The following is a 57,671-nucleotide window of genomic DNA, read 5'->3' as shown; positions in this document are numbered from 1 at the left end:
GGGCAGCGTCAGACACTGCCGGAGCTTGGCGCGCGCCCGCAGGGCGGCACCGCGTTCGCTTCTCAAGCGTGGCGCGTGACGACGCGCGTCTCCACGAGGGCGGTGCTCGGCGCGGGTGCCGGAGAACGAAGCCAGCCCGGTCGCGGCGCGCGCGGCGCGAAAAACGGACATGCTTCCGAAGGGCTCCCGACGATCGTTGCCGATACACGGAATGTGTTGGCGTACGCGTCGCGCGCACCCGAGCGGCCGGCCGTCATCGACGGTTTGCCGAGCGCGGTGGAGATGGCCGCGGCGCTGGTCCGGCCCGAAACGAGCGGGCGCGTGTCCAAGGGGGCGCGAGCGTCGTCGCGGATCGCGCGCGGCACGGCGCATGCCGATGCGGCGCGGGACACCGGCTGGCGCACCGCGGCCATGAAGACCGAGGGTGACCAGCGGTACGGGCGTTTTCGCCGAGGCGATCCGCTCTACGACAACGTCATGGCGTCGGTGGCCACCGCGCGGCATCGCAGCGTCGCGATCGACATGCCGCCGCAGCGCCCATACCGCGACGTCACGACGAGCGTGATCCTGGCGTCGAGCGGGCCGTCCGTCGATGCCGAACAACAGCGCGCGGTGACGATCGGCCACGTGTATTGACGCGGGCCGCGCCATCGGGGCCGCGCTATCGGATGCGAGTGTGTCGGTCGAACCCGGACGATCGACCGGCGGCACGGCGGCAATGGCACAGGAATCCGCAGCGTCGCTTCCCGCTGCGGATCGAGCACGCCCCGTTGGCCGCACGACCGGATTTGCGTTTCGGCGGCGCCCTGATGCATGCGCCGCCGATAGCGATCGCGCTCGGCCATCGAGAGGCGGTCATCGATTTCCTGACAAATTACACAATTCACTCGGTCTTTTACGAGAGTCCGGCCCGGATTCCTTTGAGGTTTGAACTCGTCCTATATCCCCGATATTCGGGGATTGATAAGATTTTTCGCGGGTTCGATTGCGCGAGATAACCGTGGTGCAGATGGGCGGCATGACGCCTCGTGAACCCGGTCGACCTGTTTGGCGTATTTCTATTTAAGTAGGAGTGTTAAATGAAGAAGAAGGTATTGGGTGCTTCCGCTGCGATGCTGCTGGGTGTGCTGGCTGCATCGCCGGCGTTCGCGCAGGCCGTGACGCAAGGCAAGGTGACGTTCGACGGCGAACTGACCGCGAGCACGTGCTCGATCAAGGCCGGGGACGAAGACAGGAAGGTGCTGCTGCCGAAGATTTCGACGGTGACGCTGGCGAAGAAGGGCGACACGGCTGGCTCGACTTCGTTCGATATCACCGCGGAGAAGTGCGCTGCTGACGTGAGCAAGGTCGCCGCTCACTTCGAGATGACCAACATGGATCCGGCTACCGGCTTCCTGAAGAACCTGCTGACGGATCCACAGACCGCGGCGACGAATGTCGTCGTCCAGTTGGTGAACGCAGACGGTACGGGGATTCGGGCCGGCACGACGGGCGCGTACTTCGACGTGACGGGCACGGGCGACACGCGCGGCGCGACGATGCTCTACGGCGGTCAGTACTACGCGACCGGCGCCACCACGGCGGGTAAGGTGAACACCTTCGCTCGCTTCACGCTCGCCTATCAGTGATCTCGAGTCGCAAGTAGCGCGCAAGCGGGCTCCGGAGATTTTGTCGTTCGGCCTCCGGAACTCGCTGCGGCGATGGATCAAGGAGGTATGCGTGCGGTTATGGAAATGGAAGGGCGTCGCGGCGGCTTTTGCGTTGGGCGCGATGGCGCTGTCGGCCCAGGCGGCGATCGTGATTACGGGTACGCGGGTCATTTACCCGGAGCAAAGTCGCGAAGTCAACGTCCGATTGAGCAACGTCGAGACGGCGCCCGTGCTGGTGCAGGCATGGATCGACGACGGGAATGCGGATGCCAATCCCGATCAGATCAAGGTGCCGTTCGTGTTGACGCCGCCGGTGTTCCGCGTCGAGCCGAAAAAGGGGCAGACGTTGCGCATCATGTATACGGGTGCGAATCTGCCGGCGGATCGCGAGTCGGTGTTCTGGCTCAACGTGCAGGAGATTCCGCCGCAGCCCGCCAACGCGGAAGAAACGAATCTGCTGCAACTGGCATTTCGCACTCGCATCAAGCTGTTTTTTCGGCCGGCCGCGCTTCAGGACGGCCCTTCGGGTCAATTGCTGACGTGGAAGGTCGCGCATGACGACAAGGGGCGGAGCATCCTGCGCGTCGACAATCCGTCGCCCTATTACGTGTCGTTCGGCCGTGTGGCGCTGAAGGCCGGCGACAAGGAAATCCAGTTTGACCCGGCTATGGTTCCACCGTTCGACCATGTGTCGCTCACCCAATCGCAGGGGGCGCATCGTACGTTCGAGCGAGGCACGGTGTCGTACAAACTGCTCAACGATTACGGCGCGGAGGTGGCGGGTTCGGCCACCGTCGAATAACCAGCCGACTGTTCCGGAAACGATGAGGATCGAAGAGTGGTTCAAGCAGCACGAAATATCGCGCTTGGCGGTAGCCATGATGTCGATCTGAGCGTCTTCCGCCGCCGGCGGGTCGCTTTGGCAGTCGGTTTGGCGTTCGGCATCGGTTTTCCCGGTGATGACGCTGGCGCGGCGGAACCCGGTGGGTCTGACATCGGGCCGCAAGCGGGGGGCGAGCCGGTAATGATCGTGGCGTCCCGCGCGACGACCGAGCCTGGGATGCAGATGGCGTCCCGCGCGACGACCGAGCCTGGGATGCAGATGGCGTCCCGCGGGACGACCGAGCCGGTGATGCAGATGGCGTCCCGCGCGCCGACTGAGCCGGTGATGCAGGTGGCGTCTCGCGCGCCGACGGAGCTGGCGGCGGTTGCATTCAACCCGCGACTGTTCGCCGGCGGTGGCGTCGATCTGTCTCGTTTCGCGAAGGGCAATCCGGTCGAGCCGGGCAATTATGCTGTCGACGTGACGGTCAACGGCAAAGGGCGTGGACGTCACGACGTACCGTTCCTCGCGGTGCCCGGCAGCGACGTTGCCGCGCCGTGCTTCACGCCTGCGATGCTGGAGCAATTCGGTGTCGACGGCGACAAGCTCGCGAACCGGCTTCGGCGATTGAAGCAGGACGACGATGGCGCTCCCGCCACGCCCGAATCGGCGCCCGACGCCTGCCTGGCACTTCGCGACACGATACCCGATGCGACCTATACCTTCGACAGCGCGGATCTGAAGCTCGATCTGACGATCCCGCAAACCGCGATGAGCAGGACGGCCCAAGGCTACGTCGATCCTTCGCGCTGGGACGAAGGGATCAACGTCGGGCTGCTGCAGTACAACGTCAACGGATATACGAGCGAGAGCAACTTTTTCGGGCACAACTTCAGCAGCTTGTATACCGGCCTGCAATCGGGCGTGAATATCGGGCCGTGGCGCCTTCGTCATCGCTCGACGCTGAACTGGGCTAGCCGCAGTGCCGGCGTATCGTGGCGCAGCCTCGAAACCTTCGTTCAGCGTGACATCACGCCATTGCGCAGCCAGATCGTGCTCGGCGACAGTTTCACGAGCGGCGAGGTTTTCGATTCGTTCGGCGTGCGCGGCGTCCAGTTGTCGAGCGACGACCGAATGCTGCCGAATTCGCTGCAGGCTTATGCGCCGACCGTCCGCGGTGTGGCGGACACCAACGCGCGCGTGGTCGTGCGGCAGGGCGGCAACACGGTGTATGAAGAGACCGTGTCGCCGGGGCCATTCGAGTTCAACGATCTGCCGGCCACCGGCTACGGCGGGGATCTCGACGTGACGGTCACCGAAGCCGACGGGCGCGTGCGGCGCTTCTCGGTGCCGTTTGCCGCCGTTCCGCAACTGTTGCGGCCAGGTCGGCACCGTTTCAACGTGACGGTCGGCCAGTATCGGGACAACGCGGTCGATACGAAGCCGTGGGTTGCCCAACTGGTTTATCAGCGAGGCATCACGAATCTCGTGACCGGCTATGCCGGCGTACTGTCGTCGGCCGGCTATGGTTCGGGCCTGCTCGGCATGGCGCTCAATACGTCGGTCGGTGCGTTCGCGTTCGACGTCACGTCCGCACACGCGAGCGTGCCGGGCCGGCGCACGTACCACGGCCTCAGCTCGCGCGTCACGTACAGCAAGATGCTGGTGCCGACCGGAACCAATTTCTCGGTGGCCGCGTACCGCTATTCGACGTCGAACTTCTTCAGTCTGCAGGACGCGGTGAACGCACGAAAAGATTGGAACGGATCGATTGGTCAGTACAACTACCGGGCCAGGACGCGGCTGCAACTGAACGTCAACCAGCGCCTGGGGGATCGCAGTGCAATCTACGTCACCGGCAGTTCGCAAGACTATTGGGGCGGCGAGAGGGGGCGCGATCTGCAGTATCAGGTTGGCTTCAACAGCACGTTCCGGCAAGTGTCATATGCGGTGTATGCGCAGCGTGCCCGCAACGGCGACAACCGGACGGTCACCCAGGTCGGGATCAACCTGACTATCCCACTCGGCAAGCAGTCGTACACGAAGAGCAGTCTCTTCAATTCGTTGACCACCTCGGCCTCGCGAGATTCGAGCGGCAACAGCGCCATTCAGATGGATATGTCCGGCAGCAAGGGAACCGTTGCACCGTTCAGCTACGGGGTTACCGCATCGCGCGTTGCCGGCGGCGATACCAATGCGCTGTCGTCGTTCGGCGGATACGGTACCTATCGGTCGCCTGTCGGCACCTACAGCGCGAACGCATCGCTCAGCAATCGGATGCGTCAGGCGTCTATCGGCGCAAACGGCGCGATGATCGTCCATCGAGGCGGCGTCACGCTCAGTCCGCCGCTCGGTCAGGCAGCTGCGCTGATCGAGGCGAAGGGTGCAACCGGCGGGCAGATCGTCAACGGGCAAGGCGCGTCGATCGATCGTTTCGGCTACGCGGTGATTCCATCGCTGACGCCGTATCGCGTCAACACGGTCGAGATCGACCCGTCCAGATTGCCCGACGACGTCGAACTCGGGAACACGAGCGAGGAGGTGGTGCCGCGCTACAACTCGGTCGTCTTCGTGAAGATGAGTACGGTGCGGGGCCGCCCGGTGTTCGCGACGATGGAGCGGCAGGATGGTTCGCCGCTGCCGATGGGCACTCAATTGTTCGATGCGTCCGGCAAATCGATCGGCGGCGTCGGTCAGGGCGGCATGGCATTCCTGCGCGGGCTGGAAGGCTCTGGCGAGCTGACCGCGAAGTGGGGAATCAGCGCTGCCGATCGGTGCAGCTTGCCTTATGCGGTACCGGCCGCAACGGCGAATGCGGGGAAGGTCAGGATGGCGACGCGTGTGCGCTTGCGTTGCGAGCCGGCGGCGATGCAATGACGCGCCCGTATCACGGTGAGGCACAGGAGTCATGGACAAAATGATACGCATGCATGCTTCGAAATGGATCCGTCGCGTTGCATCGGGCGCCACGGTCGCGATGGTCGCGGGGGCCGCGAGCACGGCCTGGGGGGCCGGTAATCCGACCGTCACGGTCAAGTTTCAGGGTTCGTACAACTCGGTGACGTGCACGATCGTAGGCGGTCAGGAAAATCAGACGATCAAGTTGCCACGGATCTCGACGTCGTCGCTGACGTCGTCGGGACAGACAGCGGGCTCCACGGCCTTCACCATTCCGTTGCGCTGCGACGGCAGCATCGATTCGGTCCGCATTTATTTTCAACGGGGCGCCACGACGAACGCGAACGGAAATCTCGACGTCGAGACGCCGAACGATCCTGCAAGCGCGAGAAATGTCCAGGTCCAGTTGATGAACGGCGACGGTTCGCCGATCCAGATCGGCAATGCGGCGACGATGCAGACGGTGAACGTCGATGAGTCGACTACGACGCTGGTGCCGTTCGGGGCGCAGTATTACGCGACCGGCGCGGCACGCGCCGGCACGGTTCGTACGTACGCGACTTTCGTGATTCAGATGCCGTGATGGTGTTCCATCGGCAGTTTTTCTTGATATTCGCATGACATTCGACAGTTCAGGCGCCGCGTTGCGCGCGTCGCTTCAAGAGACCCTACTGCACGTCGCGCTGCTTGCGCAGGGTGCGTCGATACCGGAGGTCCATGCGTGGCGAGCACGGTGCATCGGGCTCGTCGAGCGGCTCGAGCAGGCGATGCGCGACGACGGGCGAGCAGCCGACGTCATACGGGACGTCGGCATCGCGCAATGCATGCTGCTGGACGAGGCGACGCTGCGTCATCTGCCCGCTGGTACGCGCGACGAATGGCTGCGCGAGACGCTGCTGTTCCGATTTCATCGTGCGCACGGCGTTGCGTCGCGGTCTTCGGCGCAAGCCGGCGCATTGCCGGACGCACCCCGTTCGGAAGCGTCGCTGCTGAGTATGTATACGACGTTGCTTGGGCCTGGACCATCGCGTCAGGGAGACGCTGCTCGGGCGCGCCCGGATGCGGGGTGTCCCGTGACATTGCAGGCAGGCCCGCGGGCGGCCGACGTGGGGGATGAGCCGGCGCAGCGGTTGCCGTGGCCGGCGCGCGCCGTTGCGACTGTCGCGACACGCGCAGGTAAGCCGCTTCGGCCGATCTTGTTCGCAACGGTGGTACTGGCGGCCGTGTGGATCTTCTGCGACGTCTCGTTGCGTCGTGCGGTGGAGCGCTTGCCCGACTCGGGGCCGCGCGTGACGCAGAACAGCGACGGAGGGCGCCAATGAGCATGCGGTCAATCAGGGAGATCGGACTCGTCTGGATCGCAATGCCGATCGTGGTGTTCGGCGGTGCATGGGCACTCGCGGGGCTGCCGGATTGGCTGAGCGCGCTATGCATCGGATCGGCTGTCGCGCTCGCGGCGTGGTTTGTTACATGGTACGAGCGCCGGCGTCCGGCAGCGGCTCCCGCCGAATCCGCCGTGGAGGATATCGGCGGCACCGCGCGCGAACTCGACGTGATCGTCGTCGTCGGGCCCTACGCCGCCGCGCTGTTCCCGCGCGAGGGCGGCCGAGCCACGATCAGGCGCGACGATCGGGCAGTGTGGCTGCTGGCCGATACGCCAGCGCGGCTCAACGATGTGATGACGCAAGTCAAGGCGGCGCGAGGGCGTTTCCCGGACGCCGCGTTGCTGCCCGTGGTACCGGAGGGCGACGACGAAAGCGTGTTGCGCAGGGAGTTTGCGCAATGGCGGATTGCGCTGCAGGCAGCGTACTGCCATCCCGAATGCGTGCTGCCTTGTCATGTCGCGGTATACGCATGTCTGGGGCCGGGCGAGGGCGGCACGCCGCAAACGCGATGGTTTGGCGATTCGCTCGAGTTCGACGCGCCGCGCCTCAAGAACGCGATCGGCGTTTCAGACCGGTTGCCGGCGATCCGTAGCCAACTTGCCGAGTCGCGGCATGCCGATGCGGCGGGCCGGAGCGCTCTGGGGCTCGCGGTATTCGAATGGCTCGACGAGGCGGCGTTGCTGTCGTCGATTTCCGCGCTGTCGAATACCGTGCCGTTTGCGTTGCAGGGTGCGTCGCTGGCGGACATCGACCACACGCCCGTTCGGCCGGGCGCGTGGACGCGCTGGCTGATCGCGAAAACGGGCCTGCAGCCACGCGTGACGAAGCCGGTCGCGGGCCCGCTTCCGTTGCCGCGCATTCAGGCGTCGGCGTCCGTATCGGCGGGTACGGCCGGGCGACTGCCCGCGCCATCGCCGGTCGACCGGCGAGCATGGCCGCTTGCATCCCACGTGGCGCTGTCAAGCGCGACGGCCGTGACGCTGGCCGTGGTGATATCGGGTGCAGTGAATTATCGGCTCGTCGAGCGGATCGCGGGCGACCTGTCTACCTATTGGAGCACGCCGTCCGTTCGCATCACCGCATCGATCGACTCGTTCGAGCGGCTGCGCGCGGCGCGCGACGAGGTGGCGCGCAATTTGCGCGACGGCGCGCCGTTCGGCGCGGGATGGGGGCTATATCCGGGGCGTGCGCTGCTGCCTCGCGTCGACGTGGCGCTGGCGGCCTATCGGCCGCCGCTCACGACCGTGGAGATCGATAGCCTTTCGCTGTTTCCAAGCGGCAAGGCGACGTTTTCCCCCGCGCACGCGCATCGTGAACTCGCACATGTGCTTCGGTTGATCCGGGAGAATCCGGACCAGCGCGTGCTGATCGAAGGGCATGCGGACAGCGAGGGCTCATCCGACGCGAATCTTCGGCTATCCGAGGCGCGGGCGCGCGCGATTCGCGATTGGCTGGTCGTCGAAGGCGGATTGCCGGTCACGCGTTTCGCGATTCAGGGAATGGGCGACATCCGCCCGATCGCGGACAACGGGAGTGAAGCGGGCCGGGCACTGAACCGGCGCGTCGACATTTCGCTGATTCCGGACGGCCTGCGCCGCTGAGCGCGCGATGATGCGCTCGACACGGTAGCGCATCGCATCATTGCTGTGACGATCCATGCGGCCGGGGCGGTGCTCGCTCCGCCGCGTGGCAACGACTCGTCCAGGCGCGCCCCATCGCCATTCCAGATAGGGATTCATCTCAGCCGAATGCGGCGTTTTCAATTCGTCGCTTTATTGAGATTAGAGATTTTTTCGATATTTCGTATATCTCCAATTATCGGCAATTAAGTTAGTACTGGTCCTATATAACGGCGCCGACGAGTGTCTTAAGATGCCCGGAGTTTACGCTGAAAGGGCGAAACGGACGAGCATTCGCTCATTGATTTTTTCCCAATCTGAATTCATCTGGAAAGTTTATGGCCATATCCAGCAGTGCACAGAAATTCATTGCGCGAAATCGTGCTCCGCGCGTCCAGATCGAGTACGACGTCGAGATCTACGGCTCCGAAAAGAAGGTCGAGCTGCCGTTCGTGATGGGCGTGCTCGCCGATCTGTCCGGCAAGCCCCTGGAGTCGTTGCCGGCCGTCGGCGATCGGAAGTTCTACAACATCGACATCGACAACTTCGACGAGCGGATGAAGGCGATGAAGCCCCGCGTCGCGTTCTCGGTCCCGAATACGCTGTCCGGCGACGGCCAGCTGATGGTCGACATCACGTTCGAAAGCATGGACGACTTTTCTCCGGCGGCGATTGCGAGAAATGTCGACGCGCTGTCGCAGTTGCTCGACGCGCGCACGCAGCTCGCCAATCTGCAGACCTACATGGACGGCAAGTCGGGCGCGGAAAATCTTGTCAGCAAGGTGCTGAAGGATCCGGCGCTGCTGAGCGCGCTCGCCAAGGCACCCAAGCCTGAAGCACGGAAGCCGGACGCTCGGGAACCGCAAGAGCAGTGACGCGGCCCTGGATGCTCAACCACGATCTAACACAGGTAAAGGTAAAAAATGGCTGTACGTGAATCGCAGGCGCGCGCTGCCGAGGCGCAGCTCGGCGCCCAATCGGATTTCAACGCACTGTTGTCGCGCGAGTTCAAGCCCAAGACGGAGCAGGCGCGCGAGGCGGTGGAATCCGCCGTCAAGACGCTCGCCGAGCAGGCGCTGGCCAATTCGGTGACGATGTCCGACGATGCCTACAAGAGCATCGAGGCGATCATCGGCGAGATCGATCGCAAGTTGTCGGAACAGATCAACCTGATCCTGCACCACGACGATTTCCAGAAGCTGGAAAGCGCGTGGCGCGGGCTGCATCATCTCGTGACGAACACGGAAACCGACGAGAAGCTGAAAATCCGCTTCATGGACGTGTCGAAGGAAGATCTGCGTCGCACGATGAAACGCTACAAGGGCGTGGCCTGGGATCAAAGCCCGTTCTTCAAGCAAATCTACGAAGAGGAGTACGGTCAGCTGGGCGGCGAGCCGTATGGCTGTCTCGTCGCCGACTATTACTTCGACCACACGCCTCCGGACGTCGATCTGCTGGCGTCGATCGGCAAGGTCGCCGCGGCCGCGCACGCGCCGTTCATCACCGGCGCGTCGCCATCCGTGCTGCAGATGGATTCGTGGCAGGAACTCGCGAACCCGCGCGATCTGACCAAGATCTTCACGCAGAACCTCGAGTACGCACCGTGGAACTCGCTGCGCAACTCCGAAGACTCGCGCTACATCGGTCTGGCCATGCCGCGCTTCCTCGCGCGCCTGCCGTACGGTATCCGCACCAATCCCGTCGACGAGTTCGATTTCGAGGAATCGACCGACGGATCGGACCACCGCAAATACGCGTGGGCCAACGCCGCGTATGCGATGGCCGTGAACATCAATCGCTCGTTCAAGCACTACGGCTGGTGCACGCTGATTCGCGGCGTCGAGAGCGGTGGCGTGGTCGAGAATCTGCCGTGCCATACGTTCCCGACCGACGATGGCGGCATCGACATGAAGTGCCCGACCGAGATCGCGATTTCCGATCGCCGTGAGGCGGAGCTTTCGAAGAACGGCTTCATTCCGCTGATTCATCGCAAGAATACCGATTACGCGGCGTTCATCGGCGCGCAGTCGCTGCAGAAGCCTGCCGAGTACTACGATCCGGACGCGACGGCCAACGCGAACCTGTCCGCGCGTCTGCCGTATCTGTTTGCCTGCTCGCGTTTCGCGCACTACCTGAAGTGCATCGTGCGCGACAAGATCGGCTCGTTCAAGGAGCGCGACGAAATGCAGCAATGGCTCAACGAATGGATCATGTACTACGTCGACGCCGATCCCGCGAACTCGTCGCAGGAAACCAAGGCGCGTCGTCCCTTGGCTGCTGCCGAGGTGGTCGTGGAAGAAGTCGAGGGCAACCCCGGCTACTACCAGGCGAAGTTCTTCCTGCGCCCGCACTTCCAGCTGGAAGGTCTGACGGTGTCGCTGCGGCTCGTCGCAAAGCTTCCGTCGGTCAAGGCGGCCGCCTGATCCCAGCGAGCGATTGCCGCGGGGACGGTTGCTGATCGGCAAGCCCCAGCACGCGCGCTGACCGTCGCGTCGGCGACGTTCCTCGTCCCGCGTATTCCGATGTGATGTTCGACCCCGGGGGAGTGGTGATCAGGCGCTCCGTAAATAAACCTGATCGCAAAGTTAGTTGTACAAAAAATTCAACCAAGACGTAAGGAGTGATGCCATGGCACACGACATTTTCCTCAAGATCAACGGAATCGACGGCGAATCCAAGGATGCTACTCACCATGACGAAATCGAGGTCTTGAGCTGGTCGTGGAACGTATCGCAGCAATCGAACATGCACCTGGGCTCCGGCGGCGGGGCGGGCCGCGCGACCGTCGACGATCTGCAGTTCGAACACTACATCGACCGTGCGAGCCCGAACCTGATTCAGTACTGTCTGCTGGGAAAGCACATCGATCAGGCGAAGCTCACGGTGCGCAAGGCCGGCGGCAATCCGCTCGAATACATCATGTTGACGATGAATGACGTGCTGGTGACGCAGGTGAGCCCGGCTGGCGTCGCGGCTGACGAATCGCGTCCGCGCGAGATCGTTCGCCTGTCGTTCTCGCGCCTGAAGCAGGAATACGTCGTGCAGAACGCGCAAGGCGGCAGCGGCGGTGCGATCACGGCGACGTTCGACATCAAGCGGAACGCGGCGTAAGCGTCGACGCCCGTAGTTCAGGGCGATGCCGCCTGTGCTCGCGCGGGCGGCATCGCAAGCCGTTGACCAAGGCGTCTTCGCGATGCGTGGGGGCCTCGGTCAACGGCTGCCCCGGGTACGACAGGATCTTCCCTATGTTTTCTCGATTTCCGCCAGGTATGGCGACGCGCCGCAATGCACTGAAACGTATCGCGGCCGGACTGACATTTCTGTCGCTTGCTGCGTGCGGAGGGGTGCCGTCGCGGAAGGATCTGGCCGCGTCGCTGAATCTGAAGATCAAGGTGAGCGATGGCGTCAATCCCGACGAGCTCGGGCGGCCGGCGCCGATCATGGTGCGGATCTATGAATTGAAGTCGGCCTATACGTTCGACAACGCCGACTTCTTCTCGCTGCAGAACGACAGCAAGAAGGTGCTGGGCGAAGACGCGATCGTGATCGACGAGTTCGTGCTGCGCCCCGGCGACGTCCGGGATATTCGGCGGCGTATCAATAGCGCGACGACCGCGATCGGCGTGCTGGCCGGATACCGCGAGCTGGGCAAATCGGTGTGGCGCGGCACGTATCGCTTGCCGCCGCCGCCGGAGGAAGCATGGCTTCGGGTGCTGACGGCGCGTACAAAAATCAAATTGAACGTGGATATCGGCCAGCGGGCCGTTCTGGTAACTGAATTGGATTGACATGAGTTGGCATAACAAGGTCGTGTGGAGCGAGGGTCTTTTCCTGCTGCCCCAGCTGTTCCAGCAACAAGAGCGCTATTTCGAACATTTCGCGCACAAGCGTTCCGCGCCGCTCAGCCCGTTCTTCTGGGGCTTCAGTCAGTTCGAGACCGATCAGGAATCGCTTGCGTTCGGCAAGCTGGTGTTGAAGAGCGGTGCAGGCGTGTTTCCCGACGGGACGCCGTTCGACGTGCCGGCGCATGCGCCGCCGCCGCCGCCGTTGACGATCGTGCCCGAGCATCAGAACCAGGTCATCTATCTGGCTGTCCCGTTGCGGCAGCCCAATACCGAAGAGACGGTGTTCCGCGACGAGACGGCGTCGCTGGCCCGCTATCTGGCGTTCGAAAACGAACTGCGGGACAGCAACACGATCGGGCAGGGGCCGAAGCCCGTGCAACTGGCGAACCTGCGCCTGCGGCTGCTGCCCGAAAAAGAACTGACGCAGTCGTGGATCGGCATCGCGCTGACGCGCATCAAGACCTTGCATGCGGACGGATCGGTGTCGCTGCACGTGACCGATCACATTCCGCCGGTCAGCCGGTACGGCGCCGATCCGCTGCTGCGCGAATGGGCGACGCAACTGCATGGCCTCACGAAGCTGCGAGCCGATGCACTGGCCACCCGTCTGTCCGGTAGCGACGGGCGGGCGGGCGCGGCGGCGGAAGTCGCCGATTACCTGCTCCTGCAGGTACTGAATCGCTATGAACCGCTGCTCGAACATATCTGCCGGATTCGCGAGACGCCGCCGATGGTGTTCTATCGTGAACTCGCGATCATGGCGGGCGAGCTGTCGACGTTCGTGCGCCCGCAGACGCGCCGTCCGCTCCCGACTCCCGGCTACGATCACGCACAACTGTACGCAAGCATCCGGCCGCTCGTGGAGGAGGTCCACTATCTGCTCAACCAGGTGCTGATCCGCGGTGCGCAGCCGATTCCGCTTACCGAACAGCCGCACGGCATCCGCGTTGCGGCCGTGATGCCCGCGGAACTCTCCGGCTATTCGAGCCTCGTGCTGGCCGTCGGCGCGCAGATGTCGCCGGACGTGCTTCAGCAGCAATTCGCCGCGCAGACGAAGATCAGCCAGCCGCAGCGTTTGCCCGAGTTGATTCGTTCGCACCTTCCCGGGCTCACGATGGTGCCGCTGCCGGTGCCGCCGCGACAGATTCCGTTCAATTCGAGCTACATCTACTACGAGTTGTCGCGCAGCGGGCCGTTCTGGGAGCAGATCGCGCAGCAAGGCGGGCTCGCGATGCATATCGCCGGCCACTTCCCCGAACTGAAACTCGAACTGTGGGGAGTGCGCCATAAATGAACTCCGGTACGTTCGATAAGGACGCGTTCGACTTTCTCGCGGGGGATTCCGGGACGGTGCTCGATCCGCAGAAGGAACGCGCCGGAGACGAAAGGCGTGCCGCGAGCGCACCCGTCGATCCTGGCGAGTTCGATGCGGTCGTGGATATTCAGCAGCGTCTCGACGAGGTGCGCGCAGCCGCGAATCCGCTGCTCGAGGCGGCGCGCCCGTTGCTCAGAATGCTCGCCGACATGCCGGCGACGCTCGATACGTCCGAAGCGGTGGAGGGGCTGCGGACGCTGCTCGTGCGCGAGGTCAACCTGTTTCAAAAGGTGTGCGACAAGGTCGATCTGCCGTGGAAGCACATGGCGGTCGTGCGCTACTGTCTGTGCACCGCGCTCGACGAGGCGGCGAACCGCACCAGCTGGGGCGGGAGCGGCGTATGGGCAGCACGGAGCCTGCTGATCACGTTCGAGGGCGAAGTCGACGGCGGCGAGAAGTTCTTCCTGTTGATCGGCCGGATGGCGACCGATCCGCAGGAGTACGTCGATATCCTCGAAATCCTGTATCGCGTGCTCGGTCTCGGCTTCGAGGGCCGCTACAGCGTGATGGCCGATGGGCGCCGCTATCTGGAGCAGATTCGCCAGCGTCTGTGGACGCTCATCACCGGCGCGCGAGACGCGCTGCAGCCGGAGCTGTCGCCGCACTGGCGGGGGGCGCCGCCCGGCAAACTGCCGTTGCTGCGCAGCGTGCCGGCATGGGCGTCCGTCGCGCTCGCGGCGCTCCTTCTGTTCGCACTGTTCGTGTTCTACCAGTATCACCTGCTGACGGAGCGCCATCTGCTGGAGGCGCGCATTCTCGAAATCGGCAAGGAGCGGCTGGCGTCCGTGCCGCAGCGTCTGCGCCTGTCACAGCTGCTGACGAACGAGATCGCGCGCGGCTTGCTGACCGTTGACGAAGACGACCGGCGCAGCGTCGTCGTGTTCAGGGGCGATTCGATGTTCGCGTCGGGCCAGAGCGTGGTGTTGCCTGAGATCGAGCCGATCCTGAACAAGGTCGCGAGCGAAGTGGCGCGCGTCGGCGGCAACGTGCTCGTGAGCGGGCATACCGACAACCAACCCATTCGTAGCGCGGCTTTCGCGAACAACCAGGTTCTGTCGGAAAAGCGCGCGGCGTTTGTCGCGCAAATCCTGCAACGGGACGGTACGCCCGCGGAGCGGATTCGCGCGGTCGGCAAGGGTGACACGCAGCCGATCGGCGATAACGCGACGGCGGCCGGCAGAGCACTCAACCGTCGCGTCGAAATCATGGTCACCCCGTAGTACCGGAATTCAGCATGTCTTATTTGAAACGTCTTTTCAGATGGTTGGTCTCGTGGCGGATGCTGGCGTGCGTGGCGATTCTGCTGGCATGCGTGGCGGTCTGGTTTCTGGGGCCGCTGTTCGTGTTCGGAGAGCTGCATCCGTTCGCCGGCGCCGTGATCCGCTCGATCGTGATCGCGCTGTTGGCGGGCCTGCTCGTCCTGTGGCTGAGAAGGTGGCCGCTGAGTCCGGTCTGGGTGATCGCGCTTTGCGTCGCGCTCTGGCACGTCGGCCCGCTGTTCGGGTTCGCGGAGCATCATCCGCTCCAGCCGATCTGGGTGCGCGTGTTGATCGTCGCGGCGATCATGTTCTGCTATGCGCTCTACGGTCTGTACAAGTTGTGGCAGGCGTTGCGGTCGAACGATGCGCTGCTGAAGCGCTTTCTCGAGCCGAAAGGGGACGAGCCGGCCGAAATCGGCCGCGACGAAGTGCGTGCGGTTGCGATGGTGGTGTCCAAGGCCATCGCGCAGTTGAAGCGCTTGCGCGGCGGCACGCTCGGATGGCGTCGCCTGCTCGAGGTGGACCGTCATCTGTACGGGCTGCCGTGGTACATGATGCTCGGTACGCCAGGGGCCGGGAAGACGACCGCAATCCTCGGGTCGGGCCTGCAGTTTCCGTTGACCGACCAGATGGCGGCGGTGTCCGCGCACGGGATCGAGCACACTGCGAACTGCGAATGGTGGTTCGCGAACGAGGCGGTGCTGATCGACACCGCAGGTCGCTATGTCGAGCAGGACGACGCGCGGGAAGAAACGGCTACGACGGTCAACGCCGCGGAATGGAAGGCGTTGCTCGGCCAGTTGCGCAAGCATCGGCCGCGCGCGCCGCTCAATGGCGCGATCCTGACCGTGAGCGTGGCGGACCTGGTCAACCGGTCGGAAGTCGAGCGCACCGCGCTCGCGGCGAGCTTGCGGGCCCGGCTCGGCGAACTGCGCCAGCAACTCGGGATTCGGTTCCCCGTCTACGTATTCGTCACGAAGCTGGATCTGTTGCCCGGCTTTACCGAGTATTTCCAGTCGTTGACGGCCGACGGACGCACGCAGATCTGGGGTTTCACGCTGCCGTGCGACGAGTCGGGCGCGGCGAGCGTCGACGGGCTGCGACGTCACTGCATGCGTGAACTGACGCTGCTGGAAGCGCGGGTCGACGCCGGCTTGAACAACCGCTTGCTCGAAGAATACGAGGGAGAGCGTCGCAAGCGGCTGTACCCGCTGGCACAGGAGTTCCGCAGCCTGTCGGCGTTGCTCGCGGATCTGGTGGAACTGGTGTTCCTCGATTCCCGCTACGACGACGCGCAGTTGCAGAACATGCTGCGCGGCGTCTATTTCACGAGCGCCGAGCAGACGGATCAGGTGATGACCGTCGACCGCGACACGGTGCTGCAGCGCCTGAGGCGCAAGCTGGCACGCCTGCGTACGACCAGCGACACGGCAGCGCACGTGCGTGGCGACGATGCGATCGCCGGGCATCGCAGCTATTTCCTGCGCAACGTGTTCCAGCACGTGATCGTGCCGGAGGCGCATCTGGTCCGCGCAGATCTGAAGTGGGAGATTCGCTTCAGAACGATGCGCTGGGCTGGCCATCTGCTGACCGTGGCCCTGTTCGTCTGGCTCGCGTTTTCGCTCACGGTGAGCTACGAAAACAACCGGAACTATCTGTCCGCGATTTCCGGCAAGACGTCGGCGCTGGCCGCGCGGGCTGCGGCATACAACAAGGCACCGAAAGCGGCGGCGATCGGCGGCCTGCTGGACAGGTCGAGGGATCTCCCGCGCCACGGCGATTTCGATCTCGATGCACCGGGCCTTGCGTACCGCTACGGCCTTTATGTGGTCCCGGCCATCGTCTCGGCGTCGGATACGACCTATCTGAGCCTGTTGCAGCAGACGTTGATGCCGCAGATCGTGGCGCGCGTCGAAGGCGATCTGAACACGCAGATCGCCGCGCAAAACCCGGACGATGTATATCGCACGCTGACCATCTACCTGATGTTGTACGAAGCCGGGCGTTACGACGCGAAGGCAGTCCGGGCCTGGGTGCTGCGGGACTGGGAGCGCGCCGACAGCGCGGCGGCGATGGGCGGCCGCAATGCGATGACGCGGCACCTGGAGGCGCTGTTCGTCGACGGCCGTCCGGTCAAACCTTCCATGAAGCAGGATGCCGCGCTCGTGCAGCGCGCACGCCTCTTCCTGAGCCAGAACCCCGCGCCGAGGCGGCTGTACGAGCGGGCGATCGGCGCGATGCAGAAGGAGGCGCCCGAAAACTTCACGCTCGCGCAGGCGCTTGGGCTGCAGGGCGCGTCGCTTTTCAAGCTGGTGGACGGGTCGCGCTTCGAGCAAGGCGTGCCGGGGCTTTACACGTATGACGGTTATCACGCGTTGTTCAGTCAGCGTCTGCCCGAATTTCTCACGCGCGCGCAAGACGACGACGATTGGGTCATGGGACGCGCGTCGAAGCGCAACGATCTCGTGGCATCGATACAGGGCACCCGGATCGTGGCGGCCAGATCGTCGCTCGCCGACGAGATTCGCCGCCAGTATTTGATCGATTACGGAAACTACTGGCAGCAGTTTCTCGCCGACATTCGGCCGGCCACGAGCGGCGAGAACGGCCGGGACGGCACGCTGGCGCTCGACCAGGCGACGCTGCGCGCACTCGCCGCCCCTGATTCGCCGCTGGTGAGGCTGGCGCGCGCGGTGGTCCGGGAAACGTCGCTGTCGGTCATCGATGCACCGGAGCCGTCGTCGCTGAACGACCTCGCGCTGGCAGCGGTCGGCCGGCGATCCTCGGCGGCGCGAACGGCGGCGGTCGAAGCCGGGAAGATCGCCGCGCAGCGGCCGGAAACGCGACTCGAGAAGGAGTTCGTCGACAACCGCTTTGCGGCGTTGCGCGAAGTCACCACCGGGCAGGCCGACACCGGCAGCGGTCCGGCGATGACGGACAAGCCGATTTCGGTGGGCGGCAAGGCCTTGCAGCTCGACGCGATCCTGACGTTGATCAACGAGCAATACACGCGTCTCGTCGTCGCGAGCAACGCACTGTCGGCCAACAGCATGCCGCCGGCGCTGGATATCGGCACGACGCTGCAGACCGAAGCCGAAAAGCTGCCGGCGCCATTGCGGCTCGTCCTGGGCGGTATCGCGACGCAGGTGGCGGACAAGGTCGGGCAGGAGGTCGGCGGGCTGCTCGCGATGCAGGTCGATACGAGCGTCGGGCAAACCTGCCGGCGCACCATCGACGGCAAATACCCGTTCGTGCGCAGCAGCCAGGAAGTCGACGTGGAGGACTTCAACCGGATGTTCGCAAGCGGCGGCGTATTCGACGAGTTCTTTCAGAAATCGCTGGCGAGCTATGTCGATACGAACGCGAAGCCGTGGCGCTACAAGTCACTGAGCCCCGGCATGCCGCCGATCAAGGGGCCGAGCCTCGCACCGTTCGAACGTGCGGCGGCGATCCGCGAAGTGTTCTTCCGCGATCAGGGTGCAAAACGGATGGCGTGGAAGATGGATGCGAAGGTGGCCGCGATCGACCCGGAGATCACCGAATTGCTGATTGACGTCGACGGTCAGACGCAGCGCTACGTGCACGGCCCGGTCACGCCGTTCGCGCTGAGCTGGCCCGGACCGCGCGGCGGCGCGGTAGCGGAGATCGCGGCAAGACCGGCGATCCGGCCGGATACGTCGACGATCGTCGCGACGGGGCCCTGGGCGCTGTTCCGGTTGATCGAGCGCGGCCAGTTGACCGGCACGGCATCGGCCAGCCGCCTGACGCTGGCGTTCGATTTCGATGGTCGGCATGCGGCGCTCGAGCTGATGACGAGCGGGCAGTCGAATCCGCTGACGAGCAATCTGCTGACGAGCTTTCATTGCCCTGGGGGGCTCGCGTGACGGTCGGCATGCCGGCGCTGTGGGGGCGTCTCCCCGCGTCGGTCGAGCAGATCCGGCACCGCACGACCGTCATGCAGGCTCTTCAATGGCAACACTGGCTGACGCGTCATCCCGAATGGGCGGCGCATCTGTCCGGCGAAGGCGGCACACATGCGTTGCCGTGGAGTTTCGTGCTGACGCCCGCCTGTTCGCCGTTCGCCGATGGGCGATATGTCGTCGGCGTGATGGCCGCTTCGTGCGATCGGGCCGGACGGCGGCATCCATGCATCGTCTGCTGCACCGTGTCGCGCCGCTGGCTGGAACGCCGGCTGCGCGAGCCGCGCGGCGTGTTGTTCCAGATGGCGCGCCTGCTGGCGAGGTACGTGCCGCCGCGTGCGCAACCGGCCGATCCGGATCGCTTCGTGTCGTCGTTGTACACGCAACTTGATGCGCTGTGGGACGCGGCGCACGCATTCGTATGGCCGCGCATGGGCAGGCGCGGCCGAAAGGCGGTCGTGCCGTCGGCGGATTCGGAAATTCAAGGGGCGGGCTGCGGCGACGATCCCGCGCGCGTGCTGACCGGCGTACCCGAGGTGCCGTGGGCGGCGTGGCCGCGGTGTACGACGCAGGGCGAAGGCGGGTGGTTCTGGCAACAGGACGATCGCGGCGGTTTCGTCGATCAGAGGTGGATCGCCGGTTTGCCGGCGGGCGCGGCGGCGATCGCGCGCGACGCCGACGAACCGGATTCGGATTGCACCGTCGATGTCGAGCAAGAGCGGACTCATGAACATACGGAACGCTGATACATACACGTTCGATCAACTGCCGTGCGAGCACGAGCAGGGCACGCGTGCGCTGGAGCGGGCGATTGCTTCGAATTGCACGACCTTGCGCAGCCGACACCGCGAATATCGCGAGATTGTCGCGTTTCGTCGCACGCCGCACATCAAGAAGCTCGAGCGCACGTTGTGGTTGGCTGCGTGGCAACTGCACGACGTGGACGACGCGAAGGTGGCCGCGCTATGCGCGAACGGCAACCTGGCGACGATCGCCAGCATGCTGGCCGAATGGTTAGGCGTACATGCCGCGCCGGTCGAGTGGGTGGCGGGAATCGATCCCGGCGGTGGCGCGCCGTTGGTTCCGGGCGTGCGCGCGGTCTACTGCATGCGCCGCGTCGTTGCATTCGGACGGAAGGTGATCGATGCGCGCGACGCTAGCGATCTCGACCTGGCCGCAAGCTATCTGGTCGATGCCGCGACGAGTATCGGCGCCGATTTGCTGATCGACGTGCTGCTGAAGCTCGCGGCGGTGCGTGTCCGGTATCCGGCGCGCGCATCCGGCACATGACGCAGGCAACCGCAGGGCGGCGCCATACGGCTGCTGCATGCGGATATAGGGCAATGCGCGTGGGCGCATCTTTGTTTTGGGTGAGTGGGAGCGAATAGATCGCATGTCAATCAATTCTTCGGAAGGACTGATCAATCAGGAGCGCACGGTGGTGATTCGCAGCGATGCGATGCCACGGCTGCTTGGCAAGCCCGCGCTCCGATTCCTGTCGCTTCGCGGTGGAGAGCATCTCGGGAAACTTTACACGTACGAGTTGCTGCTGCGCACGCCGGACGATTTTCACGTGCCGTTGTCGACCAGTGCGAATCTCGATCTGAAGGCGATGATCGGCACCGAGATGACCGTCAGTGTGCAATTGGAGGGCATCGGGACGGGCGTGGAAGGCGGTGTCGGCGCCGGCGGGCGGGAAATCAGCGGCCTCGTCGTGAAAGCGGGTTTCCTGCGCACGGAAGGGCGCTACAACGTTTACCGCATCGTGTTGCGGCCGTGGCTCTGGCTCGCCACGCTGACGAGCGACTACAAGATCTTTCAGGACAAGACGGTGGTCGAGATCATCGACACCGTGCTGAGCGATTATCCGTATCCGGTCGACAAGCGGCTCGACGTCGACAAGTACACGGTGCAGGGCGAGAGTACGCGCAATGAGCCGCGGGCATTCCAGGTGCAATACGGCGAGACGGATTTCGATTTTATCCAGCGCCTGATGGAGGAGTGGGGGATCTACTGGTTCTTCGAGCACTCGGACGGCAAGCACCGGCTCGTGCTGTGCGATCACATCGGCGCGCACCGCCGCTCGCCGAGTGCCGCCTATCACGAAATCAGGCACCACCCGGAAGGCGGCAAGATCGACATCGAGTATCTGAATTATTTCTCGACGGACGAATCGCTGCGGCCGGGGCGCGTGGTGGTCGACGATTTCGATTTCACGCGGCCGAGGGCGCAGCTCGTGACGTCGAACCATCAGCCGCGCGAAACGAACTGGGGCGAAGGCGAACTGTTCGAGTGGCCCGGCGACTATACCGACAGCAAGCATGGCGATCTCATCAGCCGCGTCCGGATGGAAGAGCGCCGTGCGCCCGGCACGCGCGCGTTCGGCAAGGGCAACGTGCGCGGCCTCGCGTGCGGCCAAACCTTCACGCTGACGAAACACAAGCACGAGGAAGCCAACCGCGAGTATCTGATCATCGAAGCGGCGTTGATGCTGACCGAAATCGCCGACGAATCCGGCAGCGGTTACCGGTACGAATGCAATAACGAGCTGATCGTACAACCGACGAGCGAAGTGTTCCGGATGCCGCGCGAGACGCCGAAGCCGACCACGAGTGGCCCGCAGTCGGCGATCGTCGTGGGTCCGCCGGGACACGAAGTGTGGACGGACGAATTCGGCCGCGTGAAGGTGCGCTTCCTGTGGGACCGGTATGCGCGCAACGACGCGACGGATTCGTGCTGGGTCCGTGTCAGCCAGGCATGGGCAGGCGTGAATTTCGGTGGCATCTATATCCCGCGCATCGGGCAGGAAGTGATCGTCGGCTTCATGAACGGCGATCCGGATCGTCCGTTGATTCTCGGCAGCCTGTACAACACCATGACGCCGCCTCCGTGGGATCTGCCCGGAGAAGCGACGAAAAGCGGCTTCAAGAGCAAGACGATCACCGGCGGCCGCGAAAACTACAGCGGGATCCGCTTCGAGGACAAGCTGGGCGCCGAGGAATTCCATATGCAGGCGGAGCGGGACATGAACCGCCTGACGAAGAACAACGAGTCGCATACCGTCGGCGTGAATATGTCGATGGGCGTGGGGCTGACGTACACCCGTGCGGTGGGCGGCATGCTCAGCAGCATCGTGGGCGGCGTCGCCAGCTACGCGGTGGGCGGCGCCGAGTCGACGATGATCGGTGGCGCTTGCGCGCTGAACGTCGGCGGTGCGTATGCGATCGCGGTGGGCGGTGCGATGTCGACGTCGGTTGGCGGCGCTTATGCGCTGAATGTCGGTGGCGCGCTTTCCATCGTGTGCGGCGCATCGGCCATCAACATGACGGCCGACGGCACGATCAAGCTGGTCGGCACGAAGATCCGGATCGTCGGCAGCAACGAGGTCGTGGTCCAGGGTTCGCCGCTGCAGTTGAATCCTGGATGTGGCGACGGCTGTGCGGGTGGAGGTGGCGGGGGTGGGGCGATTCCGCCGATTCCGTTCCCGTTGTTCTTCCGGGACCTCGAAAAGCCGCCTTTGCCGCCGCTGCCGCCGCCGCCGACGGTTGTTCCGCCGCCGCCGAGCGTTGCTCCACCGCCGCCGACCGAGCCGCCGCCGCCGAGTATCGAACCGCCGCCGCCGAGTATCGAACCGCCGCCGCCGAGTATCGAACCGCCGCCGCCGAGTATCGAACCGCCGCCGCCGAGTGTCGAGCCGCCGCCGCCGAGTGTCGAGCCGCCGCCGCCGAGTGTCGAGCCGCCGCCGCCGAGTGTCGAACCGCCGCCGCCGAGTGTCGAGCCGCCGCCGCCGAGTATCGAACCGCCGCCGCCGAGTGTCGAGCCGCCGCCGCCGAGTGTCGAGCCGCCGCCGCCGAGTGTCGAGCCGCCGCCGCCGAGTATCGAACCGCCGCCGCCGAGTGTCGAACCGCCGCCGCCAAGCGAGCTGCCGCCGCCAAGCGAGTTGCCGCCGCCAAGCGAGCTGCCGCCGCCAAGCGAGCTGCCGCCGCCGAGCGAAACGCCGCCGCCGAGCGAAACGCCGCCGCCGAGTGAGACGCCGCCGCCAAGCGAGACGCCGCCGCCAAGCGAGACGCCGCCGCCAAGCGAGACGCCGCCGCCGAGCGAAACGCCGCCGCCGAGCGAAACGCCGCCGCCGAGCGAAACGCCGCCGCCGAGCGAAACGCCGCCGCCGAGCGAAACGCCGCCGCCGAGCGAAACGCCGCCGCCGAGCGAGACGCCGCCGCCGAGCGAGACGCCGCCGCCAAGCGAGACGCCTCCGCCAAGCGAAACGCCGCCGCCAAGCGAAACGCCGCCGCCGAGCGAAACGCCGCCGCCGAGCGAGACGCCGCCGCCGAGCGAGACGCCGCCGCCGAGCGAGACGCCGCCGCCGAGCGAGACGCCGCCGCCGAGCGAAACGCCGCCGCCGAGCGAAACGCCGCCGCCAAGCGAGACGCCTCCGCCAAGCGAAACGCCGCCGCCAAGCGAGACGCCTCCGCCAAGCGAAACGCCGCCGCCAAGCGAAACGCCTCCGCCAAGCGAGACGCCGCCGCCGAGCGAGACGCCGCCGCCGAGCGAGACGCCGCCGCCGAGCGAGACGCCGCCGCCAAGCGAGACGCCTCCGCCGAGCGAAGAGCCACCGCCGAGCGAAGAGCCACCGGAATCGGAATTTTGATTGCGTGGCTAAACCGTGTGTCGCCGCACCCTGCACGGGTGCGGCGACACCAAAGTGATGGGTTTTACGGGGAGAGAAATCACCATGAGCAATCCAGCAGCCAGAGTCGGTGACGCGATCGGCCATGGCGGAGCGATCGTGACCGGTTCGGGTGACGTGTTCACCAACGGAATATCGGCCGCCTATGTCGGCAGCGCCGCGGTTTGCGGCCTTCATTGTTCGGCCCAGGCGGTTGTAACCGGTTCGGGGTCTGTCTTCATCAACGGCTCGCCGGCGGCTTTCGTTGCATGCTCGACGTCCTGCGGCGCCCCGGTCGCGTCGGGGTCGGGCGACGTGTTCATCGGCGGGTAACGGCAGGTCAGGGAGTTCAAATGAGTGGAATTGGAGGGTTGGGCGGCGTGCTTGCCGGGTTGCAGGGCACGGTGCTGGAGTCGCTCGACGTCGCGCCGCGTCTCGATCGTCATCGCGGGCAGCCGAGTGATTTGGCCGGCCGCCACGGGGTGGAGCGGGCGTTGTCCGGCCTCCTTTGCGAGTCGGTCGACATGGTTTCGGGCAACAAGATTTGCCTGCCGCGAAACGAAGTCGACTTCAGGCTGCCCGGCCGCTTGCCGATCGAATGGTCAAGGTTCTATTCGAGTGCGCTGTCCGCGAACGGCATGCTCGGGGTCGGCTGGCGCACTGCATGGGACGTCACGCTGCGACGCCGGAACGACGACCGGCTCGACTACATCGACGAACAAGGCCGGATCGTATCGCTGCCGATGCCTGAACGCGGCGACCAGATCATCGTTTCATCCGAGCAGCTTCATGTGGCCCGCCTGTCGGACGACCGGATCGTAGTCGCCGATCTGACGCCGCGTTACACCGTCTTCGGGGAATTCGACGAACACGGCATCGCACGTGTCAAGTATGTCGAGGATCTGGGGCGCCGCCGGGTGGGATGCATCTGGGACGGCGGGCGCCTGCTGCGCGTGCGCGGCACGTGCGGGCATGAATTGCGGATGCACTACGAGCGTGACGGATCGCACTTGACCGGCATCGAATGTGTCGACGGCGGACCGACCGGTTTTCTTGTTCGTTACGCGTACGACGAGCGCGGCCGGCTGGCCGAGGTGCGCAATCGGCTCGGCGACGTCGTCCGCGGCTTTGCCTACGACGACAGCGGCCGCATGGTCGAGGAAATCGGTCCGCTTCGGCGGACCATGCGTTACACGTGGCAGACGATCGGCGGTGCGTCGCGTGTCGTCGAGCGCTCGACGTGCCGCGGCGCGCGCGAGCACTGCACGTACGAACTGGCCGAACGCAGTACGCAGGCAACCGACGTGTTCGGCCATACGGCACACTGGCAATACGATGCGCGGGGCCGCGTGCTCGCTTATGTCGATTTCGACGGGCGGCGGTACGCGTTCGAGTACGACAACGCAGGCTGGCCGAGCGCACTGACGTTGCCGGGCGAGCGCCAGGTGCGCGTCGTCAACGACAACCTGGGCCGGCCGATCCGTGAGGAGGCGCCATTGAGCGGCGAACGCTCGACGGTCTACGCGTTCGCGAGCCGCGAGCCGCTGAGCATTCGCCTGCAGGACGGCCGGACGTGGCTCTGGCAGCGCGACGACGAATTGCGGCCGACCCAGTTCCAGTCGCCGTCCGACGGCGTGACTCAGACGACGTATTCGGAACAGGACGGCGTCCAGATTCGGACCGACACGCACGAGCAGCGCGGCGCCGTCGTGCTCGAATACGACGGGCGCGGGCTCGTGTCGAAGCGGACCGATGCGGCGGGGCGCACGGTGAGCTATCTGCGCGACGCCAACGGACATGTCGTGGCCGTCACGGACCCGTTCGGGGCCGTGACGAAGATCGAGCCGGATCTGCTCGGGCGGCCGTTGATCGTGACGCTGCCGGACGGCCGGCAGGAGCGGCGGATCTGGAACGCCGCGGGGCAGTTGACCACGTCGACCGGTGTTGACGGGCAGGCGCGGCACTGGCATCGCGACCAGTACGGATGCGTGGTGAGCGCGGTGGACGAGGAAGGAAACGTCACGGCGCACGAGTTCGATGCGCACGGCCGCAGGATTCGCACCGTCGCCGGCAACGGCGGGATTCAGCGCCTGACCTGGGATCCGGTCAAGCGGTTGACGTCGATCGTCGACGCGGACGGCGTGACCCGGTCGTTCAGCTATGCCGCATCGGGCGCGCTGCAGCAGATCACGTCGACGTCGGATGGACAGACGCGCACCGAAACCTTCGCCAACGACGTGCTCGGGCGGATGGTTGGCCGCGACACCGAACACGCGCGCTATCGTTACACGTACGTGCGCGACGGCCAGCTCGGGATGGTGCACTGCCTGCCGACCGAAGCGGGGGCGGCGATCGGCGTCGAACCCGACACGCTGCGCTTCGAATACGATGCGGCCGGGCGTCTGACGGCGGAACACGACATGCATGGCGCGCTGCGCTACGTGTACGACGATGCAGGACGGCTCGCCGCCGTGACGCTGCCGGACGGGCACATCTTGAAATCGGAGCGGGACGAGGCTGGCGTAGTCACGCTGATGGGACTGGGCCATGGCGACGAAATGCATGGTATCGCCGCATTGAGTTACGAAGCGGCCACGCGCCAGATGTTGCGCTCCCAAGGGGAACTGTATCTGCGCTCGGTTTACGCGGGCGCGTTGATCGAGCGCTGGTTCGCGATGACGGTGATCCGGACGGCCGACAACGAGATGTTGCCGGGCAGCGCGGAATTCTGGCGCGAGTTTCATTACAGCCCGGCCGACAATCTCGTGCAGGTCGACGATCGTTTCAACGGCCGGACCTATTACGACTACGATCGTCGCGGCTGTCTGCTGCGCGTCGTCTCGGACGAGCTCGGCATCGAATATTTCACGTGGGATGCGGCGGGCAACCTGCTCGAGACGCCGCGCACCGGATGGCAGCCTGCCGTGTATCCCGATCATCGGCTACGTGAGTGTCGAGGCTATCGCTACGAATACGATGCGTGGGGGCAGGTGGCCGCCAAGCGCGGCGCGGCGGACGAACAGACGTTCACGTGGGACGCGGACGGCCGGTTGATGAGCGTACGGAGCCGGCGCGGCGAGGTGCGTTATCGCTACGATGCGTTGGGGCGCCGCGTCAGTAAATCGTTCGGACAATCGCAAGCGGGCGGCGCGCGACGCCTGGATGACAACGCGGAGGTCACGCGCTTCGTCTGGCATGGCGAGCGCCTTGTCCAGGAAACGACGGGCGAGAACGTGCGGATTTATCTGTATCAGCCGGCACGGGACGGGGCCGTCGGTTATGCGCCGCTTGCCTGCGTGGACCGGCGACGCAAGGACGACGGCACGTTTTCCGGAATGCACGTGTATTACTACCAGACCGATCTCGCCGGCACGGCGGTCGCGCTGACCGACGCGGCGGGCAAGCTCGTGTGGAGCGGCCGCTACAAGGCATGGGGGCAGGTGATACCGTGGACCCAACTGGCCACGCCGGTGCGGCAGCCGTTGCGGTTCGCGGGGCAGTATCTGGACGACGAGACCGGGCTGCATTTGAATGGCCGTCGCTACTACGACCCCGATGCGGGCCGCTATCTCAGCCCGGATCGTGCCGCGCCGGCGGGCGTGAGCCCGTATCGCTACGTGTCGAGTCCGTTGAGCGTCGCGAACCCGAACGGTCGCGCCGTTTCGCTGAGGCGGCCGAAGGGGGACGTTGACGGCGCATCATGCGCGGACGGCCCGATTGATCTGTCGACGCGGCTGACGGGCGGCATCGACGAGTGCGATGTCATGTCGGGCGGCGAATGGCTGGCGTGGCTGGACCGTTGAGGCGGGGCGGCGTATCAGGTGGGGGGCGGTCGGCCCCCCGTTTCATTTCGGTGAAGCAGACGGCGTTTTCCCTGCACCGGCCGGTATTGCGGCCATGCTTCACGCCGCGGCCGGATCAGATCGAGCGCTGGAGTGCGCGCAGCAGGGTGCCGTCGCGGTCGAATAATTCGATCGTGTAGTGGTCGGGGACTTGTTCGAAGCCGGTGGCGAAGTACAGATGCATGTCGAACCATTCACGCTTGATGTGCTTGTGAAACTTGCCGGCATCGAGCATTTCGCCGCGGTGAATCACCGTCCCGTCCTGCGCATGGGCGTTCATGCGGAAATGATCGAGCTGCGGCAGGATGTCCGTGAACCGGGCCTGATGCGCCCAGACGCGGAAGTCGTGGGCGCGCAGCAGCGTGGCCTTGTATTCCTCATCGGATGTGCAAACCGGCGTGTCGGAATTCGGCAGTAAACCATCGAGCGTTTCCCGGCGCACGCCGCGGTGCGCGAAGCTGATGCCCGCGTAGGCTTCGTATTGTGCGAGCGTGCGCTCGACCCCGAGGCCGTACGGCCCGAAATCGATGCCGTCGGACGACGCGCCATCCACGCCGAGCAGCGCCCGGTTTCGCTCCAGGGAACGGTCGTTGCGGACATGCCAGTTCTCCGCGACGAGGCCGCTGGCTTGCGCCTCGGGCGTGTGATCGTCCCATATCTTGACTCGGCTGGCGCGCGTGTATTCGTGCCACGCCAGCACGCGATGCGGGATGTAGATATCGTAGCCGTGCGTGAACGCACGAGCGGCGATCGAGATTTCCTCGCCCAGAAAGAAGTAGTTCGGATCATGCCGCACAGCGACGGCGAAATGCCCGTCCGCAAAAGCGAAGTGAGCGCTGTAGAACGCGCCCGGGACAGGCGCCTTCAGCGCTTGCCAGTTATCGAGCCAGCCGGAACGAAGCGACAGCACGCCTTCCGGCATGAAGCGCTGGAAATACAGGCCGGTCGGCGTATGCGCGAGCGTGTCGCGCTGCGCGCCGGGCTGGAAGCCGGGCAGGTAGGTGGTAAGGAGCGGCTTCGTGCTGCGCGGGCGCAGCGACTCGAGCATCGCGATGGCCCGATCGTCCCACGCGTCGACGAAGTAGTGGTGAGAGTCGAGTTGCAACGTGTAGCGTTCGTCGCGGTACTGTTGCTGGATCAGATTGCGTGCCCAGCACGCGCCCTGGGATTGCCGATGGGGCACGTCGATCAGCTCGACGGTGGCGTCTCGATAGGAGAGCGTATGAATCGGGAACGCGCCATCGTGACGCGCGTGCCAACGCGAGAAGCCGTGCGCGAAGAAGGCGCCGATGGTCTCGTCCAGTGCGTGCTGCCAGCACACGACGACGCGGAGCTGGTCGGGTCGGGTGGCGCGCTCGATCAGGTCGAGCAGCGTCGGGATCAACTGCGGATCGCGATAGCTGGCGATCTGGACGAAAATGGTGCGTTCCATGGTCGATGAGTCGGGTTTCGTGAATCCCGTTGGAAAAGTTAGAGAATGTTCAGCGTGATGACCGAAGTCGCGTCGATCTTGCCCGTGGTGGGCGGCTGGTTGCCGACGCGCAGCACGGTGGCTTCGAGATCGAAACCTGACTCCATCGCGCCGCCCGGCTTCTGAACGAGCATGCTGCTCGCGTCGCCGGGCTTGAGCAGGGCGCCAGTCGTTTTGTCGCGCAGACGGATCGCGAGGTGCTGGGCGCCGGTATTCTGGATCAGCGCGGGGTTGTCCGAGTCCCGAGGCGCGCTGAGCGTGGCGGTGATCGACGCCGGGGGCGTCGGGCCCGAGCAGAGCACCCGGAAGTTCACGGGGCGCGTCGGGCCGGTTGTCTGCGAAACGTCATAGGGGCCGAACTGCCCGAAGTCGATGTTCAGCGTGCTGCTGTCGACGCGGCAACTCGGCAACACCCGGAGCGACACGTTGCCGGAGTAGATGTTGGTGACGGCCACACCGGGATTGCCGTCGCCATAGGTTCGGGCGACATGGCCGAAGCTCGTCGTCGAAAAGCTCGGGATGTCGTTGCTGGTCTTGACCAGATCGATCCTGTATTTTGCGCCGTTGCCGTAGTTGACCGGCTGCGTGCCGGGGGTGGACGGATTTTCCTTCCAGTTGTTCGTGTAAGGCACGACGCTGGTGCTGCCGCTGGCGCGAACGTAGTTGAGCCGAAACCCGACTCCTGGCACGTTGGTATCGTAAATCTTGCCGCCGAGCGACGAAAGCTTGGGAGGCGTGATGAACTCCACATTGATCGTGCCGGTCGGCGGATCGCAGGCGATGAAAATCATCTCGGGCGTCGGAGCGGACTCACCGCTGACGAGCGGGCTGCCGATCGGCAGATCGGGATCGACGTCGACGACCCCGGCCGGGAAACCGATATTGAACGTCGTCAATATCTGGTTCGGCATGGGCCGTGTTTCGGTCCACCGCTCCGACTCCGCTTGAGTAATGGGCCGGCACGCCGCGAGCACGGCCGGCGACGCCGACAGCAGGCACGCGGCAGCAAGGATAACTCGGGTCTTTTTCATCATTTGAATGCGCTGAAGACGATGAGAGGGCGAGGCGCTCAGATGTCGACGGCGTCCCATTGCGCGAGAAGCTCGGCAGGGATCACGTTCGCCAGCTCCGAGAAGCGCTTGCCGACCATGCGTTCGGATTGCCGGAGCAGCACGATGACGGGGCTGCTCGGCTCGTTTTGCTCGAACCACAGGCGCGTTTCCTGAATCGACGCGAGCGCGCTCCAGCGATCCATCGGCCGCGCGTCATGCGTGGTCCGGGCCGCGGCGCCGGTTTCGTGCGGCGTCGCTTCGGTCGGCAGGCTCGCCGTTGGCTCCGGTGCCGAAGCCGGCTCCACCGGTGCATCGGACGGACCGGCGGCAACCGGTGCGCGGCCCGCGTCGAGGGCCGTCCGCGCGAACGGCTGCAGCAGTTTCACGATGCCGTCGAGATCGGGCGCATCGGCCTGCAACGTGTCGCGCGTCAGCGAGACGATCTCGGCGACGGCGCGTTGCGCATCCGCCAGTGCGACGATCGCGGCGTCGCGCCGGTTCCACAGTTCGCCGAGCAGCCGGCTCGCCGATTCCGGCGCGAGCGCGTCCTTCGCGCGCGGGACCGCGAACGCCTTCTCGATGTCGCGCAACTGCAGTTGCAGACCGGCGGTTTTCGGCAACCGGATGTCGCGGGCGTCAGCCAGTGCCGCGTCGGCGTCGGCGAGCGCGGCGATCGCGTTCGAGTAAACGATCGGATCGCGCTCGCCGTCGAGCATCGGCGTCGGATGCAACGCCTCGCCGTAGCGCTCGAGCATCTGCAGCAGCACCGCGATGCCGTCGCGCAGCCCTTCGGCTCCGCTTTGGCGGATCCGGCAGCGGGTCAGGATCGTGAGCAGCCGCAGGTCCTTCGTGCGTAGCAGCAGCGCGCGGCAGTCGCGCTCGGCTTCGGCCCAGTTCGCCTGCTGCGGCGCATCGACGAAATCGCCGTATTGCGCATCCGTGCGTGGTGCGACGGCCGCTTGCAGCATCACGAAGGCCGGGTCGTATTCGAGATCGGGGCCGCACGGGTCGTCGGCCGATACGGGTTCGAGCAGGTCGATGTAGCGCGCGAGCGGGTCGTGTGCGGGAGCATTCATGCCGGATCCTCCAGTTGATCGCAGTATTTCTCGGGCTCGAACACCATGCCGACCACCGGTTTGTCGTCCAGCGATTGGCCGAGCCAGGTCGAATAGCCGAGCCGGTGCGAGCTGTCGGCGCGCGCCGGCGGCGCGGCACGCGGCTTGACCAGCAGCTTGATTTCCCAGTCGTATTCGAGACCGACGAACGCGCGGACCCAGTCGACCAGCGTCGGGAGATCGTCGCCATGCGGTGTGAGACGCAGGTACTGGTCGAGATCGAGCGGCCCGATCACGAGACGGAACTTGTGCTGGCAATCGGGGATCATGTCGCCCAGCAGCGCACCCTCGCCCATGATCGTCGACGGTGCGGGCGCGCCGAGCAGGCAGCGCTCGGGGCCGGTGATCTGAATCCAGTGCGGCACGAATTCGTCGACGGCCACCGGTACGCCGAAGTAATGGGACAGCGTTGCCGCCAGGCCGTCCGGATTGCGCGCCTCGCGCACCAGGTGCGCCGAGGCCGCATAGCGCGCATGCGGCGGCGGGTGCGTACGCGCGGCTTCGTCCGGATCGGTGCCCATCAGGCTGCCGATATAGAACGAGAAGGTTTCCTGCGACGGCCGGTCGAGCGAGACGGTCGCCTGTGCCGACGCCCACGCCCGGTAGAACAGCGTGAGCGCCCGATGATGGAACAGGTTGGCGAATGCAATGAGCGTCTTGTCCTGATGGCTCTCCGCACGGCTGTACGCCAGTTCCGTCATGTGGAGCGGCAGCGGGCCCTGCGGACCCCACAGTCCAAGCCCGAAGAGCCGGACGTCGAGCCGGCCGCCCTGCACGTCGAGCGCCGCGATTTCGCGCGGCGCGAACGCCATCGACGGTTGCTGGCCGACGCGGAAGGGCTCCTGCCGCGGCAAACGCGCCGTGCCGGGCAGCGGCTGGACGGTGTCGCGCGCGCTGATCGCGCGCAGCAGGCTGAGGAAGCCGGCCTGCCACGGCGTGTGCTCGTCGAACCACGCGCGCAGTGAATCCGGATGCAGCGGCGAGCCGTCGTTGACCGGCACCGAGTCGAATGCGTCCATCGCTTACACGGCCCCCCGCCCGCCCATGCGCGGTTTCCAGCGCGTCACGAGGCCGCGCTGCATCGAGCGCAGCTCCGTCTCGGTGAAGACATTGATCGATACGTGTCGGGCCAGGTATTGCTCGAGCACGAGGCCGAACAGATAGGGGCTCACTCCCGAAAAGCCGGTCTCGTCGACCGTCAATTCGCAGCGCACGCCACGCCCGTAGACGAGCAGCCCGTGATCCGGAAGGCGCCGGACGACGGGCTCGGTGCGCGCCCCGACGAGGCTCTCGATCTGCGTGCGCTGTTCGTGCTCGCTCGTCCCGACGAACAGCCGCAGCATGTTGCGCAGCGCCTGGCCGCCGTCGCGATGGTCGAGCTCCGCGAGCGGCATGTAGTTGAAGCTCAACTGGCGAATCAGCCGCCATGCCGTCTCGCCCGTCGCATAGGGTTCGCGCGGCGTGCTCGGCGGATGCACGAGACTCACGCCCTCGATCGGCACCGAGTCCTGCATCGTGAGGTCGCTGAATCCGTTGCGCGGAATCAGGCGCGGCAGGTCGCGATTGGTCAGCCACGCGTCGACGGACAGATAGCGGATCGCGTCGTCGTAGGGTGCTTCGGCCTGATCGACGAGCGACACGAATACTTCGGTGCCGACGTACTCGCTGCGGGTGCCGTATTTGCGCGCGTTGGCCGACATCGCGCGCGGCTCCCGCAGAATCGAAAAGTAGCGCCCGTAATTGCCGATGTCGCTGTGTAGCGTCTGGTACAGCGGATTGAACGTCACCTCGGTCGACGTTTCGGCTTTCTGGCCGAATACGCGCGACACCGAGAAGACTTCGTAATCGAGCGGGCGGCTGCGGTCCGGAATCAGGTGGAACGCGGTCAGCGCGCGGTTGATCTCGATCCGGTCGGTACGCCGCGGAAACAGGTTGACGATCGGCGTGCAGAACAACTGAAAGCTCGACGCATCGACGTGTGTCGTCAGTTCGTCGGGCAGTCGGTCGAGCAGCAGCACGACTTCCGCTTCCTGGCCGTCGATCCTGGACAAGCCGGCCTGCAACTGCGTCAGCACGAAGAAATAGAAGCGTTGCCGGCAGGTGAAGTACTCGTGCAGCAGGTTGTGCCCGTGGAACGTATTCCACATTTGCGGCAACAGGCTCTGGTCGGGGCGAAGGCCTTCGAAATCGACCGGATGCTTGGCGACGACCGTGCAATCGTCGCGGGTGGCGCCGTGTGCGCGCACGACCGATGCGATGCCGCCGGCATGGATCAGTTCGAACAGATGGGACGCGATCCGTTCGTCGCCGCCGATATAGAGCGACAGCCTGTCGAGCCCGGTGATTTGCGAGAACTTGATCTCGCCCACCGTGCGCAGCCGCAACCGGAGCGCGCCGCGCAGCCGCATGTGCGGCATCAGTGTGCGCTGCAGGTCCGGAAGGTCCGGCGGGACGGCCGTCAGCTTCGCGTCGACGATCTCGATCGGCCAAAGCGTGATTTCATGGCCGCTGCGGAACTCGCACGCGGTCCGCTCGCCCGGCGGGATCGACGAGCGCAATACGCTGTGGCGCGGCACCGTGAAACCCTTGCTGAAGTTGCCTTCGCGCAGGCTCGGGCGCAGCTTCGCCACGGCCATGGACGGCGTCGGCGCAACGTAGTTCGGATACACGACTTCGAGCAGGCGCTGCGTGAAGCGCGGGAATTCCGCGTCGAGCTTGAGCTGCGTACGGGCCGACATGAAGCAGAACGCCTCGATCATCCGCTCCACGTAAGGATCGGCTGTCTCGATGCCGTGCATGCCGAGGCGGCGGGCGATCTTCGGATGCTGCGCGGCGAACTCCGCGGACAGCTCGCGCATGTAAGTCAGTTCGCGGTTGTAGTGGTCGAGAAATCTGGGATCCATATCAATGTTCGATGCGAGCGCCAGGATCGAGCGTCACCTTGTTCGATTCGATGTCGAAGGTGCTCTGGATCAGGAATTCGAGGGGGTACGGCGACCATTGCATCAGCCCGCGAATCTCGAACGCGAGCTTGTTGTAGCTGGCGGCTTCGCGCCCCGCGATGGGGCGAATCGCGATCGAATCCGCGAGCAGGCGCGGCTCGAAGCGGACGATCGCGGTCTTGACGAGCGTCTCGATCGTTTCCCAGTTGCGGTCGCTCAGGTAGCTTCCCGACAACGGCGGCACGCCATAGTTGACGACGGACGCGGCGGCCTGCGGATAGCGCGCGGCGTCCAGCTCGCCATCGAGATTGGTCGAGTTCAGCAGCAGCGCGAGATCGCGTTGAATGATCCGGCGCATGCCTTCGCCGTTCGGCGCATACGCGCGGGCGGTTTCGTGGCGCGCGTGCGGCGCGTCGTCCTGCAGCCGGTCAAGCAGGGACGGCAGGTACGCGGGCCGGTGCGGGTCTTCAGGATGACGTGCCATCGGTGTCTTCGTCCGTGAAGCGGCAGCCGCCGATATCGAGCAGACCCCAGTCGCCGCGGTTGGTCGTCCAGGTTTTTTGGCCGAGCGCGATCACGTTCGTGTCGCCGAGATCCTGCCAGCGGGTTTCGCGCGCGAGCCGAATGGTGGCCGGGCCGTGCTCGGAGCCGGGGTAGCGGGTCGGTACGTAGCCGCGGAGAACCGTCGCGTCGCGCAGGATCAGCGTGGCAGGGCGCCATACGAGATCGGTCAACGTGCCGATCGGGGTGAGCGTGAGCGACTTGATATGGGCGAACGGAATCCACCGGTAACCACCTGCCACGGCCATTTCGCAGATCGGACCGAGGCGCGTGTCGCTGTCGGTCAGCCAGTCGAAGTCGCCCATTTCGGCGCTTTCGCCCCGGCTCGCGGGCGCCGCGTCGAGCGCGAACTCGCGCAGTGCGTCGGCGCCCGCCACGTCGCCGGCGCCCAGACGCGCATTCGCCTGCAGCAACCGCTCGACCCACGCGGGCGCCGCTTCATCGACGAAGCCGGGCGTGCGCGTGCCGGCGAATACCTCGGCGCGAAACATCTCGCTTTCGATGAGCCCGCGATGCAGTTGCGCGCGCGCGGTGCCCTCGGGCTCGAGCGTCGCCCAGGTCTGCAACTGCTTGAGCGCGCGTTCCCAGTCGCCGTAGACGCACAGCAACTGGAAAAGCAGCCAGCGTTCCGCCGGATCGGACGGTCGCCGCCGCACCGCTTCGATGGTTTGCTCTTTCAGCGCGTCGAGCGACTGGGTCTGCAGCAGGTTCTGTACCGTTGGGCGGCCGGTGGCTGGCGTGGCGGTATCAGGGGCGTTCATCGTCATGTTGTTCGGTCGTTGAAGTGTCGGTGAAGGTGGTCAGCATCGGGAAATGGCTATCGACGCTGATCAGGTGATGCTCGCGACGCGCGAGCAGCGCGGCCGTCGGAAAGTGCGGACGCCGCCGTTGCGCAGGCGCGAGCAGGTGGAGGACGTCGTGGCGTGCGTCGTCGACGAACAACTCGTCGGACAGGAACGGGTTCATGCCGTCGAGCACCCGATCGATTTGCTGGCGCGCGTCCAGCAGATCGCTCAGCAGCGAGCCGGTCCGATAGCGCTCGGTATCGAGGAACGGGTCGGGCGGCAACGGGACCGCGATCTGCGGCTGCTCTATTTCCTTCATCGCGTGCGCGGCGGACCGCTCGCGGTGGATCAGCGCCCGCCGGTATTCGGCGAGCAGCGCGTCGAGCGGGTCGCCGTTGTCGAGATCGGGCGAGACCGGTGCGACCACGCCGAGCGGTTCCTCGTCCAGCACGGTGCGCGGCGCGTCGCCGTGCGCGCCGTTCGATTTCGCGTCCGCCAGCGCCGTCAGATCGACGAACCCGGCCGGCTCGCTGCGCGGCAGCGCATTGCCCAGCGCGATCAGGTCGACGGGCGCCGGCGCGTCGTCCTGCGCGATGGCGGAGGACGGCAGGCCGATGGTCAACTCGTCGACGCCGACCGTGACCGTCTCGCCGAGCCGAACCTCACATGCGCGATGTCGCGGCACCAGGGTGGCGCCGACGCGGCAGGCGAGTGTTTCGCAGTGGTTTTCGAACTGGATGCGGCCATCGGCGTCGATGAGGAAGACCACGTGGTCGGTGAGCGGATTCGCATCGCCCGACACCGCGGCGAATTCGCCGGACGACGCCGAATACGCGCAGCGGTCCCGGCCGAGCGCGTGCTGCACCGGCGCGCGCGGCGCGCGGCCGCCCCGCCGGACGAGCTTCGCGAACGGCGGCGGCGCGGGATCGGCCGGCTGATGGTCGGGCGTCGTGCAATCGGGCTCGCGAGCCGCGTTCCTGCTCATTTTCGGCATAACGGTTGATCAGTAAAAAGCGAGGGTTTTATCGGTGCAGCGGCATGGCGCACGTGCCTCATTAATTCGAGATAAAGGGGCGCTTCGTTGCGGATTAATTCGAGATAAATCCGGCGAGCAAGCGAGAATGAAGGTGCGGTCTACGATTCGAGCGGGAATATTAGCGTGCGCCGGTTTTGAGGTATATCGGAATTGTTCTAAATGTACGGGTCGTATTTCGTGCAGCGACTTCGAAAGTCGGGGCGGCATGACAGTCGCGACGGATGTCGGGCAGCCCGTGGTGGCGGCGATGTGACCCGCCAGGGCGCCGTGCGAGGCAATTTGGGACGAACGCGCGGGGATGGAGGCATGCGGTCCTTTTCGCGAAAAAGCGGATGAAAAAATAATACTCGTCCGATTGATCGATGAATGATGTGGGAGGTAATGTTGGCGGTTTTGATTTAGCCTCCGCGGCGACGGATGGCGTGACTGTATTCACGTTGGTCTTGCTTGCGGCGCGACTTATTTCCAGATCGATCTCATGACAATTTCAAGGCAGGCCTTATTCGGCAAACTCGGGCATTCGCTGTTCCGAAGCGTCGAATCCGCCACGACTTTCTGCAAGCTGCGCGGCAATCCTTACGTCGAACTGGTGCATTGGCTGCATCAACTGCTGCAGGCGCCCGACGGCGACCTCCAGCGGATCATCCGGCACTGCGACGTCGACTCAGAAGCACTCGATCGGGACGTGCTGCGCGCGCTGGCCGCGCTGCCGGCCGGCGCGAGTTCGATCAGCGATTTCTCCCATCACGTCGAAACCGCCGTCGAGCGCGCATGGGTGCTGGCATCCCTGGATTTCGGCGACCGCCGGATCCGCGGCGCATGGCTCGTCGCCGCGCTGGTCAGGACGCCCGAACTGCGCCGGGTGCTGCTGTCGATCTCTCCGGAGTTCGGCAAGATCCCGGTCGAGAACCTCGGCGAGATGCTGCCCGCGTGGATCGACGGCTCGCCGGAGGCAGCGGATGCGCCGTATGACGGGACCGACTTCGGCGGCGCGGTGCCCGGCGAGGCCGCCGGCGCGCTTGCGCCCGCGGGGGCCGGCGGCTCGCCGCTCGAGCAGTACTGCAGCGATTTGACGGCGCGCGCGCGCGCCGGCGAGATCGATCCGGTCGTCGGCCGCGAACTCGAGATCCGCACGATGATCGATGTCCTGTTGCGGCGGCGTCAAAACAATCCTTTGCTGACAGGCGAGGCGGGCGTCGGCAAGACGGCCGTGGTCGAGGGGCTCGCGCGCGCGATCGTCGACGGCGACGTGCCGCCGAAGCTGGCCGACGTGCGTCTGCTGAGTCTCGACGTCGGCGCGCTGCTCGCCGGCGCGAGCATGAAAGGTGAATTCGAGGCACGCCTGAAGGGCGTGCTCGAGGCGGCAACGAAGTCGGCGGTACCCGTCATCCTGTTCGTCGACGAGATTCATACGCTGATCGGTGCGGGCGGCCAGGCCGGCACGGGCGACGCGGCAAACCTGCTGAAGCCGGCGCTCGCGCGCGGCACGCTGCGCACGGTCGGCGCGACGACCTGGGCCGAGTACAAGCGCCATATCGAAAAGGATCCGGCGCTGACGCGGCGCTTCCAGGTGCTCCAGGTGCCGGAGCCCGAGGAGGCGGCGGCGATCGACATGGTGCGCGGGCTCGCGCGCACTTTCTCGCGGCATCACGGCGTCGTGGTGCTTGACGAGGCGATTCGCGCCGCGGTCACGCTGTCGCATCGGTACATCCCGTCGCGGCAACTGCCGGACAAGGCGATCAGCCTGCTCGACACCGCTTGCGCGCGCGTGGCGCTGTCGCAGCACGCGCCGCCGCGCGAGCTGCAGAACGTGCGCCAGCGCCTGCAGGCGGCGCAAGTCGAATGCGACCTGCTCGACCAGGAGCGATGCATCGGCCTGGGCGACGCGGACGCGCTGGCCCGCACGCAGGCGCGCATCGCCGAGCTGGAGCGCGAGGCGGCGAACGTCGATGCACGCTGGCGCGCGCAGGCCGAGGCCGCGCAGGCGCTGTTGAGCGCGCGAGAGGCGGTGCGCGAGGCCGCCGACAGCGTGTCGGCCGACCGGCTGCAGGCGCTCGAGCGTGCGCTCGTGGATCGGCAGGGCGAGGCTGCGTTCGTTTTCCCGGAAGTGAACGAGGCGATCGTCGCGGCGATCGTGTCGGACTGGACCGGTATTCCGGTGCGCCGGATGGTCACCGACGAGGTTGCCGCGGTGCGCACGCTGCCCGACACGCTCGCGGCGCGCGTGATCGGTCAGCCGGACGCGCTGCAGCAGATCGGCGAGCGCGTGCAGACCGCGCGCGCGGGGCTGACGGATCCGAAAAAACCGCTGGGCGTGTTCATGCTGGCCGGCCCATCCGGCGTCGGCAAGACCGAGACGGCGCTGGCGCTGGCCGAAGCGCTGTACGGCGGTGAGCAGAACCTGATCACGGTCAACATGAGCGAGTATCAGGAAGCCCATACGGTGTCCGGGCTGAAGGGCGCGCCGCCCGGCTACGTCGGTTACGGCGAGGGCGGCGTCCTGACCGAGGCGGTGCGGCGCCGGCCGTACTCGGTGGTGTTGCTCGACGAGATCGAGAAGGCGCATCCCGACGTGCACGAAATGTTCTTCCAGGTGTTCGACAAGGGCTACATGGAGGACGGCGACGGGCGCTACATCGATTTCCGCAACACCACGATCCTGCTGACGAGCAACACGGGCTCCGAGCTGATCGCGAGCCTGTGTTCCGACGAGGCGCTCGCACCTCGCGCGGATGCGCTGTGCGCGGCGCTCGGGCCGGTATTGCTGAAAACGTTCCCGGCCGCGTTCCTCGGCCGCGTGACCGTGGTGCCGTACAGGCCGCTCGCACAGGCGGCGCTGGCGCAAATCGTGCGGCTGCATCTGGATCGTGTAGTGACGCGCATGGCGGACGGGCACGCGGTGGCGTTCGGCTATGCGCCAGCGGTGCTCGACTACATCGTCGAGCGCTGTCTCGTCCAGGAAACCGGTGCGCGCCTGCTGATCGGCTTCATCGAGCAGCACGTGCTGCCGCGGCTCGCCGCGCACTGGCTCGATGCGCTGGCGTCGCAGCGCACACTCGCACGTGTCGACCTCGAGGTGATCGACGCGAACGCGGTACCCGCGGAGGCCTTCGTGTTCCGCGCATCCTACGCGGACGCGGGCGATTGACGCACATCGGTACCACCCGATACGAGGCGCTCGCTCCGTGCGGCGTATCGAGCCGCGTATCGGGCGGGCATCGGGCGCGCATCGTCGTCGCCTATTGCAGGATCAGCCTCAGATGCGCATCCGCCTGCTCGCCCGGCGGCTTCTGAAACCCGCCCTTCGCGAACCGATGCCACCGGCCGATCACGTAGCTGACGAGCAGGCTCGCGCGGGCGCCGGGATCGTAGTCGGCCGGCAGCACGAGCGGCGCCGCGCCCTCGTGCGGCGCATTCGCCTCGGTGCGCGCGACCCGCAGGCATTGCTTGACCGTCGCCTCGATGCGGTCGAGCAACTGGTTCACGCGCTCGGTCAGCCGCTCGTCCTCGCCGACCAGCGCCTCGCCGGTCAGCACGCGCGTCATGCCCGGGTTCTTCGCGGCGAAATTGAGCATCGTCAGCGCGATCGTGCGCGCCTGCAGCACGCCGTTCGGCTCCTTCGCGACGATCTGGTTGACGAGCCCGAAGAGCGCCTGCTCGATGAACTCGATCAGCCCTTCGTACATCTTCGCCTTGCTGGTGAAGTGCCGGTACAGCGCGGCTTCGGACACGTCGAGCCGGGCCGCGAGCGCGGCGGTCGTGATTTTCTCGGGTTTCGGGGCCTCGAGCATCGCGGCGAGCGTCTGCAGGATCATCACGCGGCGCTCGCCCGGCTTCGGACGCGGGCGAGAGGGTGTGGCCTGGCCTTCCGTTACGGCTTGGTCCTGCGGGTAAGTCGGCTGCATTTCTGTCGCCCCGATCGTGTGCCCAGTCGCAGCGATTTTAACGAACGAATGCGCTGGTCGACATAATGAGGGCGTCCGGTTGCCGGCAGATGACCGGGCAGGTGGCCGGTGATCCATACGGTACCGATGCCCAGACGCTTGTAGCGCTTCAGGTGGCCGCGCGTATCCTCGACGAGGATCGCGTCGGCGAGCCGCGCATGCGCGGCGCGCAGCGTCCGGCGCAGCATCGCAGGGTCGGGCTTCGCGCGCCACGTGCGGCGGTCGCGCATGTGCTCGATCGCGATCACGCGCTCGAACAGCCGCTCGATGCCCAGCTCGCGCAGCACCGCGCGCGCATAGTTTTCCGGCGCGTTGGTCAGGATCAGCTTGCGGCCCGGCAGCGCGGCGACGATGCGCGCAAGGCCGCGCTCGGCGCGCACCATCGCGGGCAGGTCGGAAAACGTGTGGACCACGCGCAGGAAATCGTGAGGATCGATCGGATGATGGCGCGTGAGGCCGAGCAGCGCGGCGCCGTAGCGCTCGGTGTAGCCGATGCGCAGGCGGTCGGCTTCGGCGCGCTCGACCTGCAGCGCGTCGATGATGTATTGCGTCATCGCACGATTGATCTCGGGAAAGATCGCGTGCGACGCGTGGTGCAGCGTATTGTCGAGATCGAACAGCCACACGGGCGTGCCGGCGCGCGGCCGGCTGCGGGAGATGCGCCGGCGCCGCAGCGACGCCGGCAGGCCGGGGCTGGCAGGCGGGCGGCGCGCGCTCAATGCGAGCGGATCATCGTGCCGAACGGCTGCTCGGTCAGGATTTCCAGCAGCACCGAGTGCTCGATGCGGCCGTCGACGATGTGTACCGACTTCACGCCGCTCTTCGCGGCGTCGAGCGCCGACGAAATCTTCGGCAGCATGCCGCCCGAGATCGTGCCGTCCTCGAACAGCGCGTCGATCTCGCGTGCGGACAGGTCGGTCAGCAGGTTGCCGTCCTTGTCCATCACGCCGGGGATGTTGGTCATCATCAGCAGCTTCTCGGCGTTCAGCACCGTGGCCAGCTTGCCCGCGACGAGGTCCGCGTTGATGTTGTACGACAGGCCGTCCTCGCCGAAGCCGATCGGCGAGATCACCGGAATGAACGCGTCGTCCTGCAGCGCCTTCACGACTGCCGGGTTGATCGCCTCGACTTCGCCGACCTGGCCGATGTCGATGTACTGGCCCGGGTTGTCGCGATCCGGCATCAGCAGCTTGCGCGCATGGATCAGGCCGCCGTCCTTGCCCGTGAGGCCCACCGCGTGACCGCCGAAGTGGTTGATCAGCATCACGATGTCCTGCTGCACTTCGCCGCCCAGCACCCATTCGACGACTTCCATCGTCTCTTCGTCGGTGACGCGCATGCCCTGGATGAAGGTGCCGGCCTTGCCGATCTTCTTCAGCGCGTGATCGATCTGCGGACCGCCGCCGTGGACGATCACCGGGTTGATGCCGACCAGTTTCAGCAGGATCACGTCGCGCGCGAAGCCCTGCTTGAGCCGCTCTTCCGTCATCGCGTTGCCGCCGTATTTGATGACCACGGTCTTGCCGTGGTAGCGGCGGATGTACGGCAGCGCCTCCGCGAGGATTTCTGCTTTCAGCGTGGGGGCGATCTGCGAGAGGTCGATGGGCTCTGACATGGCGGCGGCTCTGGCTGGGAACGGTTGAAACAGGCCGAATTGTACAGGAGTGGCGCAGCGCAGCATCGGTTTTTGGGCTGGCCGGACGGTGGGTCGCGCAGGTCGGACGGCACGCGCGGCGGCCCGCCGGCCAAGGCTCCCGCTGCCGCGGCGGCGCGCGGGACGGGGCCGCGCCCGGCGCATCAGGCGGGGTCGGCGGCAGCCGTCGGCCGGACGGCCGACGTGCAAAATCCGTCGGCCGCGCTATGCTAGTCGCGTAGGGCGACGTTCGTGCCCGCTTCCGCACCTCGACCATGACCGATTCCGCCGCCGACGCCCGTTCGGCCCCGCGCCGTGCGCGTTGTCCGCACTGCGGGCGCGGTTTCGACTGCGGCGCGCACACGCAGCCGTTCGACTGCTGGTGCGCTGCGATGCCGGTGTTGCCGGGCGACACGGCCCCGGCAGCCCGCGCGCGCTGCCTCTGCCCGGAATGCCTCGCCGACGAGATCGCGCGGCGCATGGCGGCGGCGCCCGGCTGACGTCGCTCGCTCGCGCACCCGGGCGCTGCGCCGGGGCGTCCGACCGTCCATTCGTCCTTCCCGATCCGGCCCCGTGGAGGCGCCGCCCGCTAAACGGGTAAACTGCTCGGATGCAACGAATCACCACCACCGGGCGCGTCAACCTCAGCCACCTGTTCTGGCTGCGCAATCTCGCGATCATCGGCCAGCTCGTGACGATCGGCGTCGTGCAGACCTATTTCGGCGTGCACCTGCCGTTGCCGGCGATGCTGATGGTCATCGCGCTCGAAATCGTTTTCAACGCGCTGACCTGGGTGCGCGTGCTGCGCGCGCGGCCCGAGACCAATTTCGAGCTGCTCGGCCAGCTGTGGGTCGACCTCGGCGCGCTGTCCGCGCTGCTGTTCCTGTCGGGCGGCACGACCAATCCGTTCGTGTCGCTGTACCTGCCGTCGCTCGCGATCGCCGCGGCCGTGCTGCCGTGGCACCTGATGATCTGGCTCGCGGCGTTCGCGGTGGCCTGCTACGCGGCGCTCGGCTTCGACTCGGTGCCGCTCAACATGGACAATCCGGCGAACCTGTTCGACTACTACCGTACCGGCATGTGGGCGAACTTCATGGTCAGCGTCGGGCTGATCGCGTGGTTCGTCGCGCGCATGTCGAATGCGCTGCGCCAGCGCGACGCGGCGCTCGGCGAGGCGCAGCAGCACCTGCTGCGCGACGAGCGGGCGGTTGCGCTCGGCGTGCAGGCCGCCACCGTCGCACATGAAATGGGCACGCCGCTGTCGACGATCGCGATGCTCGCCGAGGAGTTGCGCGACGCGGCGCGCGCCGATCCGGGGCTCGCGCGCTACGAGGCCGACCTGAAGGTGCTCGAGGAACAGATGACGCTCTGCACGTCGGCGCTCGCGCGCCTGCGCAGCCGCGCGAGCGCGCCGGCGAGCCGCCAGCCGGTGGACGACTGGCTCGACACGTTCGTCGAGCACTGGCGCCTGCGGCATCCGCACGTGCAGTTCGAGCTGCTCGGTGCGCGCCCGGCCGGCGTCGCGCTCGACGATACCGTCGCGGCCGGCCAGATCCTGACGATCCTGCTCGACAACGCCGCGCGCGCGAGCCCGCAGCGCGTGACGCTCGCCGCGAAGGTCGCGCATGGCGGCACGGCCGACGAAATCGAATTCGAAGTATGCGACGACGGGCCCGGCATTCCGGCTGCGCTGCGCGAATCGCTCGGCGCGATGCCGGTCGACAGCACGCAGGGCGGGCACGGCGTCGGCCTGTACCTCGCGTTCAGCGCGGCCGCGCGGCTCGGCGGCGAGATCGAGCTGTCCGATGTCGCGCCGCGCGCCGCTAGCGGCAACGGGCGGGCCGGCGGCGCGGCAAACGGCCACGCGGCGGCCGCATCGGGACAACGCACGGGCGCACGTACGGTCGACCGGCCAGCCGGCACGCCGGAGAGCCGCCCGGCCGGCGCGGCGGCCGGGCGCGGCACGCGGGCCGTGCTGCGCCTGCCGGTCGTGCGCGTCGCGATGCCGGCGGCCTCAACCAACACGTAGACGGAGAAACCACATGAGCGAGAACAATTTCCTGGTGATCGACGACAACGAGGTGTTCGCGGGCACGCTCGCGCGCGGCCTCGAGCGCCGCGGTTACGCGGTCCAGCAGGCGCACGACAAGGAGGCGGCGCTCAGGCTCGCCGCGGGCGGCAAGTTCCAGTTCATCACCGTCGACCTGCATCTCGGCGAGGATTCGGGGCTGAGCCTGATCGCGCCGCTGTGCGACCTGCAGCCCGATGCGCGGATCCTGGTGCTGACCGGCTACGCAAGCATCGCGACCGCCGTGCAGGCCGTGAAGGAAGGCGCCGACAACTACCTCGCGAAGCCGGCGAACGTCGAGTCGATCCTGGCCGCGCTGCAGACCAACGCGACCGAAGTGCAGGCCGACGAGGCGCTCGAGAATCCGGTCGTGCTGTCGGTGGACCGGCTCGAATGGGAGCACATCCAGCGCGTGCTGGCCGAGAACAACAACAACATTTCGGCGACCGCGCGCGCGCTGAACATGCACCGCCGCACGCTGCAGCGCAAGCTCGCGAAGAAGCCGGTGCGGCAGTAAGCGGGCGCACCAATGAAAACGGGCGACCCCCGAAGGGGCCGCCCGTCTCTCGTCCCGCACTGCGCGCGTTACAGCACGTAGCGCGACAGGTCTTCGTCCTGCGACACTTCGCCGAGCGCGCGATCGACATACTTCGCGTCGATCGTCACGCGCTCGCCCGCATGGTTGCCGGCCGAGAACGACACTTCCTCGAGCAGCTTCTCGATCACCGTGTACAGCCGGCGCGCGCCGATGTTCTCGGTTTTCTCGTTGACCGCGAACGCGATCTCGGCGAGGCGCCGGATGCCGTCGTCGGCGAATTCGAGCTGCACGTCCTCGGTCGCGAGCAGCGCCTGGTACTGTTTGACGAGGCTTGCGTCGGTCGCGACGAGGATCGCTTCGAAATCGTTCACCGACAGCGAATCGAGCTCGACGCGGATCGGGAAGCGGCCTTGCAGTTCGGGAATCAGGTCGCTCGGCTTCGCGAGGTGGAACGCGCCGCTCGCGATGAACAGGATGTGATCGGTCTTCACCATCCCGTACTTCGTGTTGACCGTCGTGCCTTCGACGAGCGGCAGCAGGTCGCGCTGCACGCCCTGGCGCGACACTTCGCCGCCGCTGCCTTCGTTGTTGCGCGACGTGATCTTGTCGATCTCGTCGAGGAACACGATGCCGTTCTGCTCGACGTTCTGCACGGCCTTCGTCTTCACTTCCTCTTCGTTCAGCATCTTCGCCGCTTCCTCGTCGGTCAGCAGCTTCAGTGCTTCCTTGATCTTCACCTTGCGGCGCTGCTTCTTGCCGCTGCCGAGGTTCGAGAACATCGAGCGGATCTGCTCGGTCATCTCTTCCATGCCCGGCGGCGCCATGATGTCCATGCCGACCGACGGCTGCTCGAGGTCGAGCTCGACTTCCTTGTCGTCGAGCTGGCCTTCGCGCAGGCGCTTGCGGAAGGTCTGGCGCGTCGCGTTGTTGTCGTCGTTGGCGTGATCGGCATTGCCGCCGAAACCCACCGCGCGCGGTTGCGGCAGCAGGATGTCGAGGATGCGGTCTTCCGCTTGGTCGGTGGCCTTGCTGCGCACCTTGCGCATTTCGGTCTCGCGCGTCTGCTTGACCGACGTCTCCATGAGGTCGCGCACGATGCTGTCGACGTCGCGGCCGACGTAGCCGACTTCGGTGAACTTGGTGGCCTCGATCTTGATGAACGGCGCATCGGCGAGCTTCGCGAGGCGGCGCGCGATTTCGGTCTTGCCGACGCCCGTCGGCCCGATCATCAGGATGTTCTTCGGCGTGATTTCCGTGCGCAGCGGATCGGCGACCTGCTGGCGGCGCCAGCGGTTGCGCAGCGCGACGGCGACGGCCTTCTTCGCCTTGTTCTGGCCGATGATGTGCTTGTCGAGTTCCGAGACGATCTCGGCAGGGGTCATGGTGCTCATGGGGCGGTCCTTACTCGATCGTTTCGATGATGCGGTTGTGGTTCGTGTAGATGCACATGTCGCCGGCGATCCCGAGCGACTTCTCGACGATCTCGCGCGGTGACAGGTCGGTGTTCTCGACGAGCGCGCGGGCCGCTGCCTGCGCGTACGCGCCGCCCGAGCCGATCGCGCAGATGCCGCCTTCCGGATCGAGCACGTCGCCGTTGCCGGTGATGACGAGCGTGGTGTTCGCATCGGCCGTGATCAGCATCGCCTCGAGGCGGCGCAGCATCCGGTCGGTGCGCCAGTCCTTCGCGAGCTCGACGGCCGCGCGGGTCAGGTTGCCCTGGTGCTTCTCGAGCTTCGCCTCGAAGCGGTCGAGCAGCGAGAACGCATCGGCGGTGCCGCCCGCGAATCCGACCAGTACCTGGTTGTTGTAGATCCGCCGCACTTTCCGCGCGCCACCCTTCATGACGATGTTGCCGAGGGTTACCTGGCCGTCGCCGCCGAGCGCGACCTTGTCGCCGCGCCGGACCGAAACGATGGTCGTGCCGTGAAATTGCTCCATCTGCGTTCCTTGAGAAAAACGGGGAAGAGTCGGGCGGCGCGACGCGCCGCCGCGTGAATCCGCAGTGCGCCAGGGAGCGGCCCGGCGCGCGTCCGTTTCATTTTAGGGCGGGCGCCGGGATATCAAGAGGGGGAGGCAAATCGGTCGGCGCAAGCCCGTTATTGGCGGGAACAGGCTCTGAACCGGTGCCGGAAAACAAAAAGCGCGCGGCAGGCCGCGCGCTTTCGGGAAGCAGCGTGTGTCGGAGCGGAATGCCGCTCGATCAGTCGCCGAACAGCTTCTGGCGCAGCTCGCGGCGCTCCTGCGCCTCGAGCGACAGCGTGGCGGTCGGACGCGCGAGCAGGCGCGGAATGCCGATCGGCTCGCCCGTTTCCTCACACCAGCCGTAATCGCCGGAATCGATGCGGGCGAGCGACTGCTGAACCTTCTTGAGGAGCTTGCGTTCGCGATCGCGCGTGCGCAGCTCGAGCGCGTGCTCTTCCTCGATCGTCGCGCGGTCGGCGGGATCGGGGACGATCACCGTCTCGCGCAGGTTCTCGGTCGTCTGGCCTGCATTCTTGAGGATGTCCGCCTGCAACTGTTCGAGCCGATTTTTGAAGAAGGCGAGCTGATCCTCATTCATGTAATCCTTGTCGCTCATCTTCAGGATTTCGGCTTCGGTCAAGAGTTTCTTCGTCATCTGCTTGCTTCTTCAATGTGCGGCAAATCAACAGATATTGCCTGCACTTTGGGATTACCCGCAACCGCGCTTGCAATCATTTGCGATTTGCCGCCGCGGGGCCGAAAGCCTCTGGAAAACCGGTTCTCAAATACCAGGATAGGCCTGGCGCAGATTTGCGCGCGCTGCGAACCGGTGTGCTGCGCGGCACATCGCATCGGCCGCGGCCGGGAGGCGGATTGGCGATCCGGCGCGGTTGCGATGCCCGGAAAACTGGTTCAGCAAGAACCGGGCCTGTTTGTTGCCGTACTCCAGCGGGCACGTATTGTAACTGAATCGCAAGCGGGCGCCGTATCGGGTCGATCCCCGTCGGCTGCGCCAATATCTAGAAAATATAACGCGCAAATCGCGAAAAAGCGATGACGGCGAAACCCTGCCCGAAAAAGGCGCCGCGCGGCGGCCGCAGCCGCCTCGGCTGGGGGGCGGCGGCGGGCGTGCGTCGGGCGCCCGCGCGGGTCAGGCGAGGCAGGCGTCGAGGCCGTCGGTGATCAGGTCCTGCGGCAGATCGACGCCGATGAACACCATCTTGTTGGTCTTCTTCTCGACCGGCAGCCACTTCGCCGCGAGGTCGCTGCCCATCATCTGGTGCACGCCCTGGAACACGACCTTACGGTCGACGCCCTTCATGTACAGCACGCCCTTGTAGCGCAGCATCCGCTCGCCGTAGATCTGCAGGATGCCGCCGAGGAAGTCTTCCAGCTTGTTCGGATCGAACGGGCGGTCGTTGCGGTACACGAACGACTTGATCTTGTCGTCGTGGTGCGCGTGGTGGTGATGGTGGTGGCCGTGGTCGTGATCGTGCGCGCATTGGCCGTGATCGTGGTCGCAATTCGCGTGATCGTGATCATGGCCGTGATCGTGGTGGTCGTGCGCGTGATCGTCCTCGGCGAGGAAATCGGGATCGATCTCGAGCTTCGCATTCAGGTTGAAGCCGCGCAGGTCGAAGATTTCCTTGATGTCCGCCTCGCCGAAATTCACGACCTTGATCGCGGCCTTCGGGTTCATGTGCATCAGGCGGTGCTTGAGGCCGGCGACGGTCTGATCGTCGACGAGATCCGACTTCGTGATGAACAGGCGGTCGGCGAAACCGACCTGGCGCTGCACCACTTCGTGTTCGTCGAGCTGCGCGTTCGCGTGCTTCGCGTCGACCAGCGTGATGACCGCGTCGAGCAGGAAATCGTCGGCGATCTCGCTGTCGATGAAGAAGGTCTGCGCGACGGGGCCCGGGTTCGCGAGGCCGGTCGTCTCGATCACGATGCGGTCGAAGTCGAGCTTGCCTTCGCGTTTCTTCGCGGCCAGGTCGCCGAGCGCGCGGGCGAGGTCGCCGCGGATCGTGCAGCAGATGCAGCCGTTGCTCATCTGGATGATCTGCTCGTTCGAATCCTGCACGAGGATTTCGTTGTCGATGTTCTCTTCGCCGAACTCGTTCTCGATCACGGCGATCTTCATGCCGTGCTGTTCGTTCAGGATGCGCTTGAGCAGCGTCGTCTTGCCGCTGCCGAGGAAGCCGGTAAGGATGGTGACGGGAGTGGCCATGTCGGTCGCCTGTGGTTCGTGAATCGGGGTCAAAACCAGGATGTGCGTCGCGCCCTCGCGCTGCGAGCCGGGGCGCACAACCATCCATTGAAACATACCTGTCAAGCCCCCGCCCGTCGTCCGGACGACAGGGGCAAGCGTCGGCCCGACAGGCGGGGCCGGCGGACCGGGGTGTCCGCCAAGATCGGGGCGATCAGACGATTTGCAACAGCAGGCCCTTCAGATATTCGCCTTCCGGGAACGCCGCGAGCAGCGGGTGATCGACGCCCGCGCCGAGCCGCTTCAGGATCCGCGCGTCGACCTTCGCGTCGGCCGCGGCGCCCGCGACGATCTTCTGGAACAGGTCCATGTCGATCGCGCCCGAGCACGAGTACGTGAACAGCAGGCCGCCCGGACGCAGCAGCCTGAAGCCGCTCAGGTTGATGTCCTTGTACGCGCGCGCCGAGCGATCGACGCTGTCGCGCGTCGGCGCGAACTTCGGCGGATCGAGCACGATCAGGTCGAAACGCTCGCCTTCGTCGACGAGACGGCGCAGCGTCTTGAACGCATCGGCGTCGAGCCAGGTCGCGCGCGCCGCGTCGAAGCCGTTGGCCACGACGTTCTGCTGCGCGAGCGCGAGCGCGTCGCCCGACGAGTCGATCGAGACGACGCGTTTCGCACCGCCCTTGAGCGCCGCGAGCGAGAAGCCGCCCGTGTAGCAGAAGCAGTTCAGCACGTCGCGGTCGGCCGCGTACTGCGCGACGAGCGCGCGGTTGTCGCGCTGGTCGACGTAGAAGCCCGTCTTGTGGCCGTTCGGCACGTCGACGTGGTAGCGCACGCCGTTTTCGTTCGCGATCAGCGTCGCGGGTGGCGCGTCGCCGGCCAGTACGCCCGTCGTCTGTTCGAGCCCTTCCTTGTCGCGGATCGACACGTCCGAGCGCTCGTACACGTTCGGGCAGCCGGTCGCGCCGGTGAGCGCCGCGACGATCGCGTCCTTCCACGCTTCGACGCCCGCGGCCATGAACTGGCACACGAGCTGGCCGCGCGGCGCGGCGCCGGCTTCGGCGGTGTCCGCGACGTAGTAGTCGACGATCAGCCCCGGCAGCCCGTCGGCTTCGCCGAACACGAGCCGCACCGCGCCCGTGCCCGACACCATCGTCGTGCGGTGCGCGACCGCGCGCTGCACGCGGCGCTTGAAGAACGCGTGATCGATCGGTTCGTGCTCGTCGAAGCTCCACACCCGCACGCGGATCTGCGACTGGGGGCTGTACGCGCCGCGCGCGAGGAAGCGGCCGTCGTGCGCGCGCACGAGCACGGTCGCGCCGGGCGCGGGCTTGCCGTCGACGCGGTCGATCGCATTGGCGTAGATCCACGGATGGCGGCGCAGCAGCGATTTTTCCTTGGACGGCTTGAGGATGACGGTTTGCATGGTGAGATCGAAAGGGGCCGGGCGCGACGCCGGCCGGTGCCGGCCGCCGCGCGCGGCGGGTAACACGGGACGCGCGTCAGTCGCGCTTCTTCGCGCGCGGATGCGCGCTGTCGTAAATCTTCGCGAGATGCTGGAAGTCGAGCGACGTATAGACCTGCGTCGCGGCGACGCTCGCGTGGCCGAGCAGTTCCTGCACCGCGCGCAGGTCGCCGCTCGACTGCAGCACGTGCGTCGCGAACGAATGGCGCAGCACGTGCGGGTGGACGTTGGCGGGGATGCCGGCGGCGAGCGCCGCGCGCTTCACGCGCTCGCGCACCACGCCCGGCGACATCCGGTTGCCGCGCACCGACACGAACAGCGGATGCGGATCGTGCTTCACGAACTCGCCGCGCACCGCGAGCCACGCGTTCAGCGCGTCGATCGCCTTGCGGCCGACCGGCACCTTGCGCTCCTTGTTGCCCTTGCCGCGCACGGTGACTTCGGCCTCGGCGAGATCGAGCCAGCCGGCCGAGCGGTAGCCGTCGGCCTGCGTGTACCGGACGTCGAGCCCGATCAATTCGGCGAGGCGCAGCCCCGACGAATAGAACAGCTCGAGGATCGCGTGATCGCGGATGCCTTCGGTCGTGCCGGCGAGCGGCGCGTCCATCAGCGCGGATGCGTCGTCGACCGACAGCGCCTTCGGCAGGGTTTTCGGGCGCTTCGGCGCGCGTACCGCGGCGACCGGGTTCGCGGGCATCTCGATGCGTTGCGCGAGCCAGCGGTAGAACGCGCGCCAGGCGGACAGCCGGTGCGAGATCGAGCGCGCGGACAGCCCGCCCGCATGCGCGCGCGCGACCGCGCCGCGCATGTCGGCGGCGGTCAATGCTTCGAGCGGCCGGCCGGCGGCAAGCTTCCTCAGTTCGTCGAGCTCGTGCGTGTATGCGCGCAGCGTGTGTTCCGACAGTTGCCTGACGTGCTTCAGGTTCGACAGGTAGGCGGCGATCGGATCGTCGGTCATCGCGTGCGGCGGATCAGTGCGGCAGCAGGCGCGTGAGCGCGGCGCTCGCGAGCGTCGCGATCTGCGCGAGGAAGTCGGTGGCCATCCCGTCGTGGAAGCGGCGCGGATCGGGCGAACCGAGGACCAGCAGGCCGAACGCGGGTGCATCGTTGCCCGCGAGCGGCGCACGCAGCGCGAGCAGCGCGACCGACGCGGCCGAGCCGTCGCCGGCCGGCGCGGCTTCGGCGCCTTCCGCCGCGCTCGCGGCGGCGCGCGCGGGCGCGAGCCACTGGGCGGCCTCGAAGCCCGTGTTCGCGCCGCAGTACGGCGTCGACAGCCCGTTCGTGAACAGGCGCACTTCCTCGCCGACCTGGCGGGCGAAATCGGCTTGCGCGTAGGTGTCGGCCACGTCCCACACGCGCAGCGCCGTTTGCGGCACGTCGAACACGTCGGCGATGCCGTCGGCGATCGTGCGCGGCAGCGCATACGGATCGCGTTCCGCGATCACGCGCGCGGTCCAGCGGCTGAACTTCGCCGACAGGCTGTCGTTCTCGTGGCCGTAGCGCACGAGCTCGGCGAGCCGGCGTTCGAGATGCTTGTTCTTGTCGCGCAGCATTTCCATCTGCCGCTCCTGCAGCGAGATCGCGGCCTTGCCGTGCGGGTTCGCGAGACGGATCGTCGCGAGCAGTTCGGCGTGCTGCGCGAAGAATTCGGGATTGGCGAGCAGGTAGTCGGCGACTTCGCGATCGTTCATGTGGCTGGAGCGTTCAGTTATCAGGGACGTTGCAGGGTCAGGCGTTCAGGTCGATCTCGCCTTCGAACACGGTCGTGGCGGGGCCGGCCATCATCAGCGCGGCGGTTTCGTCGCGCGCGCCGTCCCAGCCGATCGTCAGCGTGCCGCCGTGCGTGTGCACGGTCACGGGCGAATCGAGCAGGCCGCGCCGGATACCGGCCGCGACCGCCGCGCACGCGCCGGTGCCGCACGCGAGCGTCTCGCCCGCGCCACGTTCGTACACGCGCAGCTTCACCTCGTGGCGCGACACGATCTGCATGAAGCCGGCGTTCACGCGCTGCGGGAAGCGCGCATGGCGCTCGATCAGCGGGCCTTCTTCCAGCACCGGATACGCTTCGACGTCGGCGACGACCTGCACCGCGTGCGGATTGCCCATCGACACCGTCGAGATCCAGCGCGTCGCGCCGCCGACGTCGAGCGGCCACAGCGTGTCGTTGCCTTCCTTGCGGCCGTCGAGGCCCGACGCCTCGAACGGCACTTGCGCGGGCGCGAACACGGGCGCGCCCATGTCGACGACGACTTCGCCGTTCTCCTGCAGCGTCAGCGTGATCAGGCCCTTCATGACCTGCACGCGCACGCTGCGCTTGTCGGTCAGGCCGCGGTCGCTGACGAACTTCACGAAGCAGCGTGCGCCGTTGCCGCAGTGCTCGACCTCGCCGCCGTCGCAATTGAAGATCCGGTACTTGAAATCCGCGCCGTCGACGGTCGGTTTCTCGACGAGCAGCAACTGATCGGCGCCGATACCGAAGTGGCGGTTGGCGAGCGCGCGCACCTGCGCTTCGGTGAGCGGCGGCAGCGCGCGCGAATAGCCGTCGAGCACGACGAAGTCGTTGCCCGCGCCGTGCATCTTGGTGAACGAGAGTTTCACTGGGTCCGGAATTCCATGGCGAACAAGGCGGTCGGCACGACACGGACGGCCGGCTGCCATGCCGGGCGGCCTCGTTCGTCGTGCCGATCTCAACCGCAAATGATACATGCAGCCGACAGGGGCGTCCTGCGCCGGGCGGGCCGGCGTCCGTTGTGCGGGGGGCGAGGGCCTTGTCTGCCGATCGCGCCGACTGGTCGCGCGGATGATGAGCGGGCGGATTGACAGGGGGCGGCGTGGCGGGCTCGGCTGTGGCCGGTACGCGATGTGTATTTCGTACCCGTCAAATTGATGTCCCAATCCGGTGATTCGTATAGTGCGGCTATGCGCTGCCGGCGTTTCCGGCATCGCGCCTCGTCACTGAATTGATCCAACACCATGACCCGCATCTTCAATCCGCCCCATCCGGGCGAAACGCTGCGCGACGACGTGCTGCCGGCGCTCGGCCTGACCGTCACCGAGGCCGCGTCGCAACTCGGCGTGACGCGTGCCGCACTGTCGCGGATCCTGCACGGCCATGCCGGCATCTCGCCGGAAATGGCGTTGCGCCTCGAAGCGTGGCTCGGCGAGGAAAACGGGGGAAGGGCCGATCTGTGGCTCGCGCAGCAGTCGGCCTACGATCTCTGGCGCGCGCGCGCCAAGGGCGCGCCGAAGGTGGCGAGGGCGCGGGCACGCGCATGACGGCGCGCCCGCGAACGTCTCGCGGCAGGGTCAGTACAGGCTCGGCTCGCCGGGCGGGCGCGTCTTGAAGCGCTTGTGCACCCAGTAGTACTGCTCGGGCATCAGCGGAATCTGTTCCTCGAGGAATGCGTTCATCCGCCGCGCGTCGAGATCGTCGTCGCCGGTCGGGTAGTGATCCCACGGCTTGAACACCTTCAGACGGTAGCCCTTGTAGTTCGGCAACACCTCGCCGATGAACGGCACGACCTGCGCACGGCCCGTCTTCGCGAGCCGGCCGACGGCCGTCAGCGTGCACGCCGGCACGCCGAAGAACGGGACGAACGTCGAGTTGCGCAGCCCGTAGTCCATGTCGGCGCCGAGCATCACCGGCTTGCGGTCGCGCAGCCAGCGCAGCACGACGCGCGCGCTGTCCGCGCGGCCGACCATCTCGGCGTCGAAGCGCCCGCGCGCCTTCTTCGCCTCCTCCTCGAGCACCGCGTTCGAGAACGGCTGGTACAGCGATCCGCAGCGGCGGTGCAGCGACCGGTTCAGCCAGATCGAACCGGCTTCGATGCCGACGAAGTGCAGGCCGAGGAACAGCGTCGGCGGCAGGTCCGGATCGGTGAGATCGACCGCGCTGTCGACCTGGATCAGCTTCGCGAGCTTCTTCTCCGAGCCGAACCACTGCACGCTGCGCTCGACGTAGCTGCGGATCGCATGGCGGAAATGCCGGCCCGCCACGTCCTCGCGCCGCTCGTCGCTCCAGTCGGGGAAGCAGAGTTTCAGATTCGTATGTACGATGCGCTTTCGCCGGCTGGGGATCTGATACAGCAGCCAGCCGAGGCCATCGCCGAACCGTGCGGTCAGACCGTACGGCAGTAGCGCGAGCAGCTTCAGCAAGCCGATGGCGAGGTGCGTGCCGAGGCGGCCTAGCATGCGGAATCTCCGTGGGGCCGGCTGGCCGGCACGTTGCGAACAGGGTGGTAAGACAGCGGAAGATGCAGCACGGGCGGCGCTCTGTGACAATTCAGGAAAGCCGCTATAATACGGGCTTCGCCGAGTTAACTGACAACTTGCGGGGCGAAGCCGGCTGGCGCGACACACGCTGCCCGGTCCTGGTAATCCGCTAAAGCGTCGCCGCTTCAGGCCCAACGAAGCTGGCTACGTGAAACCAACCGTAACCACACAGGAGCCTGAAAAAGTGGCAAACGATTATCTCTTCACGTCCGAATCCGTCTCCGAAGGCCATCCGGACAAAGTCGCGGACCAAATCTCGGACGCGATTCTCGACGCCATCCTCGAGCAGGACAAATACTCCCGCGTCGCGGCGGAAACGCTGTGCAACACCGGTCTCGTCGTGCTGGCCGGTGAAATCACCACGACGGCGAACATCGATTACATCCAGATCGCGCGCGATACGATCAAGCGCATCGGCTACGACAACACCGACTACGGTATCGACTACAAGGGTTGCGCGGTGCTCGTCGCATACGACAAGCAATCGCCGGACATCGCGCAGGGCGTCGATCGTGCACACGACGACAACCTCGATCAAGGCGCGGGCGACCAGGGCCTGATGTTCGGCTATGCGTGCGACGAAACGCCGGAACTGATGCCGCTGCCGATCTACCTGTCGCACCGCCTCGTCGAGCGCCAGGCCAGCCTGCGCCGCGACGGCCGCCTGCAATGGCTGCGTCCGGACGCGAAGTCGCAGGTCACCGTCCGCTACGTCGACGGCAAGCCCGATTCGATCGACACCGTCGTGCTGTCCACGCAGCACGCACCGGACATCGAACTGCCCGCGCTGCGCGAAGCGGTGATCGAGGAAATCATCAAGCCGACGCTGCCGGCCGAACTGATCAAGGGCGACATCAAGTTCCTCGTGAACCCGACCGGCCGGTTCGTGATCGGCGGCCCGCAGGGCGATTGCGGGCTGACGGGCCGCAAGATCATCGTCGACACCTACGGCGGTGCCGCACCGCACGGCGGCGGCGCGTTCTCGGGCAAGGATCCGTCGAAGGTCGACCGTTCGGCCGCGTATGCGGGCCGCTACGTCGCGAAGAACATCGTCGCCGCGGGCCTCGCGTCGCGCGCGCTGATCCAGGTGTCGTACGCGATCGGCGTGGCCGAGCCGACCTCGGTGATGGTCAACACGTTCGGCACGGGCCGCGTGTCGGATGCGGTGATCACGAAGCTCGTGCGCGAGCATTTCGACCTGCGTCCGAAGGGCATCATCAAGATGCTCGACCTGCTGCGCCCGATCTACGAGAAGACCGCGGCTTACGGTCACTTCGGCCGCGAAGAGCCGGAGTTCTCGTGGGAAGCGACCGACAAGGCGCTCGCGCTGGCCGAAGCGGCCGGCGTGGAGCCGACCGCACGCGTCGCGTGAACGTCGCTCGCCTGAAATGAAAAACCCCGGCCAAGCCGGGGTTTTTTTATGGGTTCGATCGCCGAAGCAATGGCGGCCGATCGGGGCGGACGACGCCCGCCGGGTACATTCTCAGCGCGCGCCGAACCCGAACCAGCCGTTGCTGGCCGCGAGGCGACGCGGGCGGTTGATGCGGCGCTGCGGGCCGAGCTTGCGGCGCAGCGCGAGCGCGCGCAGCGACGACGGCTTCTGCAGCAGCGAGCGCAGGCCGGCGCGGCGCGCGAACGCCTGCGTGCTCATCATCGAGAAAAACGCGTGAAACCACGCACGGATGCCGTCCAGCCGGCTGTGCGGGTGCGTACGTTCGGCCAGCGCCTGCGTGCGTGCGCGGTGGTGGCGCAGCGGGCGGGCGGGAGCGGACGGCACGACGCGCTTCGCGGCGCGGTTGAAACGGGAAGTCAGACGGAATGGCATGTGAACGATGCTTCGCTTGTATGGATGGCGCCCTGCAGAGCGCACTGGTATGAACGGCCTCGGATGACGCAACGGATCTTACCGAAACCCGTTGCGCGCCGCGCCCGCCAGAATTGACAGGCCGCGTCAGGCTACAGGGGATTCGTGACGGGCAAAAGTCGCGATAAACCCTTGTGCCGCAACGCGTGTGCCGCATACCGCCTGTCGCTCAGGCAGGTGCCGCGCCGCACAGTTCCCTTGCGCTGGATCAAATCCGCGATTGGCATGCCCCTGCGCACGACAATGGCGCTGTTCGCGGTATCCGGCGCCGATTTACAATCGTCACATTCACACAATAAACGTCTGGCATCCCATGTCGTCTCCATTGCAGTCGGAATCGATCCGCGCGCAAGTCGCGGAATTGCGCGAGCGCGGCTTCGTCGTCGCGCGCGGCCTCGTCGGCGAAGCGCAGTGCGCGACGCTCAGGCAGATCGCGGAGCGCCAGTTGCGGGAGGCCGCCGAGCCGATCGAATTCGAGGCCGACCTGCGCTACCCGGGCGCGCCCGAATCGAAGCATGCGCCCGGCGGGCATACGGTGCGGCGCCTGCTCGATGCGTACGCGCGCGATCCGGCATTCGCCGAGCGTGCGATCGCGCCCGAAATCGGCGCGTGGATGCGCGAGTATTTCGGTGAGCAACCCGTGCTGTCGCGCGCGCATCACAACTGCATGATGACGAAGCACCCGGCGTACGGCAGCCTGACCGGCTGGCATCGCGATTTCCGCTACTGGGCGTTCGAGCGCCCGGACATGGTGTCGGTGTGGCTCGCGCTCGGGCCGGAAACCAACGAGAACGGCGCGCTGTGGCTGGTGCCCGGCTCGCATACGGCCGAATTCGGGCCGGAAGCGTTCGATGACGCGAAGTTCTTCCGCGGCGATCTGCCGGAAAATCGCAGGATGATCGACGCGGCCACGTGCCCGTCGCTGCAGACGGGCGACGTCGTGTTCTTCCACTGCAACACGCTGCATTCGGCCGGGCAGAACCGTTCCGACCAGGTGAAGTTCTCGCTCGTGTACACGTACCACGGTGCAAGCAACCGGCCGGTGCCCGGCACGCGCTCGGCGTCGAAGCCGGAAGTGCAGTTCTAGGCGCGGATCTGGCGGCCGGTGAAGCCGCCGCGGCCACGCGATGCGGCGCATCGCGGGCGGATGAAACGACGGGCGGCCTGGCCGCCCGTTTCGTTTGGCGCGGCCCCCGCGCGTGACGCGAGCCGCGGATGCGTCGCGATCAGCGCTTGCCGCCCGGCATCGCGAGGCCGATCAGGCCGATGAACGACGCGACGGCGCCGCCGACGATCAGCAGGATCGTCTTCGTCGCGGGCGAGCCGGTGAAGAAGCGCGACACGTTGTCGTTGATCGAATGGAACGACTGGCCGCCGAAATACAGCAGCACGATGCCGCCGACGAGCAGTGCAACCGAGATGACCCGGGACATACCAACCTCGCTGAAACGGTGATTCGAGACGCCGCAG

General features: G+C 66.2%; 47 protein-coding genes and 1 pseudogene (1 of these 48 only partly in view). 26 read left to right on the top strand and 22 right to left on the bottom strand.

The genetic code is table 11. The features are described from left to right. The 19 genes and pseudogenes from CFB52_RS34240 to CFB52_RS16320 form a co-directional block, all read left to right on the top strand. Positions 1 to 636: the end of a hypothetical protein gene (locus CFB52_RS34240; protein ID WP_144029743.1), read on the top strand. 1,254 nt of this gene lie to the left of the window's left edge; 636 of the gene's 1,890 nt are visible here — the last part of the coding sequence; the start codon falls outside the window, past its left edge; it ends in the stop codon at positions 634 to 636. A 443-nt stretch (positions 637 to 1,079) separates the two neighbouring features. Further along, positions 1,080 to 1,628, top strand: coding sequence for a fimbrial protein (locus CFB52_RS16405; RefSeq protein WP_089465238.1), 549 nt, complete (start codon positions 1,080 to 1,082; stop codon positions 1,626 to 1,628). Between the two features lie 91 nt (positions 1,629 to 1,719). Next, a complete protein-coding gene (locus tag CFB52_RS16400; protein WP_089465305.1) occupies positions 1,720 to 2,451 on the top strand; it encodes a fimbria/pilus periplasmic chaperone in 732 nt (243 codons plus the stop codon). A gap of 36 nt (positions 2,452 to 2,487) precedes the next feature. Further along, positions 2,488 to 5,349 (top strand): fimbria/pilus outer membrane usher protein, encoded by a 2,862-nt coding sequence (locus tag CFB52_RS16395; RefSeq protein WP_099316925.1) that lies wholly within the window; start codon positions 2,488 to 2,490, stop codon positions 5,347 to 5,349. A gap of 40 nt (positions 5,350 to 5,389) precedes the next feature. Next, the gene (locus CFB52_RS16390; protein WP_099316981.1) at positions 5,390 to 5,953 is read left to right on the top strand and encodes a fimbrial protein; all 564 of its coding nucleotides are present in this window, start codon (positions 5,390 to 5,392) and stop codon (positions 5,951 to 5,953) included. A gap of 34 nt (positions 5,954 to 5,987) precedes the next feature. After that, entirely contained in the window at positions 5,988 to 6,692 is a 705-nt protein-coding gene (locus tag CFB52_RS16385) for a DotU family type IV/VI secretion system protein (protein ID WP_099316924.1), read from the top strand. Continuing rightward, entirely contained in the window at positions 6,689 to 8,356 is a 1,668-nt protein-coding gene (locus CFB52_RS16380) for an OmpA family protein (RefSeq protein ID WP_099316923.1), read from the top strand. The genes CFB52_RS16385 and CFB52_RS16380 overlap by 4 nt, the downstream gene beginning before the upstream one ends. 356 nt (positions 8,357 to 8,712) lie before the next feature. Then, entirely contained in the window at positions 8,713 to 9,249 is a 537-nt protein-coding gene (gene tssB, locus CFB52_RS16375; protein WP_059573636.1) for a type VI secretion system contractile sheath small subunit, read from the top strand. A 48-nt stretch (positions 9,250 to 9,297) separates the two neighbouring features. After that, a complete protein-coding gene (gene tssC / locus CFB52_RS16370) occupies positions 9,298 to 10,797 on the top strand; it encodes a type VI secretion system contractile sheath large subunit (protein WP_059573637.1) in 1,500 nt (499 codons plus the stop codon). A 205-nt stretch (positions 10,798 to 11,002) separates the two neighbouring features. Further along, positions 11,003 to 11,485 (top strand): type VI secretion system tube protein Hcp, encoded by a 483-nt coding sequence (locus tag CFB52_RS16365; RefSeq protein WP_059573638.1) that lies wholly within the window; start codon positions 11,003 to 11,005, stop codon positions 11,483 to 11,485. 134 nt (positions 11,486 to 11,619) lie between these two features. Next, the gene (gene tssJ, locus CFB52_RS16360) at positions 11,620 to 12,162 is read left to right on the top strand and encodes a type VI secretion system lipoprotein TssJ (RefSeq protein WP_081066617.1); all 543 of its coding nucleotides are present in this window, start codon (positions 11,620 to 11,622) and stop codon (positions 12,160 to 12,162) included. 1 nt (position 12,163) lies between these two features. Continuing rightward, positions 12,164 to 13,513: a type VI secretion system baseplate subunit TssK gene (gene tssK / locus CFB52_RS16355; RefSeq protein WP_059573640.1), complete on the top strand. Its 1,350-nt coding sequence runs from the start codon at positions 12,164 to 12,166 to the stop codon at positions 13,511 to 13,513. Continuing rightward, on the top strand, positions 13,510 to 14,814 hold the full coding sequence (gene tssL, locus CFB52_RS16350) for a type VI secretion system protein TssL, long form (protein ID WP_099316922.1): 1,305 nt from the start codon (positions 13,510 to 13,512) through the stop codon (positions 14,812 to 14,814). Before tssK ends, tssL begins: the two co-directional genes overlap by 4 nt. Positions 14,815 to 14,828: 14 nt before the next feature. After that, on the top strand, positions 14,829 to 18,737 hold the full coding sequence (gene tssM, locus CFB52_RS16345; RefSeq protein ID WP_099316921.1) for a type VI secretion system membrane subunit TssM: 3,909 nt from the start codon (positions 14,829 to 14,831) through the stop codon (positions 18,735 to 18,737). Further along, the gene (locus tag CFB52_RS16340) at positions 18,716 to 19,519 is read left to right on the top strand and encodes a TagF domain-containing protein (RefSeq protein WP_226094364.1); all 804 of its coding nucleotides are present in this window, start codon (positions 18,716 to 18,718) and stop codon (positions 19,517 to 19,519) included. Before tssM ends, CFB52_RS16340 begins: the two co-directional genes overlap by 22 nt. After that, positions 19,500 to 20,063 (top strand): hypothetical protein, encoded by a 564-nt coding sequence (locus CFB52_RS16335; RefSeq protein WP_059573644.1) that lies wholly within the window; start codon positions 19,500 to 19,502, stop codon positions 20,061 to 20,063. The genes CFB52_RS16340 and CFB52_RS16335 overlap by 20 nt, the downstream gene beginning before the upstream one ends. Before the next feature lie 103 nt (positions 20,064 to 20,166). After that, a pseudogene (locus CFB52_RS16330) lies at positions 20,167 to 22,339 on the top strand (type VI secretion system Vgr family protein); the annotation flags it as partial. Positions 22,340 to 23,505: 1,166 nt separating this feature from the next. Beyond that, on the top strand, positions 23,506 to 23,772 hold the full coding sequence (locus tag CFB52_RS16325; protein WP_081066436.1) for a PAAR domain-containing protein: 267 nt from the start codon (positions 23,506 to 23,508) through the stop codon (positions 23,770 to 23,772). 20 nt (positions 23,773 to 23,792) lie between these two features. Then, positions 23,793 to 27,242 carry a DUF6531 domain-containing protein gene (locus CFB52_RS16320; protein ID WP_099316919.1) on the top strand — a complete coding sequence of 1,150 codons (3,450 nt, stop codon included), beginning with the start codon at positions 23,793 to 23,795 and terminating at the stop codon, positions 27,240 to 27,242. A 115-nt stretch (positions 27,243 to 27,357) separates the two neighbouring features. Here the strand turns inward: CFB52_RS16320 and CFB52_RS16315 are convergent, their stop codons facing one another. From CFB52_RS16315 to CFB52_RS16280, 8 genes are read right to left on the bottom strand one after another with little or no spacing between them, the layout of a single operon-like run. Then, positions 27,358 to 28,713, bottom strand: a complete 1,356-nt coding sequence (locus tag CFB52_RS16315) for a GlcNAc-transferase family protein (protein ID WP_099316918.1) — start codon at positions 28,711 to 28,713, stop codon at positions 27,358 to 27,360. Positions 28,714 to 28,751: 38 nt separating this feature from the next. Next, entirely contained in the window at positions 28,752 to 29,783 is a 1,032-nt protein-coding gene (locus tag CFB52_RS16310) for a fimbrial protein (RefSeq protein WP_099316980.1), read from the bottom strand. A gap of 38 nt (positions 29,784 to 29,821) precedes the next feature. Next, positions 29,822 to 30,880 carry an ImpA family type VI secretion system protein gene (locus tag CFB52_RS16305; protein WP_099316917.1) on the bottom strand — a complete coding sequence of 353 codons (1,059 nt, stop codon included), beginning with the start codon at positions 30,878 to 30,880 and terminating at the stop codon, positions 29,822 to 29,824. Continuing rightward, on the bottom strand, positions 30,877 to 31,938 hold the full coding sequence (gene tssG / locus CFB52_RS16300) for a type VI secretion system baseplate subunit TssG (RefSeq protein WP_099316916.1): 1,062 nt from the start codon (positions 31,936 to 31,938) through the stop codon (positions 30,877 to 30,879). The genes CFB52_RS16305 and tssG overlap by 4 nt, the downstream gene beginning before the upstream one ends. Before the next feature lie 3 nt (positions 31,939 to 31,941). Then, positions 31,942 to 33,822: a type VI secretion system baseplate subunit TssF gene (tssF, locus tag CFB52_RS16295; protein WP_059584013.1), complete on the bottom strand. Its 1,881-nt coding sequence runs from the start codon at positions 33,820 to 33,822 to the stop codon at positions 31,942 to 31,944. Between the two features lies 1 nt (position 33,823). Then, entirely contained in the window at positions 33,824 to 34,345 is a 522-nt protein-coding gene (gene tssE, locus CFB52_RS16290) for a type VI secretion system baseplate subunit TssE (protein WP_059584011.1), read from the bottom strand. After that, positions 34,329 to 35,183 carry a type VI secretion system accessory protein TagJ gene (locus CFB52_RS16285; protein ID WP_373680958.1) on the bottom strand — a complete coding sequence of 285 codons (855 nt, stop codon included), beginning with the start codon at positions 35,181 to 35,183 and terminating at the stop codon, positions 34,329 to 34,331. The genes tssE and CFB52_RS16285 overlap by 17 nt, the downstream gene beginning before the upstream one ends. Beyond that, positions 35,170 to 36,201 carry a TagK domain-containing protein gene (locus CFB52_RS16280; protein WP_099316914.1) on the bottom strand — a complete coding sequence of 344 codons (1,032 nt, stop codon included), beginning with the start codon at positions 36,199 to 36,201 and terminating at the stop codon, positions 35,170 to 35,172. Before CFB52_RS16280 ends, CFB52_RS16285 begins: the two co-directional genes overlap by 14 nt. A gap of 520 nt (positions 36,202 to 36,721) precedes the next feature. Between CFB52_RS16280 and tssH the strand changes: the two genes are divergently transcribed. Beyond that, entirely contained in the window at positions 36,722 to 39,391 is a 2,670-nt protein-coding gene (gene tssH, locus CFB52_RS16275; protein WP_099316913.1) for a type VI secretion system ATPase TssH, read from the top strand. A 91-nt stretch (positions 39,392 to 39,482) separates the two neighbouring features. On the opposite strand, the gene slmA is transcribed toward tssH, so the two are convergent. From slmA to argB, 3 genes are read right to left on the bottom strand one after another with little or no spacing between them, the layout of a single operon-like run. Further along, positions 39,483 to 40,148, bottom strand: coding sequence for a nucleoid occlusion factor SlmA (gene slmA / locus CFB52_RS16270; protein WP_099316912.1), 666 nt, complete (start codon positions 40,146 to 40,148; stop codon positions 39,483 to 39,485). After that, on the bottom strand, positions 40,115 to 40,906 hold the full coding sequence (locus CFB52_RS16265; RefSeq protein WP_059584005.1) for a pyrimidine 5'-nucleotidase: 792 nt from the start codon (positions 40,904 to 40,906) through the stop codon (positions 40,115 to 40,117). The genes slmA and CFB52_RS16265 overlap by 34 nt, the downstream gene beginning before the upstream one ends. After that, the gene (argB, locus tag CFB52_RS16260; RefSeq protein WP_006490510.1) at positions 40,903 to 41,802 is read right to left on the bottom strand and encodes an acetylglutamate kinase; all 900 of its coding nucleotides are present in this window, start codon (positions 41,800 to 41,802) and stop codon (positions 40,903 to 40,905) included. Before argB ends, CFB52_RS16265 begins: the two co-directional genes overlap by 4 nt. Before the next feature lie 293 nt (positions 41,803 to 42,095). On the opposite strand from argB, the gene CFB52_RS16250 reads away from it, so the two are divergent. The 3 genes from CFB52_RS16250 (at position 42,096) to CFB52_RS16240 (ending at position 44,405) form a co-directional block, all read left to right on the top strand. Continuing rightward, the gene (locus CFB52_RS16250) at positions 42,096 to 42,320 is read left to right on the top strand and encodes a cysteine-rich CWC family protein (RefSeq protein WP_059584003.1); all 225 of its coding nucleotides are present in this window, start codon (positions 42,096 to 42,098) and stop codon (positions 42,318 to 42,320) included. Between the two features lie 110 nt (positions 42,321 to 42,430). Beyond that, entirely contained in the window at positions 42,431 to 43,849 is a 1,419-nt protein-coding gene (locus CFB52_RS16245) for an ATP-binding protein (RefSeq protein WP_059642554.1), read from the top strand. Positions 43,850 to 43,862: 13 nt separating this feature from the next. Then, entirely contained in the window at positions 43,863 to 44,405 is a 543-nt protein-coding gene (locus CFB52_RS16240; RefSeq protein WP_021156278.1) for a response regulator transcription factor, read from the top strand. Positions 44,406 to 44,473: 68 nt separating this feature from the next. On the opposite strand, the gene hslU is transcribed toward CFB52_RS16240, so the two are convergent. The 8 genes from hslU to dapF form a co-directional block, all read right to left on the bottom strand. Then, on the bottom strand, positions 44,474 to 45,817 hold the full coding sequence (gene hslU / locus CFB52_RS16235; RefSeq protein ID WP_059584000.1) for an ATP-dependent protease ATPase subunit HslU: 1,344 nt from the start codon (positions 45,815 to 45,817) through the stop codon (positions 44,474 to 44,476). 10 nt (positions 45,818 to 45,827) lie between these two features. Continuing rightward, positions 45,828 to 46,364, bottom strand: coding sequence for an ATP-dependent protease subunit HslV (gene hslV, locus CFB52_RS16230; RefSeq protein WP_099316911.1), 537 nt, complete (start codon positions 46,362 to 46,364; stop codon positions 45,828 to 45,830). A 262-nt stretch (positions 46,365 to 46,626) separates the two neighbouring features. Then, positions 46,627 to 47,043 (bottom strand): RNA polymerase-binding protein DksA, encoded by a 417-nt coding sequence (gene dksA / locus CFB52_RS16225; protein ID WP_006477498.1) that lies wholly within the window; start codon positions 47,041 to 47,043, stop codon positions 46,627 to 46,629. A 495-nt stretch (positions 47,044 to 47,538) separates the two neighbouring features. Beyond that, positions 47,539 to 48,714, bottom strand: coding sequence for a GTP-binding protein (locus CFB52_RS16215; RefSeq protein ID WP_175877719.1), 1,176 nt, complete (start codon positions 48,712 to 48,714; stop codon positions 47,539 to 47,541). Positions 48,715 to 48,811: 97 nt separating this feature from the next. Then, positions 48,812 to 50,026 carry a class I SAM-dependent rRNA methyltransferase gene (locus tag CFB52_RS16210; protein ID WP_099316910.1) on the bottom strand — a complete coding sequence of 405 codons (1,215 nt, stop codon included), beginning with the start codon at positions 50,024 to 50,026 and terminating at the stop codon, positions 48,812 to 48,814. Positions 50,027 to 50,102: 76 nt separating this feature from the next. Beyond that, positions 50,103 to 51,023 carry a tyrosine recombinase XerC gene (gene xerC / locus CFB52_RS16205; RefSeq protein ID WP_059642549.1) on the bottom strand — a complete coding sequence of 307 codons (921 nt, stop codon included), beginning with the start codon at positions 51,021 to 51,023 and terminating at the stop codon, positions 50,103 to 50,105. Between the two features lie 13 nt (positions 51,024 to 51,036). Further along, the gene (locus tag CFB52_RS16200) at positions 51,037 to 51,756 is read right to left on the bottom strand and encodes a DUF484 family protein (RefSeq protein ID WP_059583995.1); all 720 of its coding nucleotides are present in this window, start codon (positions 51,754 to 51,756) and stop codon (positions 51,037 to 51,039) included. 37 nt (positions 51,757 to 51,793) lie between these two features. After that, a complete protein-coding gene (gene dapF, locus CFB52_RS16195; protein ID WP_059583993.1) occupies positions 51,794 to 52,663 on the bottom strand; it encodes a diaminopimelate epimerase in 870 nt (289 codons plus the stop codon). Positions 52,664 to 53,038: 375 nt separating this feature from the next. Here dapF and CFB52_RS16185 point away from each other — a divergent pair, with 375 nt between their 5' ends. Then, on the top strand, positions 53,039 to 53,341 hold the full coding sequence (locus CFB52_RS16185) for a HigA family addiction module antitoxin (protein WP_059583991.1): 303 nt from the start codon (positions 53,039 to 53,041) through the stop codon (positions 53,339 to 53,341). 30 nt (positions 53,342 to 53,371) lie between these two features. On the opposite strand, the gene lpxL is transcribed toward CFB52_RS16185, so the two are convergent. Beyond that, positions 53,372 to 54,256, bottom strand: coding sequence for a lauroyl acyltransferase LpxL (gene lpxL / locus CFB52_RS16180; protein ID WP_059583990.1), 885 nt, complete (start codon positions 54,254 to 54,256; stop codon positions 53,372 to 53,374). A gap of 265 nt (positions 54,257 to 54,521) precedes the next feature. On the opposite strand from lpxL, the gene metK reads away from it, so the two are divergent. Beyond that, positions 54,522 to 55,709, top strand: coding sequence for a methionine adenosyltransferase (gene metK / locus CFB52_RS16175; protein ID WP_011546455.1), 1,188 nt, complete (start codon positions 54,522 to 54,524; stop codon positions 55,707 to 55,709). A gap of 111 nt (positions 55,710 to 55,820) precedes the next feature. On the opposite strand, the gene CFB52_RS16170 is transcribed toward metK, so the two are convergent. After that, complete coding sequence (locus CFB52_RS16170; RefSeq protein ID WP_059583988.1) at positions 55,821 to 56,162, bottom strand: hypothetical protein; 342 nt, start codon at positions 56,160 to 56,162, stop codon at positions 55,821 to 55,823. Positions 56,163 to 56,514: 352 nt separating this feature from the next. Here CFB52_RS16170 and CFB52_RS16165 point away from each other — a divergent pair, with 352 nt between their 5' ends. Next, positions 56,515 to 57,288, top strand: a complete 774-nt coding sequence (locus tag CFB52_RS16165; protein ID WP_059583986.1) for a phytanoyl-CoA dioxygenase family protein — start codon at positions 56,515 to 56,517, stop codon at positions 57,286 to 57,288. 139 nt (positions 57,289 to 57,427) lie between these two features. Here the strand turns inward: CFB52_RS16165 and CFB52_RS16160 are convergent, their stop codons facing one another. Continuing rightward, entirely contained in the window at positions 57,428 to 57,634 is a 207-nt protein-coding gene (locus CFB52_RS16160; protein ID WP_059583985.1) for a DUF3185 family protein, read from the bottom strand. Positions 57,635 to 57,671 lie beyond the last annotated feature (37 nt).

This window comes from Burkholderia sp. AU18528, assembly GCF_002223215.2.
GTDB classification, from domain to species: Bacteria; Pseudomonadota; Gammaproteobacteria; order Burkholderiales; family Burkholderiaceae; genus Burkholderia; species Burkholderia semiarida.
Note: the sequence above shows the minus strand (reverse complement) of the source record. Positions and strands in the feature narration are given on the sequence as shown.

What these genes read in the sequence shown, in the direction of transcription:
- CFB52_RS16405 (WP_089465238.1), top strand. Translation starts at nt 1,080, where the DNA reads ATGAAGAAGAAGGTATTGGGTGCTTCCGCTGCGATGCTGCTGGGTGTG.
- CFB52_RS16390 (WP_099316981.1), top strand. Translation starts at nt 5,390, where the DNA reads ATGATACGCATGCATGCTTCGAAATGGATCCGTCGCGTTGCATCGGGC.
- CFB52_RS16385 (WP_099316924.1), top strand. Translation starts at nt 5,988, where the DNA reads ATGACATTCGACAGTTCAGGCGCCGCGTTGCGCGCGTCGCTTCAAGAG.
- CFB52_RS16380 (WP_099316923.1), top strand. Translation starts at nt 6,689, where the DNA reads ATGAGCATGCGGTCAATCAGGGAGATCGGACTCGTCTGGATCGCAATG.
- tssB (WP_059573636.1), top strand. Translation starts at nt 8,713, where the DNA reads ATGGCCATATCCAGCAGTGCACAGAAATTCATTGCGCGAAATCGTGCT.
- tssC (WP_059573637.1), top strand. Translation starts at nt 9,298, where the DNA reads ATGGCTGTACGTGAATCGCAGGCGCGCGCTGCCGAGGCGCAGCTCGGC.
- CFB52_RS16365 (WP_059573638.1), top strand. Translation starts at nt 11,003, where the DNA reads ATGGCACACGACATTTTCCTCAAGATCAACGGAATCGACGGCGAATCC.
- tssJ (WP_081066617.1), top strand. Translation starts at nt 11,620, where the DNA reads ATGTTTTCTCGATTTCCGCCAGGTATGGCGACGCGCCGCAATGCACTG.
- tssK (WP_059573640.1), top strand. Translation starts at nt 12,164, where the DNA reads ATGAGTTGGCATAACAAGGTCGTGTGGAGCGAGGGTCTTTTCCTGCTG.
- tssL (WP_099316922.1), top strand. Translation starts at nt 13,510, where the DNA reads ATGAACTCCGGTACGTTCGATAAGGACGCGTTCGACTTTCTCGCGGGG.
- tssM (WP_099316921.1), top strand. Translation starts at nt 14,829, where the DNA reads ATGTCTTATTTGAAACGTCTTTTCAGATGGTTGGTCTCGTGGCGGATG.
- CFB52_RS16335 (WP_059573644.1), top strand. Translation starts at nt 19,500, where the DNA reads ATGAACATACGGAACGCTGATACATACACGTTCGATCAACTGCCGTGC.
- CFB52_RS16325 (WP_081066436.1), top strand. Translation starts at nt 23,506, where the DNA reads ATGAGCAATCCAGCAGCCAGAGTCGGTGACGCGATCGGCCATGGCGGA.
- CFB52_RS16320 (WP_099316919.1), top strand. Translation starts at nt 23,793, where the DNA reads ATGAGTGGAATTGGAGGGTTGGGCGGCGTGCTTGCCGGGTTGCAGGGC.
- CFB52_RS16315 (WP_099316918.1), bottom strand. Translation starts at nt 28,713, where the DNA reads ATGGAACGCACCATTTTCGTCCAGATCGCCAGCTATCGCGATCCGCAG.
- CFB52_RS16310 (WP_099316980.1), bottom strand. Translation starts at nt 29,783, where the DNA reads ATGAAAAAGACCCGAGTTATCCTTGCTGCCGCGTGCCTGCTGTCGGCG.
- CFB52_RS16305 (WP_099316917.1), bottom strand. Translation starts at nt 30,880, where the DNA reads ATGAATGCTCCCGCACACGACCCGCTCGCGCGCTACATCGACCTGCTC.
- tssG (WP_099316916.1), bottom strand. Translation starts at nt 31,938, where the DNA reads ATGGACGCATTCGACTCGGTGCCGGTCAACGACGGCTCGCCGCTGCAT.
- tssF (WP_059584013.1), bottom strand. Translation starts at nt 33,822, where the DNA reads ATGGATCCCAGATTTCTCGACCACTACAACCGCGAACTGACTTACATG.
- tssE (WP_059584011.1), bottom strand. Translation starts at nt 34,345, where the DNA reads ATGGCACGTCATCCTGAAGACCCGCACCGGCCCGCGTACCTGCCGTCC.
- CFB52_RS16285 (WP_373680958.1), bottom strand. Translation starts at nt 35,183, where the DNA reads ATGAACGCCCCTGATACCGCCACGCCAGCCACCGGCCGCCCAACGGTA.
- CFB52_RS16280 (WP_099316914.1), bottom strand. Translation starts at nt 36,201, where the DNA reads ATGCCGAAAATGAGCAGGAACGCGGCTCGCGAGCCCGATTGCACGACG.
- tssH (WP_099316913.1), top strand. Translation starts at nt 36,722, where the DNA reads ATGACAATTTCAAGGCAGGCCTTATTCGGCAAACTCGGGCATTCGCTG.
- slmA (WP_099316912.1), bottom strand. Translation starts at nt 40,148, where the DNA reads ATGCAGCCGACTTACCCGCAGGACCAAGCCGTAACGGAAGGCCAGGCC.
- argB (WP_006490510.1), bottom strand. Translation starts at nt 41,802, where the DNA reads ATGTCAGAGCCCATCGACCTCTCGCAGATCGCCCCCACGCTGAAAGCA.
- CFB52_RS16250 (WP_059584003.1), top strand. Translation starts at nt 42,096, where the DNA reads ATGACCGATTCCGCCGCCGACGCCCGTTCGGCCCCGCGCCGTGCGCGT.
- CFB52_RS16245 (WP_059642554.1), top strand. Translation starts at nt 42,431, where the DNA reads ATGCAACGAATCACCACCACCGGGCGCGTCAACCTCAGCCACCTGTTC.
- CFB52_RS16240 (WP_021156278.1), top strand. Translation starts at nt 43,863, where the DNA reads ATGAGCGAGAACAATTTCCTGGTGATCGACGACAACGAGGTGTTCGCG.
- hslU (WP_059584000.1), bottom strand. Translation starts at nt 45,817, where the DNA reads ATGAGCACCATGACCCCTGCCGAGATCGTCTCGGAACTCGACAAGCAC.
- hslV (WP_099316911.1), bottom strand. Translation starts at nt 46,364, where the DNA reads ATGGAGCAATTTCACGGCACGACCATCGTTTCGGTCCGGCGCGGCGAC.
- dksA (WP_006477498.1), bottom strand. Translation starts at nt 47,043, where the DNA reads ATGACGAAGAAACTCTTGACCGAAGCCGAAATCCTGAAGATGAGCGAC.
- CFB52_RS16215 (WP_175877719.1), bottom strand. Translation starts at nt 48,714, where the DNA reads ATGTTTCAATGGATGGTTGTGCGCCCCGGCTCGCAGCGCGAGGGCGCG.
- CFB52_RS16210 (WP_099316910.1), bottom strand. Translation starts at nt 50,026, where the DNA reads ATGCAAACCGTCATCCTCAAGCCGTCCAAGGAAAAATCGCTGCTGCGC.
- xerC (WP_059642549.1), bottom strand. Translation starts at nt 51,023, where the DNA reads ATGACCGACGATCCGATCGCCGCCTACCTGTCGAACCTGAAGCACGTC.
- CFB52_RS16200 (WP_059583995.1), bottom strand. Translation starts at nt 51,756, where the DNA reads ATGAACGATCGCGAAGTCGCCGACTACCTGCTCGCCAATCCCGAATTC.
- CFB52_RS16185 (WP_059583991.1), top strand. Translation starts at nt 53,039, where the DNA reads ATGACCCGCATCTTCAATCCGCCCCATCCGGGCGAAACGCTGCGCGAC.
- lpxL (WP_059583990.1), bottom strand. Translation starts at nt 54,256, where the DNA reads ATGCTAGGCCGCCTCGGCACGCACCTCGCCATCGGCTTGCTGAAGCTG.
- CFB52_RS16170 (WP_059583988.1), bottom strand. Translation starts at nt 56,162, where the DNA reads ATGCCATTCCGTCTGACTTCCCGTTTCAACCGCGCCGCGAAGCGCGTC.
- CFB52_RS16165 (WP_059583986.1), top strand. Translation starts at nt 56,515, where the DNA reads ATGTCGTCTCCATTGCAGTCGGAATCGATCCGCGCGCAAGTCGCGGAA.
- CFB52_RS16160 (WP_059583985.1), bottom strand. Translation starts at nt 57,634, where the DNA reads ATGTCCCGGGTCATCTCGGTTGCACTGCTCGTCGGCGGCATCGTGCTG.